Source organism: Pseudonocardia sediminis (assembly GCF_004217185.1).
In the GTDB taxonomy this organism is placed as follows: Bacteria; Actinomycetota; Actinomycetes; order Mycobacteriales; family Pseudonocardiaceae; genus Pseudonocardia; species Pseudonocardia sediminis.
In genome coordinates this window covers 1123575-1180301 of the sequence record NZ_SHKL01000001.1, presented here as the reverse complement: position 1 = coordinate 1180301, position 56727 = coordinate 1123575, and the positions used below count along the sequence as shown (strand labels likewise).

54 protein-coding genes (2 of these 54 running past the window's edge) are annotated in these 56727 nt (G+C 72.9%); 26 read left to right on the top strand and 28 right to left on the bottom strand.

Translation table 11 applies throughout. The annotated features are described in order from the left end of the window. Positions 1–764, bottom strand: the 5' portion of a protein-coding gene (locus tag EV383_RS05760) for a glycoprotein (protein WP_130288938.1). The gene continues 199 nt to the left of window position 1, outside the view; the window shows 764 of its 963 coding nt (coding positions 1–764); the start codon lies at positions 762–764; its stop codon lies off the left edge, out of view. A 161-nt stretch (positions 765–925) separates the two neighbouring features. On the opposite strand from EV383_RS05760, the gene EV383_RS05755 reads away from it, so the two are divergent. Further along, on the top strand, positions 926–2221 hold the full coding sequence (locus tag EV383_RS05755) for an alpha-amylase family protein (protein WP_130288937.1): 1296 nt from the start codon (positions 926–928) through the stop codon (positions 2219–2221). Between the two features lie 87 nt (positions 2222–2308). Here the strand turns inward: EV383_RS05755 and EV383_RS05750 are convergent, their stop codons facing one another. The 8 genes from EV383_RS05750 to clpS form a co-directional block, all read right to left on the bottom strand. Further along, the gene (locus EV383_RS05750; RefSeq protein ID WP_130288936.1) at positions 2309–3259 is read right to left on the bottom strand and encodes a PLP-dependent cysteine synthase family protein; all 951 of its coding nucleotides are present in this window, start codon (positions 3257–3259) and stop codon (positions 2309–2311) included. Between the two features lie 6 nt (positions 3260–3265). Next, a complete protein-coding gene (locus EV383_RS05745) occupies positions 3266–3541 on the bottom strand; it encodes a MoaD/ThiS family protein (RefSeq protein ID WP_130288935.1) in 276 nt (91 codons plus the stop codon). A 119-nt stretch (positions 3542–3660) separates the two neighbouring features. Beyond that, positions 3661–4155, bottom strand: a complete 495-nt coding sequence (locus tag EV383_RS05740) for a M67 family metallopeptidase (protein WP_165438244.1) — start codon at positions 4153–4155, stop codon at positions 3661–3663. Between the two features lie 67 nt (positions 4156–4222). Then, a complete protein-coding gene (locus EV383_RS05735; protein WP_130288934.1) occupies positions 4223–4759 on the bottom strand; it encodes a hypothetical protein in 537 nt (178 codons plus the stop codon). Between the two features lie 28 nt (positions 4760–4787). Continuing rightward, the gene (locus EV383_RS05730; RefSeq protein ID WP_165438243.1) at positions 4788–5360 is read right to left on the bottom strand and encodes a DUF3558 family protein; all 573 of its coding nucleotides are present in this window, start codon (positions 5358–5360) and stop codon (positions 4788–4790) included. A gap of 50 nt (positions 5361–5410) precedes the next feature. Further along, complete coding sequence (locus tag EV383_RS05725; protein WP_130288932.1) at positions 5411–5719, bottom strand: PE domain-containing protein; 309 nt, start codon at positions 5717–5719, stop codon at positions 5411–5413. 79 nt (positions 5720–5798) lie between these two features. Continuing rightward, positions 5799–6350: a DUF2017 domain-containing protein gene (locus tag EV383_RS05720; protein ID WP_130288931.1), complete on the bottom strand. Its 552-nt coding sequence runs from the start codon at positions 6348–6350 to the stop codon at positions 5799–5801. Positions 6351–6360: 10 nt separating this feature from the next. After that, positions 6361–6657 carry an ATP-dependent Clp protease adapter ClpS gene (gene clpS, locus EV383_RS05715; RefSeq protein WP_130288930.1) on the bottom strand — a complete coding sequence of 99 codons (297 nt, stop codon included), beginning with the start codon at positions 6655–6657 and terminating at the stop codon, positions 6361–6363. Positions 6658–6715: 58 nt separating this feature from the next. Here clpS and EV383_RS05710 point away from each other — a divergent pair, with 58 nt between their 5' ends. Both EV383_RS05710 and EV383_RS05705 read left to right on the top strand, forming a co-directional pair. Then, positions 6716–8026, top strand: coding sequence for a nicotinate phosphoribosyltransferase (locus EV383_RS05710; protein ID WP_130288929.1), 1311 nt, complete (start codon positions 6716–6718; stop codon positions 8024–8026). Further along, positions 8023–8580 (top strand): isochorismatase family protein, encoded by a 558-nt coding sequence (locus EV383_RS05705; protein ID WP_130288928.1) that lies wholly within the window; start codon positions 8023–8025, stop codon positions 8578–8580. Before EV383_RS05710 ends, EV383_RS05705 begins: the two co-directional genes overlap by 4 nt. Here EV383_RS05705 and EV383_RS05700 read toward each other — a convergent pair. Further along, the gene (locus EV383_RS05700; protein ID WP_130288927.1) at positions 8577–9473 is read right to left on the bottom strand and encodes a thioesterase family protein; all 897 of its coding nucleotides are present in this window, start codon (positions 9471–9473) and stop codon (positions 8577–8579) included. The genes EV383_RS05705 and EV383_RS05700 overlap by 4 nt on opposite strands. Before the next feature lie 219 nt (positions 9474–9692). Between EV383_RS05700 and EV383_RS05695 the strand changes: the two genes are divergently transcribed. Both EV383_RS05695 and EV383_RS05690 read left to right on the top strand, forming a co-directional pair. Then, positions 9693–11732, top strand: coding sequence for an ATP-dependent DNA helicase (locus tag EV383_RS05695; RefSeq protein WP_130293961.1), 2040 nt, complete (start codon positions 9693–9695; stop codon positions 11730–11732). Between the two features lie 122 nt (positions 11733–11854). Beyond that, positions 11855–12277, top strand: coding sequence for an organic hydroperoxide resistance protein (locus EV383_RS05690; protein WP_130288926.1), 423 nt, complete (start codon positions 11855–11857; stop codon positions 12275–12277). A gap of 89 nt (positions 12278–12366) precedes the next feature. Here EV383_RS05690 and EV383_RS05685 read toward each other — a convergent pair whose 3' ends face one another. The 5 genes from EV383_RS05685 to EV383_RS05665 form a co-directional block, all read right to left on the bottom strand. Then, positions 12367–13059 carry a peptidyl-tRNA hydrolase gene (locus EV383_RS05685; protein ID WP_423213688.1) on the bottom strand — a complete coding sequence of 231 codons (693 nt, stop codon included), beginning with the start codon at positions 13057–13059 and terminating at the stop codon, positions 12367–12369. A gap of 2 nt (positions 13060–13061) precedes the next feature. Next, entirely contained in the window at positions 13062–14285 is a 1224-nt protein-coding gene (gene serB, locus EV383_RS05680; protein WP_207223447.1) for a phosphoserine phosphatase SerB, read from the bottom strand. 52 nt (positions 14286–14337) lie between these two features. Then, the gene (ctaD, locus tag EV383_RS05675; RefSeq protein WP_130288924.1) at positions 14338–16092 is read right to left on the bottom strand and encodes an aa3-type cytochrome oxidase subunit I; all 1755 of its coding nucleotides are present in this window, start codon (positions 16090–16092) and stop codon (positions 14338–14340) included. 154 nt (positions 16093–16246) lie between these two features. After that, a complete protein-coding gene (locus tag EV383_RS05670; protein WP_130288923.1) occupies positions 16247–17068 on the bottom strand; it encodes a PIG-L family deacetylase in 822 nt (273 codons plus the stop codon). A gap of 25 nt (positions 17069–17093) precedes the next feature. Continuing rightward, positions 17094–19031 (bottom strand): AAA family ATPase, encoded by a 1938-nt coding sequence (locus EV383_RS05665; RefSeq protein WP_242622919.1) that lies wholly within the window; start codon positions 19029–19031, stop codon positions 17094–17096. 163 nt (positions 19032–19194) lie between these two features. Here EV383_RS05665 and EV383_RS05660 point away from each other — a divergent pair, with 163 nt between their 5' ends. The 3 genes from EV383_RS05660 to boxB all read left to right on the top strand — a co-directional run bounded on the left by EV383_RS05660 (position 19195) and on the right by boxB (position 24055). Further along, entirely contained in the window at positions 19195–20787 is a 1593-nt protein-coding gene (locus tag EV383_RS05660) for a benzoate-CoA ligase family protein (RefSeq protein ID WP_130288921.1), read from the top strand. A gap of 132 nt (positions 20788–20919) precedes the next feature. Then, the gene (gene boxC, locus EV383_RS05655) at positions 20920–22635 is read left to right on the top strand and encodes a 2,3-epoxybenzoyl-CoA dihydrolase (RefSeq protein ID WP_130288920.1); all 1716 of its coding nucleotides are present in this window, start codon (positions 20920–20922) and stop codon (positions 22633–22635) included. A 7-nt stretch (positions 22636–22642) separates the two neighbouring features. Continuing rightward, the gene (gene boxB, locus EV383_RS05650; protein ID WP_130288919.1) at positions 22643–24055 is read left to right on the top strand and encodes a benzoyl-CoA 2,3-epoxidase subunit BoxB; all 1413 of its coding nucleotides are present in this window, start codon (positions 22643–22645) and stop codon (positions 24053–24055) included. A gap of 107 nt (positions 24056–24162) precedes the next feature. Here the strand turns inward: boxB and EV383_RS05645 are convergent, their stop codons facing one another. Together EV383_RS05645 and EV383_RS05640 are read right to left on the bottom strand one after the other, a co-directional pair. Continuing rightward, complete coding sequence (locus EV383_RS05645; protein WP_130288918.1) at positions 24163–25464, bottom strand: HNH endonuclease; 1302 nt, start codon at positions 25462–25464, stop codon at positions 24163–24165. A gap of 93 nt (positions 25465–25557) precedes the next feature. Further along, positions 25558–26199: a hypothetical protein gene (locus EV383_RS05640; RefSeq protein ID WP_130288917.1), complete on the bottom strand. Its 642-nt coding sequence runs from the start codon at positions 26197–26199 to the stop codon at positions 25558–25560. A 116-nt stretch (positions 26200–26315) separates the two neighbouring features. On the opposite strand from EV383_RS05640, the gene EV383_RS05635 reads away from it, so the two are divergent. Continuing rightward, positions 26316–26531: a hypothetical protein gene (locus tag EV383_RS05635; protein ID WP_130288916.1), complete on the top strand. Its 216-nt coding sequence runs from the start codon at positions 26316–26318 to the stop codon at positions 26529–26531. Between the two features lie 14 nt (positions 26532–26545). Here the strand turns inward: EV383_RS05635 and EV383_RS05630 are convergent, their stop codons facing one another. Both EV383_RS05630 and EV383_RS05625 read right to left on the bottom strand, forming a co-directional pair. Continuing rightward, entirely contained in the window at positions 26546–28090 is a 1545-nt protein-coding gene (locus tag EV383_RS05630) for an alpha/beta hydrolase (RefSeq protein ID WP_242622918.1), read from the bottom strand. A 225-nt stretch (positions 28091–28315) separates the two neighbouring features. Then, a complete protein-coding gene (locus tag EV383_RS05625) occupies positions 28316–29464 on the bottom strand; it encodes a macrolide family glycosyltransferase (protein WP_423213687.1) in 1149 nt (382 codons plus the stop codon). A gap of 178 nt (positions 29465–29642) precedes the next feature. On the opposite strand from EV383_RS05625, the gene EV383_RS05620 reads away from it, so the two are divergent. Both EV383_RS05620 and EV383_RS05615 read left to right on the top strand, forming a co-directional pair. Next, positions 29643–30704, top strand: a complete 1062-nt coding sequence (locus EV383_RS05620) for an alpha/beta fold hydrolase (RefSeq protein ID WP_242622917.1) — start codon at positions 29643–29645, stop codon at positions 30702–30704. A gap of 28 nt (positions 30705–30732) precedes the next feature. Continuing rightward, positions 30733–31506, top strand: a complete 774-nt coding sequence (locus tag EV383_RS05615) for an alpha/beta hydrolase (RefSeq protein WP_130288914.1) — start codon at positions 30733–30735, stop codon at positions 31504–31506. Positions 31507–31525: 19 nt separating this feature from the next. Here the strand turns inward: EV383_RS05615 and EV383_RS05610 are convergent, their stop codons facing one another. Next, positions 31526–32251: an SDR family oxidoreductase gene (locus EV383_RS05610; RefSeq protein ID WP_130288913.1), complete on the bottom strand. Its 726-nt coding sequence runs from the start codon at positions 32249–32251 to the stop codon at positions 31526–31528. Positions 32252–32352: 101 nt separating this feature from the next. Here EV383_RS05610 and EV383_RS05605 point away from each other — a divergent pair, with 101 nt between their 5' ends. The 4 genes from EV383_RS05605 (at position 32353) to EV383_RS05590 (ending at position 37558) form a co-directional block, all read left to right on the top strand. Then, the gene (locus EV383_RS05605; protein ID WP_130288912.1) at positions 32353–33201 is read left to right on the top strand and encodes a helix-turn-helix transcriptional regulator; all 849 of its coding nucleotides are present in this window, start codon (positions 32353–32355) and stop codon (positions 33199–33201) included. 83 nt (positions 33202–33284) lie between these two features. Then, the gene (locus EV383_RS05600; RefSeq protein ID WP_130288911.1) at positions 33285–35351 is read left to right on the top strand and encodes a copper-translocating P-type ATPase; all 2067 of its coding nucleotides are present in this window, start codon (positions 33285–33287) and stop codon (positions 35349–35351) included. 48 nt (positions 35352–35399) lie between these two features. After that, complete coding sequence (locus EV383_RS05595) at positions 35400–36437, top strand: alpha/beta fold hydrolase (RefSeq protein ID WP_130288910.1); 1038 nt, start codon at positions 35400–35402, stop codon at positions 36435–36437. Between the two features lie 470 nt (positions 36438–36907). Next, entirely contained in the window at positions 36908–37558 is a 651-nt protein-coding gene (locus tag EV383_RS05590; protein WP_130288909.1) for a hypothetical protein, read from the top strand. Positions 37559–37577: 19 nt separating this feature from the next. Here EV383_RS05590 and EV383_RS05585 read toward each other — a convergent pair whose 3' ends face one another. Both EV383_RS05585 and EV383_RS05580 read right to left on the bottom strand, forming a co-directional pair. Further along, on the bottom strand, positions 37578–38414 hold the full coding sequence (locus tag EV383_RS05585) for an SAM-dependent methyltransferase (protein WP_130288908.1): 837 nt from the start codon (positions 38412–38414) through the stop codon (positions 37578–37580). Between the two features lie 69 nt (positions 38415–38483). Beyond that, the gene (locus tag EV383_RS05580) at positions 38484–39509 is read right to left on the bottom strand and encodes a LacI family DNA-binding transcriptional regulator (protein WP_130288907.1); all 1026 of its coding nucleotides are present in this window, start codon (positions 39507–39509) and stop codon (positions 38484–38486) included. A gap of 95 nt (positions 39510–39604) precedes the next feature. Here EV383_RS05580 and EV383_RS05575 point away from each other — a divergent pair, with 95 nt between their 5' ends. After that, positions 39605–41230 carry a glycoside hydrolase family 13 protein gene (locus EV383_RS05575; protein WP_130288906.1) on the top strand — a complete coding sequence of 542 codons (1626 nt, stop codon included), beginning with the start codon at positions 39605–39607 and terminating at the stop codon, positions 41228–41230. 6 nt (positions 41231–41236) lie between these two features. On the opposite strand, the gene EV383_RS05570 is transcribed toward EV383_RS05575, so the two are convergent. Next, on the bottom strand, positions 41237–42220 hold the full coding sequence (locus EV383_RS05570) for an SDR family NAD(P)-dependent oxidoreductase (protein ID WP_130288905.1): 984 nt from the start codon (positions 42218–42220) through the stop codon (positions 41237–41239). A gap of 162 nt (positions 42221–42382) precedes the next feature. Here EV383_RS05570 and EV383_RS05565 point away from each other — a divergent pair, with 162 nt between their 5' ends. Together EV383_RS05565 and EV383_RS05560 are read left to right on the top strand one after the other, a co-directional pair. Continuing rightward, positions 42383–43003: a TetR/AcrR family transcriptional regulator gene (locus EV383_RS05565; RefSeq protein WP_130288904.1), complete on the top strand. Its 621-nt coding sequence runs from the start codon at positions 42383–42385 to the stop codon at positions 43001–43003. A gap of 38 nt (positions 43004–43041) precedes the next feature. Beyond that, positions 43042–44334, top strand: a complete 1293-nt coding sequence (locus EV383_RS05560; protein ID WP_207223446.1) for an MFS transporter — start codon at positions 43042–43044, stop codon at positions 44332–44334. A gap of 1 nt (position 44335) precedes the next feature. Here the strand turns inward: EV383_RS05560 and mgtE are convergent, their stop codons facing one another. Together mgtE and aroQ are read right to left on the bottom strand one after the other, a co-directional pair. After that, the gene (mgtE, locus tag EV383_RS05555) at positions 44336–45667 is read right to left on the bottom strand and encodes a magnesium transporter (protein ID WP_130288903.1); all 1332 of its coding nucleotides are present in this window, start codon (positions 45665–45667) and stop codon (positions 44336–44338) included. A gap of 119 nt (positions 45668–45786) precedes the next feature. Beyond that, positions 45787–46401, bottom strand: coding sequence for a gamma subclass chorismate mutase AroQ (aroQ, locus tag EV383_RS05550; RefSeq protein ID WP_242622916.1), 615 nt, complete (start codon positions 46399–46401; stop codon positions 45787–45789). Between the two features lie 409 nt (positions 46402–46810). Between aroQ and EV383_RS05545 the strand changes: the two genes are divergently transcribed. From EV383_RS05545 to EV383_RS05530, 4 genes are all read left to right on the top strand, one after another. Next, on the top strand, positions 46811–47458 hold the full coding sequence (locus tag EV383_RS05545) for an isochorismatase family protein (RefSeq protein WP_130288902.1): 648 nt from the start codon (positions 46811–46813) through the stop codon (positions 47456–47458). Between the two features lie 53 nt (positions 47459–47511). Further along, positions 47512–47997: a hypothetical protein gene (locus tag EV383_RS05540; protein WP_130288901.1), complete on the top strand. Its 486-nt coding sequence runs from the start codon at positions 47512–47514 to the stop codon at positions 47995–47997. A gap of 79 nt (positions 47998–48076) precedes the next feature. Then, positions 48077–49633: an MFS transporter gene (locus EV383_RS05535; RefSeq protein ID WP_130293949.1), complete on the top strand. Its 1557-nt coding sequence runs from the start codon at positions 48077–48079 to the stop codon at positions 49631–49633. A gap of 137 nt (positions 49634–49770) precedes the next feature. Next, positions 49771–50664 carry a beta-keto acid cleavage family enzyme gene (locus EV383_RS05530; protein WP_242622914.1) on the top strand — a complete coding sequence of 298 codons (894 nt, stop codon included), beginning with the start codon at positions 49771–49773 and terminating at the stop codon, positions 50662–50664. A 203-nt stretch (positions 50665–50867) separates the two neighbouring features. Here EV383_RS05530 and EV383_RS05525 read toward each other — a convergent pair whose 3' ends face one another. Further along, complete coding sequence (locus EV383_RS05525) at positions 50868–51023, bottom strand: hypothetical protein (protein ID WP_130288900.1); 156 nt, start codon at positions 51021–51023, stop codon at positions 50868–50870. A 413-nt stretch (positions 51024–51436) separates the two neighbouring features. On the opposite strand from EV383_RS05525, the gene EV383_RS05520 reads away from it, so the two are divergent. Further along, positions 51437–52099, top strand: coding sequence for an alpha/beta fold hydrolase (locus EV383_RS05520; RefSeq protein ID WP_130288899.1), 663 nt, complete (start codon positions 51437–51439; stop codon positions 52097–52099). A 7-nt stretch (positions 52100–52106) separates the two neighbouring features. On the opposite strand, the gene EV383_RS05515 is transcribed toward EV383_RS05520, so the two are convergent. Next, on the bottom strand, positions 52107–54065 hold the full coding sequence (locus tag EV383_RS05515) for a serine/threonine-protein kinase (protein ID WP_130288898.1): 1959 nt from the start codon (positions 54063–54065) through the stop codon (positions 52107–52109). A 163-nt stretch (positions 54066–54228) separates the two neighbouring features. On the opposite strand from EV383_RS05515, the gene yidD reads away from it, so the two are divergent. Continuing rightward, complete coding sequence (yidD, locus tag EV383_RS31610) at positions 54229–54684, top strand: membrane protein insertion efficiency factor YidD (protein WP_207223445.1); 456 nt, start codon at positions 54229–54231, stop codon at positions 54682–54684. A gap of 11 nt (positions 54685–54695) precedes the next feature. Here the strand turns inward: yidD and EV383_RS05505 are convergent, their stop codons facing one another. Beyond that, entirely contained in the window at positions 54696–55157 is a 462-nt protein-coding gene (locus tag EV383_RS05505) for a universal stress protein (RefSeq protein WP_165438242.1), read from the bottom strand. Positions 55158–55302: 145 nt separating this feature from the next. On the opposite strand from EV383_RS05505, the gene EV383_RS05500 reads away from it, so the two are divergent. Continuing rightward, positions 55303–56586 (top strand): acetyl-CoA hydrolase/transferase family protein, encoded by a 1284-nt coding sequence (locus EV383_RS05500; protein WP_130288896.1) that lies wholly within the window; start codon positions 55303–55305, stop codon positions 56584–56586. Between the two features lie 20 nt (positions 56587–56606). Then, a protein-coding gene (locus tag EV383_RS05495; RefSeq protein WP_130288895.1) for a pyruvate dehydrogenase crosses the window boundary here: on the top strand, positions 56607–56727 show its 5' end (the start). Its footprint extends 1616 nt past the window's final position; 121 of the gene's 1737 nt are visible here — the first part of the coding sequence; it begins with the start codon at positions 56607–56609; its stop codon lies beyond the right edge, outside the window.

Sequence of the window (56727 nt, the reverse complement as noted above, 5' to 3'; positions counted from 1 at the left end):
CCGCCACCGGCACCGGACTGCTGCTGGTTCTGGAAGATGTCGCCGCCGCCGTCGTCGTCACCGGACTTGGCCTGCTGGTTGAAGTTGGACCCGCCGTGGCCGCCGCCCGACTGCTGCTGGTTCTGGAAGATGTCCCCGCCGCCGTCGTCACCACCGGACTTCGCCTGCTGGTTGAAGTTCGACCCACCGTGGCCGCCGCCCGACTGCTGCTGGTTCTGGAAGATGTCCCCGCCGTCGTCATCACCACCGGACTTCGCCTGCTGGTTAAAGTTCGACCCACCGTGGCCGGCGCCCGACTGCTGCTGGTTCTGGAAGATGTCCCCGCCGTCGTCGCCACCGCCCGACTTCGCCTGCTGGTTGAAGTTGCTGCCCCCGCCACCGGCACCGGACTGCTGCTGGTTCTGGAAGATGTCCCCGCCACCGTCGTCACCACCGGACTTCGCCTGCTGGTTGAAGTTGCTCCCGCCGAGCCCGGCGGCACCCGCCTGCTGCTGGTTCTGGAAGATGTCACCGCCGTCGTCCTCCGGCAGGAAGATCCGGTCGCCGTCGGCGTCGAAGAAGAAGTGGCGCCCCTGCTCGTCGGTGAAGACCTGCTCGCCGTTCGGGCCGACCAGGACCTCGTCGCCGCCCGACTTCGCCTGCTGGTTGAAGTTCGACCCGCCCAGCCCGGCGCCGGCCTGCTGCTGGTTCTGGAAGATGTCGCCGCCGTCGTCACCACCGGACTTGGCCTGCTGGTTGAAGTTCGAACCCACGGTGTCGGTCATCGTCATCGCCTCTTCTTCGCTGGAGTGTCGGGGTCTCGCTTGAGGAGAAGAGTGCTCCGGCGACCGGCGACGGTCATGAGTACCGGAGTACTCATCCCCCGCCGGACCACTGCTCAGAAGCCGGTCGCAGCCGTCCGGACACCGACCGGGAGGATGGCGGCATGGACCGATGGATCGATCATGCGGTGTGGTGGCACGCCTACCCGCTCGGCTTCGTCGGCGCCGAGGCGCAGGCACTGCCCGAGGGCACGCCGCCGGAACCGCGCCTGGACCGGTTCGAGCCCTGGCTGGACTACCTCGTCGAGCTCGGCTGCTCCGGGCTCGCGCTGGGCCCGGTGTTCGCCTCCGAGACCCACGGCTACGACACCGTCGACCACTTCCGGATCGACCCCCGCCTCGGTGACGACGCCGCGTTCGACCGTCTCGTCGCCGCCTGCCGCACCCGCGGGATCCGGATCCTGCTCGACGGCGTGTTCAACCACGTCGGACGCTCGTTCCCGCAGTTCACACGGGCCCTCCAGGACGGGCCGGAGTCCGAGGCGGGCCGATGGTTCCGCTGGAACGGCGACGAGCCCGAGGCCTTCGAGGGCCACGACAAGCTCGTCTCCTTCGACCACGACGAGCCGGCCGTGCGCGCGCACGTCGCCGCCGTCATGACGCACTGGCTCGACCGCGGCGTGGACGGCTGGCGCCTCGACGCCGCCTACCAGGTGCCGTCGACGTTCTGGGCCGCCGTGCTCCCGGGCGTACGGGAGCGGCACCCGGACGCGTGGTTCGTCGGCGAGGTCATCCACGGCGACTACGCGGCGGTCGTCGCCGAGTCGGGCCTGGACTCGGTGACCCAGTACGAGCTGTGGAAGTCGATCTGGAGCTCGCTCAACGACGGCAACCTGCACGAGCTGGCCTGGAACCTGAGCCGGCACGAGGAGATGCTGGCGACGTTCACGCCGCTCACGTTCGTCGGCAACCACGACGTCACCCGCATCGCGAGCCGCCTGGAGAACCCCGCGCACCTCGGACACGCGGTCGCGGTGCTGATGACCGTCGCCGGGATCCCGGCGATCTACGCCGGGGACGAGCAGGCGTTCACCGGCGTCAAGGAGGAGCGCGAGCACGGCGACGACGCGATCCGCCCGCCGTTCCCGGACACCCCCGACGGCCTCGCGCCGTTCGGCGCCGCCACCCGTGAGCTGCACCAGCGCCTGATCGGGCTCCGCCGCCGCCACCCCTGGCTGGTGGACGCCCGCACCACCGTCGAGCACGTCACCGACACCACGATCGCCCTGCGCTCGGCCCCGCGCGAGGGCGACGGCGGAGGCCTGGTCCTGCTGCTCTCGGTGGACGACGCCCCGTTCCGCTTCCCGGACGAGCTGCACGGCGAGGTCCAGGCCGAAGCCGCCCCGACCGACGATCCCCTGCTCCTGGAGCCCCACACCTGGCGGATCCTCACCGGCTGAGTCCCGGGCCCTGGCGGGCACGACGAACGGCACCCCCGTCGGAAAGATTCCGACGAGGGTGCCGTTCGCTGAGAGACGGGCGCGGGATCAGGCCCAGAGCTGGCCGTCGATGCCCTGTGCGGCCGTGCCCAGGTCGCCGGAGTAGGCGCCGGTGGACAGGTACTTCCAGCCGCCGTCACAGACGATCATGACGACGTCCGCGGTCTCGCCCGCCTTGTGCGCCTTCTCCGCGGCCGCGATCGCGGCGTGCAGGATCGCGCCGGACGAGATGCCGGCGAAGATGCCCTCCTGCTCGACGAGCTGGCGGGTGCGGCGCAGCGCGTCGTAGCTGCCGACCGAGAACCGGCCGGTCAGCACGGACGCGTCGTAGAGCTCGGGGACGAACCCCTCCTCCAGGTTGCGCAGCCCGTAGACCAGCTCCCCGTAGCGCGGCTCGGCCGCGATGATCTGGACGTCGGGCTTCTGCTCGCGCAGGTAGCGCCCGGCCCCGACCAGCGTGCCGGTGGTGCCCAGCCCGGCGACGAAGTGCGTCACCGACGGCAGGTCGCGCAGGATCTCCGGACCGGTGCCGCGGTAGTGCGCATCGGTGTTCGCCGGGTTGCCGTACTGGTAGAGCATCACCCAGTCGGAGTGCTCCGCGGCCAGCTCCTTGGCCACCGCGACGGCCTGGTTCGAGCCGCCCGCGGCCGGCGAGGAGATGATCTGCGCGCCGTACATCGCCAACAGCTGGCGACGCTCGGCCGAGGTGTTCTCCGGCATCACGCAGACCAGCTGGTAGCCCTTGAGCTTGGACGCCATGGCCAGTGAGATGCCGGTGTTGCCCGACGTCGGCTCCAGGATCGTGCAGCCCGGGGTCAGCAGGCCCTGCTTCTCCGCGTCCTCGATCATCGCGAGCGCGGGCCGGTCCTTGATCGAACCGGTGGGGTTGCGGTCCTCGAGCTTCGCCCAGATCCGGACGTCCTCGGACGGCGACAGTGACGGCAGCCCGACCAGCGGGGTGTCCCCGACCGCTTGGAGCAGCGAGTCGTAACGGGCCATGAGCTGCTACTTCCCGCCCGCGACGGCCGGGAGGATGGTCAGCGTGGAGGTCTCCTGGACGGGGGCCTCGAGGCCGCCGGCGAACCGGATGTCCTCGTCGTCGACGTAGATGTTGACGAAACGGTGGAGCTTGCCGTCGGTGATCAGGCGCTCCTTGATGCCGCCGTGACGCGACTCGAGGTCGTCGATCACCTCGGCGACGTTGCTGCCCTTCGCCTCGACGGACTTCTCGCCGTCGGTGTGGGTGCGCAGGATGGTCGGGACGGAGACGGTGACGGCCATGCTCGGGTTACTCCTGGTCGGATCGGTTGCCGGTGGAAATCAAGGGGACTGTCCTGGGCAACGCGTCCGGGAGCGACGGGCATTCCACGCGCACCCCCGGCGCGTGCGCGCGGGTGGGCTCAGCGGTGGTCGGGGACGTCGTCGGAGCCGGTGTGGGCGAACATGTACGACTCCACGACCTGGATCTCCTCCTCGGCCGGCTCGCCGTCGGCGAGACGGTAGGACCGCACCTCGGGCTCGGCGTCGGCGGCGGTCAGGCCGACGATCAGCCAGTGCTGGTCGGGGGTCCAGCCCATGAACTCGACGTCCTTCACCGACGGGTAGGCCTCGGGGAGGCCGGTGTCGGTGAGCGGGCGCCGCGGGACCCGGGTGTGCGAGTGCACCACGACGATCCGGCGCTCGCCGGCCTCGTCGAGCTCACGCTCGAGCCGGATGTCCTCCTTCGGGGAGAACGCGAAGTCGCTCTCGATCCCGTCGGTGTTGGTCATCGGGACGTAGCGGCCGGGCTCGTCACCCGCTTCCGGGCCGACGAGCTGACCGCACGACTCCAGCGGGTACTCACGACGTGCGTGCGCGACGATCTCGTCGACGAGGTCTGCCCGGAGCACCAGCACGCGCTCGAGGATACGGGGCGTCCGACGACGGACGCACACGGTGTCGGCGCGGCTCACACCACCCCCGTCACACGCGCCACTCCGGCCCCGCCGGACGGGGTCCGAACACGGGCAGGGCGGTGGTCAGCGTGTGGTTCGAGTTCTCCTGGTAGACCGCGAGCGCCTGCCGGGCCCGCGACGACGGTCCCGCTGCGGCGAGGACGGCGCCCAGCAGGTCCGCGGCGCCCGGCACCGCCGCGGTACCCGGTGCGGCGGCCGGCTCCCCCGCGGCGACCTCACGCCGCGCGGCCCCGTGGTGGGCCGCCTGCTCCTGCAGTGCCGCGGCGGCGCGGGCCAGCCGGTCGGCGTCGGTGCGCGTGCCGTGCAGCAGCGCGTCGAGGTGGACGCGGGTGGCTCCGGCCGCGTCGCCGCCGTGCGCGCAGTCGTAGTCGCGCAGCAGGTGTGCGAGGTCGGCCGCGACACCGGCGACGGTCGCCGACGCGTCGCGGTAGGCGGCGGTCATCGGCTCGAACGCCGCCGCCCCGGGACCGGCCAGCAGGCGGGCGCGCAGCCGTGGCACCGACTCGTCGTCGAGGGTCAGGGCGGTGGTGGCGTAGGCGGGCACGTTGTTCCTCCAGGGATGGGTACGGGACTCAGCGGGGCGGGAGGGCGGCGAGCAGCCGGGACGCGGCGCGGGTCGCCACGGCGCACGGGTCCGGCACGGGCCCGACCTGCACCGTCAGCGAGGTGTCGTCCGACGTCGCGACGTGCAGCGAGCACGACGGGTCGCCCTCCGGCGAGGTGACGACGGACGGGAGCCCGTCCACCTCACCGGTGCGGAAGGCGCGGAAGAGGTCCCGGGCGCGGTGGGTCCCGTCGAGCCCGGCCGCCCGGACGTCGGCGCGCAGCAGGAAGCCGCGCCCGGTGCCGGACGGGGAGGGCCCGGTCCAGGAGCAGCCGGAGCCGGCCGCGCCGGTCGTCGGCGACGCGGTGGACGGGACGACGAGGCCGGGACCGAGCAGCTCCGTCGACGGGTGGCACCCGGCCAGACGGCCGGGGTCCCGCGGGACCGTGACACGCGGAGCGCCGCTCACCGTCGCGGCATCGTCCGCCGCATTCCGGCCCGGCGAGGCGCCGGCCGTCACCGGTACCGGGGCCGGTGGCTCGCCGGGGGAACATCCGGCGGCCAGCACGAGCCAGCAGAGCAGACCCGCGGGCACGGCCACCCGGACCGCCGTCCACCGCCACACCGGCCGGGCCGTACCCCGACGAGCCCTCATACCGGGATCGCGCCGGCCCGTTCCGCGTCCTCGTAGGCCCTCAGCTGCGCCTGCAGCGCCGCGATCGCCGCGAGCAGCCGCACCTGACGGTCACCGATCGAGGCCCGCGCCTGCTCCGTCATCGTGACGAGCTGCCGGTACATGTTCAGCGACACCTCGTCGTGCCCGGGCGGGGACGCGCTGACGGCGGCGTCGAGCTCCATCGCGGTCCGTGAGAGCCGGGCGACCATGTCCTGCAGCGAGGCGATCAGGGACCGGAGCCGGTCCGGGTCGAGGCGGTAACCGGCGGGTGCGTGGGCGTGCATCGGGCCACCGTGACACCCGCGTCGGGGATGGACGGGGGATCGACGGGGACCGTTCGCGGGCGCACACGCGCCCGGCGGGTCACAGCGAGCGGACGCGCACCTGGACCAGGGAGTCCTGCACGAACGTCAGCCACTGGTAGACGCCCAGGTGCGGACCCCGGGGGTCGTCGTCGGGGAGCTGCTCGGGCATCTGCTCGTCGACGTCGAGCGCGGTGCCCAGCGCGAGACGGACGTCGTTGAGCGCGGCCAGCCAGGAGTCGACCTGGTCGAGGTCGAGCTCGACCCGTCCCCCGGCCTCGGGCAGCGTGTCGAGCACCAGCTTCGCCGCGGCGTCCTTGGCCTCGATCAGCTCCGGCTCGTGCAGCGACCGCAGGCCGCCGGCCAGGTCGGAGTCCTCGGAGGTGAAGTCGGGCAGCAGCCGGGCCAGGACCCGGTCGGTGGGACGGCTCGTCGGGCCGGTGCGGATCCCGGTCAGGGCGGCCAGCTCGTCCTCGGGCGCCTGCGCGGCCCGGTTGCCCAGCATCTGGCGGATCTCGGTGAACAGCCCGCGCAGCACGCCGGCCTCCTCACCGGAGAATCCGCTCACGATGCGCAGCCGGTCCCCGCGCCCGGTCCGCTTCCAGCTGTTCATGCCCCACCCCTCACGAGCGCTGCATCGTGGCCCACAGGCCCGCCGCGTGCAGCTTCGCCACGTCGCCCTCGACCTTCTCCTTGTCCCCGGAGGAGACCGCCGCACGACCCTTGTGGTGCACGTCGAGCATCAGCGCGGTCGCCTTCGGCTCGGGATAGGCGAACAGCTTCTGCAGCACGTAGGTCACGTACGACATCAGGTTGACCGGGTCGTTCCAGACGATGGCCTGCCACGGCGTGTCCGAGGCGGAGGCTTCGTCGACGGCCGGGTCCACCTGCTCGGTGGGCGACGGTGACGGCGCGGACATGGCGTCCATGGTGTCACGGGCCCACACCGGCCCGGCAGCGCGCATAAGCTCCACAACCATGAACGGGCCTCCCACGGCGCCGGGTAGCGGAACGGCGCTGCTCACCGACCGGTACGAGCTCACGATGGTCGCCGCGGCGCTGGCCGACGGCACCGCCGACCGCCACTGCGTGTTCGAGCTGTTCGCGCGCCGCCTCCCCGACGGGCGGCGCTACGGCGTCGTCGCCGGCACCGGGCGGCTGCTCGAGGCGCTCGACGCGTTCCGCTTCGGCCCCGCCGACCTGGAGCTGCTCGCCCACGTGGTCGACCCGGCGACGCTGGACTGGCTGCGCGACTACCGCTTCACCGGCGACGTCGACGGCTACCCGGAGGGCGAGCTCTACTTCCCCGGCTCGCCGATCCTCACCGTCACCGGGACGTTCGCCGACGCGGTGATCCTGGAGACGCTCGCGCTGTCGATCTACAACCACGACTGCGCGATCGCCTCGGCCGCGGCCCGGATGGTCAGCGCCGCCGCCGGCCGTCCGATGATCGAGATGGGGTCGCGGCGCACGCACGAGGAGGCCGCCGTCGCCGCGGCGCGGGCGGCCTACCTGGCCGGCTTCTCCGCCACGTCGAACCTCGCGGCCGGGCAGCGCCACGGCATCCCCACCGCGGGCACCGCCGCGCACGCCTGGATCCTGCTGCACGACGATGAGATCTCCGCGTTCCGCAGCCAGGTCGCCTCGATGGGCACCGGCACCACGCTGCTGGTGGACACGATCGACATCCGGCAGGGCATCGAGAACGCGATCGCCGCCGCCGGCACCGACCTGTTCGCGATCCGGATCGACTCCGGCGACCTGGGCGAGCTCGCCCGCCAGGCCCGCGAGCAGCTCGACGGCCTGGGCGCGACCGGTACGAAGATCGTGCTCTCCGGTGACCTCGACGAGTACGCGCTGGCCTCGCTGCGCGCCGAGCCGGTCGACTCCTACGGCGTCGGCACCTCGGTCGTCACCGGCTCCGGCGCCCCCACCGGCGGGATGGTCTACAAGCTCGTCGAGGTCGACGGGCGCCCGGTCGCCAAGCGCAGCGCGTCCAAGGAGTCCAAGGGCGGCCGGAAGTCGGCGCTGCGCCGCTACAAGCCGACCGGAACCGCCGTCGAGGAGGTCGTGTTCCTGGCCGAGCACCCGCTCCCGGCCGGGCCGCACGACGCCGTCCTGCCGGTGCCGATGGTGCGCGGCGGCAAGGTCGTGCCCGAGGCCGTCGACCTGGAGGGTGCCCGCGAGCGCCTGCGCGCGGCCCTGGTGTCGGTGCCGTGGGAGGGGCTCAAGCTCTCCCGCGGCGAGCCGGCCATCCCGACGACGTTCCATCTGGAGGTGTCGAGATGAGCCGCGCACTGATCGTCGTCGACGTCCAGAACGACTTCTGCGAGGGCGGCGCGCTGGCCGTCGACGGGGGTGCCGCGGTCGCGGCCGGGATCGGCGCGCTGGTCGCAGGCGGCGGCTACGACCACGTCGTGGCGACCCGCGACGTCCACGTGGACCCGGGCGACCACTTCAGTGACACCCCGGACTTCGCCACGTCCTGGCCGCCGCACTGCCGCACCGGCACGCCCGGCGCCTCGTTCCACCCCGCACTCGACGTCGCGCCGATCGAGGCGGTCTTCGACAAGGGCGCCTACACCAGCGCGTACTCCGGCTTCGAGGGATCGGACCGGGGCGAGACCGGCACCGCGCTCGGGGACTGGCTCGCCGCGCACGGGGTGGACACGGTCGAGGTCGTCGGCCTGGCGACGGACCACTGCGTGCGCGCCACCGCCCTGGACGCCGTCCGCCACGGCCTGGCCACGACCGTCCTGCTCGACCACTGCGCCGGGGTCGCCCCCGCGACCACGGCCCGCGCGCTCGACGAGCTGCGCGGGGCCGGGGTCGAGGTGCGCTAGCCCTTCATCCGGAACGGGTCCAGCGCCGCGGCGATGTTGACCGGGCCGCCGTCGCTGCCCGGGGCGTGGTGGCTGCCCTCGGCCTCGGCCAGGCCGATGCAGCGCGCGCCGTCGAACAGACCGCAGGCGTAGCGGACGGTGTCCTCGCCGAGGTCCAGCACGCCGACCCGGAGCTGGTAGATGTTCGGGTACTCGACCTCCGCCCGGTACTGCACGGCCAGCGAGCTCGGCGACAGGCCGTCCAGCGGGCCGCCGGTCGGGTAGCCCAGGACGTCCTGGTGCAGCTCGGCGAGGCCGTCGAGGTACCAGCCGGCGAGCTTGACGTTGTTCACGTGCCGGTTGGTGTCGAGGTCGCCGAAGCGGGTGCGGACGTCCACCCGGAACGGGTAGTTCTCACGGACCAGGCGGGCGCCGCCGCGGTCCGGACGCTCCGAGGGCTCGACGGCGACGCGGATCGTCGCCAGCGCGCCGCGCACCTGGTCCGGCAGCGGGGACGGGCCGTCGCCCTCGACGTACACGCTGACCGACTCGCCGGTCGCCACGCACTCGTGGCCGGCGAACACGGCGTAGGCGTAGGTGAACGAGGAGACGCCGATGTGGCTGACCCCGATCCCGATCCGGTAGCGCCCGGCCACCCGCAGCGGGGCGATCACGTCGACCCGGACGGCGGCGAGCAGCAGCTTGACGCGGGCCTGCAGGCGGGCCACCAGGTCGGCGCCGAACGCGTCCCGCTCGACGGCCACCCGGGCGTCCTCGAACCAGCGCACGAGGGCGTCGCGGCCGATCCGGCGGCTCGGGTCGAGGTCGGAGTAGCGGGCGTCGTGCTCGATCAGCACGGGGTAGAGCGAGGGGTCCTGGCGGGTCCCGGAGAGGGTCGTCTGCGTCGATGTCACGGCCCCATCGTGCCGTCATGACGCAGGTCACCGGCCACCCGGCCGGGCCGGATCACACGTGGCCTGCGCCATCCCGCAGTGGTGTTCACCGGCTGTTCGCCCGGCCGTCGACCGCGGCGCGCGGTTCCCGACCCGGCCCGGCTCGCGGGTTCCCGGCGACGGCGGCGGTAGCCTCGCCGGGTGCCCGCCACCACGGCTCCGACCGTCTCCTCCCGGGACATGCCCGGCGTGGCCGAGCTTCTCGAGGCGGCCGTCACCTCCGTCGGCGGCAGCCGGCGCGAGGGCCAGGACAAGATGGCCGACGCCGTGCGCCGCTCGTTGTCCAGCGGCGAGCACCTCGCCGTGCAGGCCGGCACCGGCACCGGCAAGTCACTGGCCTACCTCGTCCCCGCGATCCGGCACGCGATGGTCCGCGAGACCACCGTGGTGATCTCCACGGCCACGATCGCGCTGCAGCGCCAGCTCGTCGACCGGGACCTGCCGCGGGTCGCGAAGAGCCTCAAGCCGCTGCTCGGGCGCGAACCCACGTTCGCGATCCTCAAGGGCCGCCGCAACTACCTGTGCCTGAACAAGCTGCACGGCGAGGACATGGGCGACGACGGGGGCGAGGAGCAGCTCTTCGACGCGTTCGCGATCTCGGCGATGGGCCGCAACGTCAAGCGCGTGCACGACTGGGCGTCGGACACCGAGACCGGCGACCGCGACGAGCTGGTCCCCGGCGTCCCGGACGCGGCCTGGCGCCAGGTGTCGGTGACGGCCCGGGAGTGCCTGGGTGCGACCCGCTGCCCGGTCGGCGAGGACTGCTTCGCCGAGAAGGCCCGCGCCGAGGCCGGGCGCGCCGACATCGTCGTCACCAACCACGCGCTGCTCGCGATCGACGCGATGGGCGACGCCTCGGTGCTGCCCGAGCACGACGTCGTCGTGATCGACGAGGCGCACGAGCTGGTGGACCGGGTCACCGGCGCCGCCACCGCGGAGCTGACCGCCGGCACCGTGGCCGCGGCCGCGCGGCGGTGCGCCAAGCTCGTCGACCAGGGGATCGCCGACCGTCTCACCGAGGCCGGCGAGGGCCTGGGCATGGTCCTGGAGGACATCGCGCCCGGGCGCTGGGAGACGCTGCCGCAGTCCGCGGCGGGGGCGCTGAACTCGATCGTCGAGGCCGCGGCGGGGTGCCGTCAGGGTCTCGGCGGGGCGCGCAAGGAGGACCCGGACGCGGCCACCGGCCGCAAGGTCGCGCTCGCCCTGCTCGACGAGGTCTCCGAGACCGCGATCCGTCTCACCAAGACCTTCGAGGAACGCGACCCCGCCAAGCGCTGGGACGTCGTCTGGCTCGGCGAGCAGGGCCCCGACGGTGCCCGCTACAAGGTCCTGCGGGTCGCCCCGCTCTCGGTCGGCGGGCTCCTGCGCGAGCGGCTGTTCGCCCAGCGCACGACGGTGCTGACCTCGGCGACGCTGGCGCTGGGCGGGTCGTTCGACGCGCTCGCCCGCCAGTGGGGCCTGCCCGCGGAGAAGCCGAAGGAGTCGGGCTCGGAGAAGGCCGACGTGTCCGCCTCGGACCCCGGCCACGGACCCGTGCAGGACCCGGACGCGCCGCGGTGGAGCGGGCTCGACGTCGGGTCCCCGTTCGCCCACGGGCGCAGCGGGATCCTCTACCTGGCCAAGCGGCTCCCGCCGCCCGGACGCGACGGGCTCGCCCAGGAGTACCTCGACGAGATCACCGGCCTGGTCGAGGCCGCCGGCGGGCGCACGCTGGGCCTGTTCTCGTCGATGCGCGCGGCCAAGCAGGCCACCGAGGCACTGCGCGGGAAACTCTCCACTCCCCTGCTCTGCCAGGGCGACGACTCGACGATGCTGCTGGTCAAGCGCTTCGCCGAGGACGAGGAGACGTCGCTGTTCGGGACGCTGTCGCTGTGGCAGGGCGTGGACGTGCCCGGCCCGTCGCTGTCCTGCGTGATCATCGACCGGATCCCGTTCCCGCGCCCGGACGACCCGCTCGTCGCGGCCCGCCAGAAGGCCACCGACGCCCGCGGAGGCAACGGCTTCCTGTCCGTCTCGGCCACCCACGCGGCCCTGCTCCTCGCCCAGGGCGCGGGACGGCTGCTGCGCGGGACCGACGACCGCGGCGTCGTCGCGATCCTGGACCCGCGGATCGCGACCGCCCGCTACGGCGGCTTCCTGCGCGCCTCGCTGCCGCCGTTCTGGGCGACCTCGGACGTGGAGAAGGTGCACGGCGCCCTGCGCCGCCTGCGCGGCGCCTGAGGCACATTCCGCGGACCGCGCACGTCACAACCCGTCTACTTCACACACCTCCCGGTGGCAGCGACCGGTCGTCCGACGATAGGTTGTGCACAACCGAACGTCCCCGAGCACGGAGGTTTGTCATGGCAGACGCGATCTACACGGCCGAGGCCACGTCGTCCGGCGGTGGCCGCGACGGGCGGGTCCGCACGTCCGACGGGATCATCGACCAGGACCTGAAGATGCCGCCGGCCCTGGGTGGACCGGGTGGGGCGACCAACCCGGAGCAGCTCTTCGCCGCGGCCTACGCCACCTGCTTCCACGGCGCGCTGCGCCTGGTCGCCGGCAAGCAGAAGGTCGCCGTCCCCGACGGCGCCACCGTCGACGCGTCGGTCAGCCTCGCGCCCGACGACACCAGCTTCGGCATCAGCGCCGTGATCACCGCGCACCTGCCCGGTCTCGACCAGAAGGCGGCCGACGAGCTCGTCGAGGGCGCGCACCAGGTGTGCCCGTACTCCAAGGCCACCCGCGGCAACGTCGACGTCACCCTCAAGGCGACCGTCTAAGTCGTCCCGCCCGGCCCCTGGGGTCGCGCTCCGGACAATGCCTCGCGGACAAGCGGCTGTTCGTGGGGCATTGTCCGTGCAGGGGGGTCTCAGCCCCGGGCGACGCAGGTGACCGTGCCCGGGTCGACCTCGGTGAAACCGGCGTCCCGGACGGCGACGACGGTGCCCGCCTCGACCTCGGCGAGCAGCGCGTCCCACTCGGCCCGGGTGGTGTCGCGGACGGCGAACGCCGGCGCCGACGTCCACCCGCGTACCGCGGCCAGGATCATCGACGCGTGCCCGACCTGGGCCGCGGCCTTGCCCACGCTCATCTCCACATAGGGGTTCAGCACGATCAGCGGGCGGCCCTCCGGCGGCGGGCCGGGCGCGTCGTCCTCCAGGTCGGTCCCGCCGATCTGCAGGCGCGAGACGGTCTTCGGGACGTCGTCGACGGGGCCGGGCAGCAGGGCGCGGGCCTGCGCGGTGCCCTCCCCCACGGTGACGCCGGGGAGCTCCTGCACGGCCTCCCAGTGCGAGCCACGGGCGCGGCGGGCGATCTTGCGGATCCGCCCGTCGACCCAGGTCCGCACCGGCTCGTCCCACTCCCCGCCGGCCTGCGCCCGGGGATCCAGGCAGACCGCGAGCGCCGCGGTCGCGGCGGCCTCCAGCAGCGCCGTGCGCGACGGCTGCGGGTCGCGCTCGATCCGCAGGATCACCGGCATCGCGCGGACGACGCCGTCGGCCTCCGGCGGGATCTCCCGGGCCACCCGGCCGGTGCCGTAGCCGTCGGCGAGAACGGACAGGCTCACGCGATCGGGACGCGTCGCAGGACGCCCTCGGCCTCGTCGGCCGCCTCGATGTCGTTGCGGGTGATGCCCAGCACGAACAGCACCACGTCGAGGTAGGGCAGCGACAGGTCGGTGTCGGCGATCTCGCGCAGCGCGGGCTTGGCGTTGAACGCGATGCCCAGACCGGCCGTGGAGAGCATGTCGATGTCGTTGGCCCCGTCGCCGACGGCCACGCACTGCTCGATCGGGATCTCGTGCGCGTCGGCGAAGCGGCGCAGCGCGACGGCCTTGCCCGGACGGTCCACGACCTCGCCGGTGACCCGCCCGGTCAGCTTCCCGTCGACGATCTCCAGCTCGTTCGCCGCGGCGAAGTCCAGCCGCAGCTCGTCCACCAGACCGGCGATGACCTGGCTGAACCCACCGGACACGACGCCACAGCGGTAGCCGAGACGCTTGAGCGTGCGGATCGTGGTGCGCGCTCCCGGGGTCAGCTCGATCCGGGACGCGACGTCGTCGACGACCGAGGCGGGCAGGCCCTCCAGGGCCGCGACGCGGCGGCGCAGGGACTCGGTGAAGTCCAGCTCCCCGCGCATCGCCTCCTCGGTGACGGCGCGGACCTGCGCCTCGACGTCCGCACCGGCCCGCGCGGCGAGCATCTCGATGACCTCGCCCTGGATCAGGGTGGAGTCGACGTCGAAGACGATCAGCCGGCGGCTGCGGCGGACCAGGCCCGCCCGGGACACGGCCACGTCGACGCCGGCCTGGCGCGCCACGCCGACCAGCCGCTTGCGCAGCGTGCCCGCCGGGTAGGCCTGCGCGTCACCCTCGGGCACCGGGGAGACCAGCAGCTCCAGCCCGGTGACCGGGTAGTCGGCGATCCGGCGGATGGCGTCGATGTTCGCGCCGACCGCGGCCAACTCGGCGGCGATCGCGCCGAACGCACGGGCGGTGATCGGACGGCCCAGGACGACGACGGCGTGCGTCGACCCCGGACGGGGGTCCTGCCCGCCGTCCTCGTGGACCTCCATGTGCACGGCCATGTCGATCGTGTCCATGGCCGACCCGACGGACTCCTGCAGACCCTCGGGGTCGGAGTCGGGCATCACCAGCGCCCCGAGGGTGAGCCGGCCGTTCACGACGACCTGCTCGAGGTCGAGCAGCTCCACCCCGTGCGCGGTGAGCGCGGTGAACAGGACGGAGCTCACTCCGGGCCGGTCCGGCCCGGTCACCGTGATCAACACGGTGGACCGGGCCGTCGGGACTGCGTCTTCCCTGTCTGTGGGACCCACCCGCTCAGACGGACCTGGGGTCGTCGTCCGGCTGGGCCTCCTTGCCCACACCCTGGGCGATCACCTCTGCCGCCTGCGGCATCCCGCCGACGTGCGCCTCGGCGCGCGCCCTCTCGACCAGGTGCGGGTAGTGCAGGTCGAACGCCGGGCGCTCGGAGCGGATCCGGGGCAGCTCGGTGAAGTTGTGCCGCGGCGGCGGGCAGGAGGTCGCCCACTCCAGCGAGTTACCGAAGCCCCACGGGTCGTCGGTGGTGACGACCCGGCCGTAGCGGTAGCTCTTGAACGCGTTGTAGATGAACGGCAGCGTCGAGGCACCGAGGACGAACGCGCCGATCGACGAGATCATGTTCAGCGCCGTGAAGCCGTCCGTGGGCAGGTAGTCCGCGTAGCGGCGCGGCATGCCCTCGTTGCCCACCCAGTGCTGCACCAGGAACGTCAGGTGGAACCCGATGAACGTGGTCCAGAAGTGCAGCTTGCCGAGCTTCTCGTCCATCATCCGGCCCGTCATCTTCGGGAACCAGAAGTAGATGCCGGCGTAGGTGGCGAACACGATCGTGCCGAAGAGCACGTAGTGGAAGTGCGCGACGACGAAGTACGTGTCCGAGACGTGGAAGTCCACCGGCGGCATCGCGAGCAGGATGCCGGTCAGGCCGCCGAAGAGGAACGTCACCAGGAAGCCGACCGCGAACAGCATCGGCGTCTCGAACGTCAGCTTGCCCTTCCACAGGGTGCCGATCCAGTTCACGAACTTGACGCCGGTCGGGATGGCGATCAGGAACGTGGTGAAGGAGAAGAACGCGAGCAGCACCGCGCCGGTGGCGTACATGTGGTGCGCCCACACCGCGACCGACAGCGCCGCGATCGCGATCGTGGCGAAGATCAGGCCCTTGTAGCCGAAGACCGGCTTGCGGGCGAACACCGGGAAGATCTCCGAGACGATGCCGAAGAACGGCAGCGCGACGATGTAGACCTCGGGGTGGCCGAAGAACCAGAACAGGTGCTGCCAGAGGATGACGCCGCCGTTGGCCGGGTCGAACACGTGCGCACCGAGGTGGCGGTCCGCGGCGAGGCCGAGCAGGGCGGCGGTCAGGATCGGGAACGCGATCAGGATCAGCAGGGCCGTGATGAAGATGTTCCAGGTGAAGATCGGCATCCGGAACATCGTCATGCCGGGGGCGCGCATGCAGACGATCGTCGTCACGAAGTTGACGCCACCGAGGATCGTGCCCAGACCGGAGACGACCAGGCCGATGATCCAGAGGTCACCGCCGGGGCCCGGCGAGTGGATGACGTCGGACAGGGGGCTGTAGGCGAACCAGCCGAAGTCCGCGGCACCGCCCGGGGTCAGGAAGCCCGAGATGACCGTGAGGCCGCCGAACAGGAACAGCCAGTACGAGAAGGCGTTCAGCCGCGGGAACGCGACGTCCGGCGCACCGATCTGCAGCGGGACGATGTAGTTCGCGAAGCCGAACAGGATCGGGGTCGCGTACAGCAGCAGCATGATCGTGCCGTGCATGGTGAAGAGCTGGTTGTACTGCTCGGTCGAGAGGAACTGCAGACCGGGCCGGGCGAGCTCACCACGCATCAGCAGCGCCATGGCGCCGCCGGCCAGGAAGAACCCGAACGACGTGACCAGGTACAGGATCGCGATGTCCTTGGGGTCTGTCGTCCGCAGCATCTTGAGCAGCGTGGATCCCTTGCCCGTACGACGCGCGGGGTACGGGCGCGACGTGATCGGCTTCGGGGCGACGGCTGTCACTGGGCCTCCTGCACTTACCTGGTTCGGGCTGGTCGGACTCTATCCCGACCTGCGGCCGGCGCCCTTGCGGGCTCGACGTCGGCGGTGCCGGACGACGGTCGCGAGACGATTGTGCTCTACCGGGGGTAGAACGACCACCCCAGGCCCCGAAGGTTCAGCGCAACGGGACGAAGAGTTCGCTCCAGACCTCCGGCGCCGTGGCCGGGTTGGGCAGCTCGTCGACGATGTAGAACTCCGTGCCCAGGCCCATCGCGAAGATCGGCTCGGGCATCGCGAGCAGGAAGTGGTCGGGTGCCATCTGACTGGCGTGGGCCTGCATCGAGCGCCGCTTGACCTCCGCGAACTCGACGGCCTCGACCCGGTGTGTGATCTCCGACTCGGGCTTGCCGAACGACCCGTCGTCCGGGATCTCGGGCGGCTCCCACGCTGTGCCGTCACCCGCCCGCCCGGCGTCCTTGGCCATCCCCTTCATGCCCCGGAGCAGCCAGTCCCGGTTGGTGGTGCCCTGCGCGACGACCGGCACGGCCGAGAGCTCACCGGCCCGCTTGCCGACCCGGTGCACCTGGATGTGGTCGGGGTGCCCGTAGCCGCCGTTGTCGTCGTAGGTGGTCAGGACGTCGGGCTCCTCCTCGTCCAGGATCACCGCGAGGCGCTTGGCGGCGTGCTCGACGGGCGCCTGCCAGAAGCAGTACGGCGCGTCGTTGGACGGCTCGCCCATCATCCCGGAGTCGACGTAGCCGAGGAACTCCACGCGGGCGGCGCCGATCGCCGCGGCCGAGGCGAAGCACTCCCCGGAACGCCGGACGGCGAGCTGCTCGCCCTCGGCCAGGACGCCGGGCACCGGCTCGCCGAGCTCCCCGCGGGTGGCGAAGACGAGCACGACGCGGTGTCCGGCGGCCGCGGCCTTGGCCAGCGTGCCGGCCGAACCGATCGACTCGTCGTCGGGATGGGCGTGGAAGCTGACGATGGTCCCCATGGACCCGAGCCTAGGCAGCCCCGGGTCACCCCAGGATGCGGGTCAGGGCCGGGCCGACGTCACCGAGCCGGGAGACGGTCTGGCACAGCCCTCCCCCGCGCGCGGCCAGGGCGGAGCTCGCCCGCACCGCCTCGGGGTCCGGCTCGCCCGGCTGCGGCAGCAGGACGTGCACCCGGTCGATCCCGCCGAGTGCCGTCACCGGGTCGTCGCCCGCGGTGTGGATGCAGTCCGAGAGCAGCACCACTGTGCGTTCCTGGGCCGGTGCCGCGGACAGCTGCACCGACGCCTCGCGCAGCGCCGCGGCCAGGTCGGTGGTGCCGTGCCCGCGCAGCGCGACGAGCTCGGCGACCAGCGACTCCGGCGACCGCCCGACGCCCTGGCGCTGCAGCGTCCGCACCCCGGACCCGAACGCGAGCACGCCCGGTTCCAGCCGGGTGCCGCTGTTCTCCGAGGCCAGCACGACCCCGGCCGCCGAGACCGCGGCCAGCGCCACCGCGAGCCCCTGCATCGACCCGGAGATGTCGACGAGCAGGCAGATCGCGCGGCGGTGCGCCGTCCAGTCCCGGGTGACCATGTCGTCGACACCCGGCCGCGCGGAGTGCGCGGGCTGCCAGGTGTCCAGCGTGCGGTCGAGGTCCAGGTCGCCGTCCCCGCCGCGGCGGGGCCCGAGCCTGCGGGTGCCGCGGGCCTTCGCCGGACCGACCCGGCCGAGCCGGATGAACACCCGCCCGGCCAGCCGCCGTGCCTGCGCGCGCAGGGCGGCGTCGGTGGCCACCGCGAGGTCGGCCAGCAGCGCCGCGGCCGCCTCCGGGTCCTCGGCCATCGCGGCGTCGAAGGCGGCGTCGTCGAGCTCGCCGAGCTCCGGGGAGACGTCGTCGAAGCCGTCGTGGCGCGCGCCCAGCTCGGCGCGCCCGAGCGTGCGCTCGTTGCGTCCGGACTGGGCGCGGTCGCGGCCCGGGTTCTGTCCCTGCTCCTGGCCCGGCGCCCCGGAGGGCGGCGGGCCGTCAGCTTTTCCCGACTCGTCCTCCGAGCTGTCGGTGGGTTCGTCGGCGTCCGGTGGCCAGAGCCTCTCGAGCAGCTCGTCGAGCACGGACTCGGGTGTGCGGTCGACGCCGTCGGCGATCCGGATCCGGCCGGACAGGGCCGCGTACGTGGCGTCGCGGGCGGTCTCGCGGCCGAACGGCTCCTCGCCGCGCAGCCCGGCCAGCCCGGTCAGGACGTGGGCCAGGTCGATCGCGCCGCGCACCGACGAGCCCATCCGGACGTCGCGGTGCTCGCGGGTGGCCCGGGTGAGGCCGACGGCCAGCTCGTTCGCCCGGCCCTGCACCCCGCTGACGGCGCCGGTGATCTGCCGCTCGGCGGGCTCGTCCTGGTAGCCGAGCACGACCCGGCACATCCGGTCGGCGATGGCCTGACTGACCCGGGCGGTGCCGATGGCGTCGAAGGGGTTCATCGCGGCGATCAGGCGGAAGCCCGGCCCGGCCGAGACCGTACCCAGGCGCGGGACGGTGATCTCCCCCTCGGTGAGCACCGTGATCAGGACGTTCAGCGTCTCCTCGGGGATCCGGTTCATCTCCTCGAGGTAGAGCAGCCCCCCGGCCCCGGAGTCGTCGCCGCGCATCGCCATGAGCAGCGGACCGTCGGTGAACGCGTCCGGCCGGTAGCCCTCGGCGAGGACCTGCGACGGGTCGAACGAGCCGATCAGGCGCGCCGGCGTGAGCTCGGCGTTGCCCTCGACGAACACCATCCGCTGCCCGCCCTCCCGGGCGATCGCGTGCAGCAGCGTCGACTTGCCGGTCCCCGGCGGGCCCTCCAGCACGACGTGGCGTCCGGTCGCCAGCGCGACGGTGAGCACCTCGCGCTCCCGGCGCAGGCCGACGATCGTGACGGGTCCGCCGTTCGGCGACGACCCTGACGCGGGCCGGTCCTGGGACGTTGCCTGGGATGTGGACAGCACTGTCACCTCCGAGATCCTCGATGCGCATGTCATCACATCCTGCGTGCGCGACGCACCGCCTGTGACGCACCGGCATGACTGTCCACGATCCGTTGACGCCCCGTAGAGCGTGTGTAGCATCACATTTCCCGAACCGGCCCCACCACGATCGGCACAGGAGCCACCCACCATGGCCGAGCTCTTCAACGCTGCGGAGTACCTGACCGGGGCCCGTGTGGCCGCGGGTGACGGCGACCGGATCGCCGTCCGGCACCCCCGCGGGCTGTTGACCTACTCCCAGCTCACCGACGAGGTCCGCCGCGTCGCCGGCGGGCTGCGTGCCGTCGGGGTCCGGCCGGAGCAGCGGGTGCTGCTGGTGATGACCGACGACGTGGAGCTGTTCACCGCGATCCTGGCCGCGATGTGGATCGGCGCGGTGGCCGTGCCGTCGTCGACCATGCTGACCGGCCGGGAGCTGTCGGTGCTGGTCCGCGACTCGCGCGCGACCGCGCTCGTCGGCAGTCCCGAGTTCGCTGACAACATCGCCGCCGCCGTGGCCGGCGCGCCCGACCTGACCCGGGTCGTCCTGACCGGCGAGAACGCTCTCGGCTCCGACGGTCTCGTCGACGGCGCACGGTCGACGACCTGGGATGAGATGATCGCCGAGGGCTCCCCGGTCGAGATCCCCTACCGCACCTGGGACGAGTCGCACGCGCTCTGGCTCTACACCTCGGGCACCACGGGCAAGCCCAAGGGCGCGATGCACCGCCATGCCGACATCCGGTCCGTCGCCGAGACCTACGGGACGCAGGTCCTGGGCATCGACCGCGACGACGTCTGCCTGTCGGTGGCGAAGCTGTTCTTCGCCTACGGCATCGGCAACTCGATGTTCTTCCCGCTGGCGGTCGGCGCGAGCGTCGTGCTGGAACCGTCGCGCCCGAACCCCGACCTCTACTCGCGCCTGGCCGCCGAGCACTCCGCGACGCTGTTCTTCGCCGTCCCCAGCTTCTGGGGCCCACTGCTGGCCGCGGAGGTGGACCCGGCCCGGTTCGCGAGCGTGCGCCGCGGCGCCTCGGCCGGTGAGGCGCTGCCCGCCCGGATGTTCCACGGCGTGCGCGACCGGTACGGCTTCGAGGTGCTCGACGGCATCGGCTCCACCGAGGCGCTGCACATCTTCATCTCCAACGTGCCGGGGAAGGTCGTCCCGGGCAGCTCAGGGTTCCCGGTCCCCGGCTACGAGGCACAGCTTCGGCGCAGCGACGGCACCGTGATCGACGGGGCGGGCGAGTCCGGGATGCTCTACATCTCCGGCGACTCGATCTGCACCGGCTACTGGTGCCGCACCGACGTCAACCGCCTGGTCTTCCACGGCGAGTGGATGCGCACCGGCGACCAGTACATCCGTGGCGAGGACGGCGCCTACACGTGCCTGGGCCGCGCCGACGACGTGCTCAAGGTCGGCGGGCTGTGGGTGAGCCCGAGCGAGGTCGAGGTCCGGCTGCTGGAGCACCCGGCGCTGGCCGAGGCCGTCGTCGTCGGGGTCCCGGACGACGACGGGCTGGACAAGCCGATCGCGTTCGTCGTCCCGCGACCGGGACAGGCCCCGGACGCCGACGAGCTGATCGCGTTCTGCCGGGCCGGGCTGGCCGCGTTCAAGCGACCGCGCGCGGTGGTGACGGTCGAGGAGCTGCCCAAGACCGCGACCGGGAAGATCCAGCGGTTCCGACTGCGGGAGCAGGCCGCGCTGATCCCGACCGCCCCGCCGCCCGGCGTCCCGACCTGACCTGACCTGACCTGACCTGACCTGACCACCGTCGGTACGTCACGGACGCGAATCCCAATACTCCACAAACTTCCGTCGCGACGCACGACCGCCGTAGACTGAGACCGACCCGAACCGAGGAGCGGCCCACCCATGACCGACGCCGGCACCACCACCGAGACGACTCCGGCGGTCGACTTCGACCGGGAACCGGGCAGCTACCGGCACTGGAAGCTCGACCTCGACGACGCCGCCGGGATCGCCTACGTGCGTCTCGACATCGCCGAGGACGGCGGCATCGTGCCCGGCTACGAGCTCAAGATGAACTCCTACGACCTCGGCGTCGACATCGAGCTCTACGACATCACCCAGCGGCTGCGGTTCGAGCACCCGACGATCCGCGCGGTCGTCCTGACCAGCGGCAAGGACAAGAACTTCTGCGCCGGCGCGAACATCCGGATGCTCGCCCAGAGCTCGCACAGCTGGAAGGTGAACTTCTGCAAGTTCACCAACGAGACCCGCAACGGCATCGAGGACGCGACCGCGAGCTCCGGCCAGACGTGGATCGCGGCGGTCAACGGCACCGCGGCCGGCGGCGGCTACGAGATGGCGCTGGCGTGCGAGCAGATCCTGCTCATCGACGACAACTCCTCTACCGTCGCGCTGCCCGAGGTCCCGCTGCTGGGCGTGCTGCCCGGCACCGGCGGCCTGACCCGGGTCACCGACAAGCGACGGGTCCGCAAGGACCGCGCCGACGTGTTCGCCACCAAGTCCGAGGGGATCCGCGGCAAGCAGGCCATGGAGTGGAAGCTCGTCGACGAGGTCATCCCCAAGCGCACGTGGGACGAGACGGTGCGCGAGCGCGCCGAGGCCGCGGCCGCCGCGTCGAGCCGCCCCACCGACGCCACCGGGATCACGCTGCCGCCGCTGCAGCGCACGGAGACCGGCGAGGGCATCGACTACCGGTACGTGCACGCCGCGTTCGACCGCGACCGGGGTCTGGTGGAGATCACCGTCGACGGTCCCGAGGGCGGCGTCCCGGAGTCGCTGGAGCGGGTCCACGAGCTGGGCGCGGAGTTCTGGCCGCTGGCCATGACCCGCGAGCTCGACGACCTGATCCTGCGGCTGCGGGCGAACGAGCTGGAGCTGGGCACCTGGATCATCCGCACCCGCGGCGACGTCGAGGACGCGCTGGCGATGGAGCGGGTGATCGAGACCCACTCCCGCGACGACTGGCTGGTCAACGAGGTCCGGCACTACTTCAAGCGCGTGCTCAAGCGCCTCGACGTCACCTCGCGCAGCCTGATCGCGCTGATCGAGCCGGGCTCCTGCTTCGCCGGCGCCCTGCTGGAGCTGGCCCTGGCCTGCGACCGGCAGTACATGCTCGACGGGACCCTGGACCCCGACGGCGACGAGCAGGGCGACGAGGCCCAGATCATGCTCTCCGAGTCCAACTTCGGGACGTTCCCGATGAGCAACGGCCTGTCCCGGCTCGGGTCGCGCTTCTACGGCCCGGGAGGCGACGGGGACGACCACCTCGCCAAGCTGCGCCAGGAGACGGGCCGGCGGATCGAGGCCGTCGAGGCGATGGAGATGGGGCTGGTCACCGACGCCCCGGACGACATCGACTGGGACGACGAGGTCCGCATCATGCTCGAGGAGCGGGCCTCGCTCTCCCCGGACGCGCTGACCGGCATGGAGGCGAACCACCGCTTCGTCGGGCCGGAGACGATGGAGTCGCGGATCTTCTCGCGGCTCACGGCGTGGCAGAACTGGATCTTCGTGCGTCCCAACGCCTCCGGGCCGGAGGGTGCACTGCGTAAGTACGGCACGGGACGCAAGGCCGAATTCGACCGCAGGCGGGTGTGAGTCAGACATGAGCATCGACTACAGCGAGAAGATCCCCAACAACGTCGACCTCGCGGGCGACCGGAAGCTGCAGCGGGCCCTGGAGTCCTGGCAGCCGAACTTCCTCAACTGGTGGGTCACGATGGGCCCGGCCGTGCCGACCCAGGACGTCTACCTGCGCACCGCCGTCGACGTCGGCAAGGAGGGCTGGGCGCAGTTCGGCCACGTCGCGATGGAGGAGTACCGCTGGGGCGTGTTCCTCGCCGAGCGCGGCGACGACCGGCGGATCGCGTTCGGCGAGCAGAAGGGCCAGCCGGTCTGGCAGCAGGTGCCCGGTGAGTACCGCGCCGACCTGCAGCGCCTCATCGTCATCCAGGGCGACACCGAGCCGGCGTCGGTCGAGCAGCAGCGCCGTCTGGGCGAGACCGCCCCCTCGCTGTACGACCTGCGGAACCTGTTCCAGGTCAACGTCGAGGAGGGCCGTCACCTCTGGGCGATGGTCTACCTGCTGCACGCCTACTTCGGCCGCAACGGCCGCGAGGAGGCCGAGGCGCTGCTGCAGCGCAACTCCGGCGACCTCGACAGCCCCCGGATCCTCGGTGCGTTCAACGAGGAGACCCCGGACTGGCTGAGCTTCTTCATGTTCACCTACTTCACCGACCGGGACGGCAAGTACCAGCTCGGCACGCTGAAGGAGTCCGCCTTCGACCCGCTCTCGCGGACCTGCGAGTTCATGCTCAAGGAGGAGGCCCACCACATGTTCGTGGGCACCACCGGCATCGACCGCGTGGTCACCCGCACCTGCGAGCTGATGCGCTCCCACGACACCGCCGACATCGCCCCGCACGGCGGCATCCCGCTGAACGTGATCCAGAAGTACATCAACTTCCACTACTCGGTCTCGCTGGACCTGTTCGGCTCCGAGCAGTCCACGAACGCGGCGAACTACTTCACCGCGGGTCTCAAGGGCCGCTGGCAGGAGGAGCGCCGCCGCGACGACCACCTGCTCACCGACGCCGGCTACTCGATCGACGTGGTCCGCGACGGCGCCGTCACCACCGACGAGGTCCCGGCCCTGCTGGCGCTGAACCTCGACCTGCGCAACGAGTACGTCAAGGACTGCCAGTCCGGGCTCAAGCGCTGGAACAAGATCCTCGAGAAGCACGGCTTCGACGACCGGGTCTACCTGCCGCACATCGGGTTCAACCGCAACGTGGGCCTGTTCCGCGAGCACCACGTGACGCCGAAGGGCGACCTGATCTCCGACGACGTGTGGGCGGCGAAGGTCGACGACTGGCTGCCGAGCGAGGCGGACAAGACCCACGTCCAGTCGCTGATGCGCCCGGTCTACGAGACCGGCAAGATCGCCGGCTGGATCGCCCCGCCGAGCAACGGCATCAACGGCAAGCCCTTCGACTACGAGTACGTGCACCTCGCCTGACCACTCTTTCCGCGACGGGCCCCGGCCATACGGCCGGGGCCCGTCGCGATAGATCTTGTCCGCGGCGAAGGCGACCGGCTCGACATCGGGGTCGAACAGATCGACTCTCATGGCCCGGGGTCCTCGGAACGAGCCGTTCTCCACGGGGGCGCGGTATACGCGTGCCCGGTCGGTGTCGTCGTGTGGACGCCGCCGGCGGTCCTCTCCACGGCCCAGCCCGGGGTCTCCCGCAGATGGTTGTGCAATTCGCAGACACCTCTGCCGTTGTCGAACTCGGAGATCCCGTCATCGGCGAAACGTTGGATGTGGTCGATATGTCGGATCGGGGCATCGCAGTAGGGTTCGCTGCACCGATACCCGTCGCGGGCTCGGATCCATTCGGCGAGCACTCCGGTGAAGAGGCGTTGCCGGGAGTCGCCGCCGATCACGATGCCCGCCCGGGTCAGCAGCCGGCGCAAAGTCTTACGGCCGGAACTGGTGGCGAGGACGTCGAGCGGGACCGGGCCGTGGCCCGGAATGTGCGCGGGGAGCGGGGAGTCGGGGTCGATCAGCGCCTCGACTGGGACGACCACCTGGACCTCGACGGCGACGTCGGGCGCGGTGGCCTGTCCCGTGACGCGCTCGACCAGCGTGTCGGCCATGATCTGTCCCCGCCCACGGGTCACCGGCTCGGGGCTGACGGCGGCCTCGTTGACCGCCTTCGCCAGCGCGGCGTAACAGGCCACGCCCTGCTCGAGGGGCAGGTGCGCGATCAGGTCGGTCATCCCGTCCGGCGCCGGGCGCAGCGAAACACGCCGCTCCTGACGAGCCGCGCGACTGCGCGCCGTGAACCTCTCCGGCGCGACCTCCGCGGCGATCGCCTGAGCGAGGGTCCGGATCCGCCCCACGCCCATGTGGACGATGTCGTGCGCGGCGAGGCGCCGATCGACCTCGGCCCGTTCCGCGGCGTCGAGGCCGCTCGTGGCGGCGGTGATCGTCGCCGTCTTGTAGGCGCTGATCTCCCCGGCGGCGAACAGGGCGAGGACGTGGTCGTGCCCGTTGCGCAGGTCCCGCGCCATCCGCATCCGCTTCCCGCCCTCGATCGGCGAGACCCGGCACGCGAGGGCGATCTGCCCGGCGACACTGCGTTCGAGCCTCTCCGGGTCCACCACCCCGGCATCGACCCGCGAGGCCACATGACGGCGGGCGAACGCATGGATCGCCGCCGACTGCAACGACGCGACCCGATGCTGCAGCGATTCCAGCTGCGCGATCCGGTCGACGAGCTCGACCTCCGGACGTGGCCCGAGCAGTGGATCGGGGTCGGATTCGTCGAGGAGCCGCAGGAGCGTCAGATCGACGAGTTCGAATGTGGGCGCGACGGGTTCCGGGCGAGTGCCCGGAACGGAGAAGTCGGCGACCGCGGTCATGCCAACCATTCTATTCGAACATCTGATCGAAGAACAGAAACTGTTAGCGATAGCGAATTCGTCGATGCTCGACCACGTCGATGACGCCTGTGCTCAGGAGCGTGCATCCTCGGTGATCGACGCGGCCTCATCGACGTCCGCCGAGCGGGCGGAGGGCAGCCACGACACGCCCACCCCGGCCGCGACGACGAGCGTCGTGACGGCGCCGGGCAGGGTCCCGCGCGCCGGTAGGTCGATCGCCACGAGCATCGCCTCGGCCAGAGCAGCCACCCCGATCACGACCGTGCACACCAGACGGGACGTCTGCCGACCGGCCCGGGCCAGGAGCGCGTGCGCCATCAGCACACCGCCGACGAACGACGTCGCCGCCCCGAGCGGCACCCCCGCGACGACGCCGACCAGCACAGTCGCGAACCCCGCCGTGGCCAGAGGCGTCGGCCCGGCCCGCGACGGCCGCGACGGCGCGACCGGACCGCCGAACCGCGCCCGCGCCTGCCCCATCCGGTCGTCGTCGTAGCGGTAGCGCGCCCAGGGCGAGCCCGGCTTCGCCACCCGCGTCACCCCGACGATCCCGATCACCGACACCACCGACAGCGGCGCGAGCAGGGCGAGGCGGCGCTTGCCCTTGAGCCATTGCACGGTCCCGGTCGACGTCACGACGGTCAGCAGGGCACCGACGGGAACGAGCCGGTCGGTGACGAGTGTCAGCCCTCCGGTCCCCACATCGGACAGCATGCATGACCCGTCGGGCGGGCGACGGGTCCAGGCGACCCGGTCCGCCGACCGCGCGGCGTCCCACCCGGGGCGTCTCGCGTGTGCGGAGGCGGTCGGGGCTGCCTAGTCTCGACGGCGTGCCGTTGTCGTTCTCGGAGGAGCCCGGTGCCGGCCTCGTGGCGGTCACGCTGACCGAGGCCGGCGGGGAGATCGTCGAGTCCCGGGTGGTCTCCGCCGACGAGCTGCCCCGCATCGTCGCCCGGGCCCGGGCACTGGTCGACCGTGGGGACGCCGGCGCGTTCGTGACCCTCGACGAGCTGATCGACGGACGGCCCCGCCCGGAGGACGGGTAGTCGCCGGGCAGAACTCAGCTCCCGCCCGGGGCCGCGGGCTTCGTCGGGTCCGGCGGCTGCAGCGGCTCGCACTGGGCGTCGGAACGGTTCCCGGCGACCCGCGCCGGGAGCTTCCCGGTGGCCAGGTAGTCGGCGATCTTGTTGTCGGTGCAGGCCACCCCGGACAGCGACGACGAGTGCGTCGTCCCCCCGACGCCCTCGATCAGGCGCGAGTTCGGGAACAGCTTCCGGGCGTTCAGCGCACCCGCGTACGGGGTGGCGCCGTCGTTGGTCTCGGAGATCAGCAGCGGGCCACCCGCGACCTTCGTCCCGTCCACCTTCGGTGCCGGGCCGGGCTTGACCGGCCAGGACAGGCAGGGCGCGTTGTACCAGGCGTTGCCCCAGGTCTCGAACGGCGCGAGCTTGTCGACGCGGGCGTTGTCGGCCTTCCACGTGGTGAAGCTCGTCGGGAAGGGCGCATCCGTGCACTGGGTGGCCAGGTAGACGGCGTAGTTGTTGTCGTCGGTCGGCGAGCCGGCGGCGTCGTAGGCGGCCTTGAGCGCCGCGGAGTCCTGCTTGATCGCGCCGGCGACGAACGCCTGCGCGGTGGCCGGCCACTCACCGACGTTGTAGCCGGCGCGCAGGAAGATGTCGGTCCACTCCGAGGAGCCGATCTTGCCGCCGGCCGGGGCCTTGCGGAGCTTCTCGCGCTCGTCGTAGAAGCGCTTCTCGACGGCGTCGCCGGAGTCGCCCAGGTGGTAGACGGAGTCGTACTTGGCGACCCAGTCGAAGAACACCTGAATGTTCTTCTCGAACGCGACGTCCTGGTTCAGGTTCGCCTTGTACCACCAGTCACGGCTGTCCAGGACGCCGTCGAGCACCATCCGGCGGACCTTGTCCGGGAACATCGTGCCGTAGACCTGGCCGAGGAACGTGCCGTAGGAGAAGCCGTAGAAGTTGATCTGCTTCTGGCCCAGGGCCTGCCGGATCCGGTCCATGTCGCGGACCGTGTCCTCGGTGCGCAGGTTCTCCAGCAGCTTCCCGCCCTTGGCCTTGCACGCGGCGGCGTAGGCCTTGGTCTTCGGCAGCCAGGCCTTCTCGGCGCCGTTCTCCGGCTGGTAGTCGGGCCGGTTGTAGCCGCCGTAGTCGGGGTCGCAGCTCAGGGCGGGCTTGCTGGTGCCGACGCCACGCGGGTCGAAGCCGATCCAGTCGTAGGCGGCACCGGCACCCTTGGGCACCGACGCGCCGAGCCGCGACAGGCCCAGCCCCGGACCGCCGGGACCGCCCGGGTTGACCAGCATGACGCCCTGGTAACGGCTCTCCGGGACCGTGTGCCTCACCCGGGAGACCGCGATCTGGATCGTCGTGCCGGTCGGCTTCGCGTAGTCCAGCGGGACCGTCACGAACCCGCACTGCGCGCGGGCCTGCTGCAACGCCGGGGACTGGCAGGCCCCCCAGGCGACGGGTGGCGGCGCGGGCGCGGCCGGGGCCGCGGGTGCGGCCTGCGCGACCGGGGCGGCGAGCACCGACCCGGCGGCCAGCAGGCCCATGGTCAGTACCGAGACGATGGTCCTGCGCACGAGTCCCCCTGACGCCACCCCCGACGACACACCGGAGAACCGGGCGTCGCTGACCGTGACGACGGTGCCACCCCCGGCCGGTGATCCACAATCAACACACCGGAGCCTGCCTCGGATGGCCTAGTGCAGACCGTCACACGAGGGCATCGACCCGGACAAACCGGTGATCAGCGGCTCGGCAGCGATCCACGACAGGCCTGTCCGGGATCGCCGCCGAACCGGTGATCAGCGCAGCATGTCCTCCAGGATGTCGGCCGCGGCGCGCGCTCCCCCGGCCTCCCGGGCCCGCTCGCGCAGCTCCCGGCAGCGCGCCGCCACCTCCGGTGAGCCGGACACCCGCAGGATCGCCTCCCGCAGCCGTTCCGGCGTCACCTCGTCGGCCGGCAGGTGCTCCCCGACGCCGAGCTCGACCAGCCGCGCGGCGTTGCCGAACTGGTCGACCGCCTGCGGCACCGCGACCATCGGGACGCCCTCGTACAGGCCCTCCGAGCAGCCGCCCATCCCGGCGTGGGTGACGAACGCCGACGCGTGCCGCAGCGCCGCGAGCTGCGGCAGCCAGGAGCGCACCTCGACGTTCTCCGGTATCTCGCCCAGGTCGGCGGGGTCGACGTAGGGCCCGATCGACATCGCGACGCGCCAGTCGAGCCCGTCCATCGCGGCGATCACGTCACGGAAGAACTGCGGCCGGTCGTTGTAGGCCGAGCCGAGCGAGACCACGAGCAGCGGACGGTCCGGCTCCGGCCACTCCTCCTCGTGCGGGCGCCGGTCGAGGGCGGGCCCGACGAACGTGACGACGTCGTGGTCGACGCGCTCGGCGTTCGGCTGCATCGCCTCCGGGACCAGGGCCGCGCAGCGCGGCGGGCGCCCGCTGAACGCCGCCCAGCCGATGTCGATCCCCTGCTCGCCGAGCCAGGCGTCGAAGTCGTGCTGGAAGGCCAGACCGTCGGGCTCGTCGAGGAACGCCAGGGCGTCGCCCATGTCCTGCTCGTAGCCCTCCCAGGCCACGATCGACGGGGACAGCTGCAGCAGCGGCAGGTCCCAGCGGTGGGCCAGGACCCGGCCGGCGTAGCCGCCGATGTCGTAGAGCACGGCGTCCGGACGGTCCCGTTCCAGTGCGTCGAGCAGCTGTGGGAGGACCGTCCGGCCCTCGTCGAGGAACAGCCGCATGCCCGAGACGGCGTCGGTCGGCCAGTGCTGCGCCGCCGTCTCGTCGGGCAGGGCCGTCTCGACGACGAGCGGTGTCGCTCCGCTGCCCGCCACGGTCTCGGCGAAGGGCTCGCTGATCGCGTAGGTGACGCGGTGCCCACGGGCGACCAGCTCGGTCATCACGGGCAGGTGCGGGTTGGTGTGGCCGTGCGCGCCGACGCCGACCATGAGGATGTGGGACAAGGGATCTCCGGTACTCCGAGTCTGATGAGGTCAGCGGTCCGTAGCGGGCCGGATCAGCTGTAGAGCACCTGGATCATGACGACGACGGTAGCGGTGATCGTTCCGGCGGCGCACCGGGATATCCGTGCTTGACCGCTATGACCGCGGTCTCCACGATCAGCGCGTGACGCTGCTGCCCGGAGTGCGCTCGAGGACCGTGGACACCGACCGGATCCGGATGCACGTGCTGGAGTCCGGACCCGACGACGGCATCCCGGTGGTCCTGGTGCACGGCAACCTGTCCACCGGGCGGTTCTTCGAGCACCTCATGCCGCACGTCCCCGACCGCTACCGGGTCCTCGCCCCGGACATGCGCTCGTTCGGGCGCAGCGAGCCCGCCCCGCTGGACGCCACCCGCGGCCTCGCCGACTGGGCCGACGACCTCGACGCCCTGCTCCGCGCCCTCGGCGTCGACGCTCCCCCGCACCTGACCGGTTGGTCCACCGCGGGCGCCGCGATCACCCGCTTCGCCCTCGACCGCCCGGTCGCGTCGCTGACGCTGCTCGACCCGGTGTCGCCGTTCGGCTACGGCGCCGTCCGCCGCGACGGCACGCCGGTGTTCGACGACCACGCCGGGTCCGGGGCGGGCGGCACGAACCCGGAGGTGGTGTCCCGCCTGGCGTCCGGCGACTCCTCGGACGAGAGCCCGTTCTCCATCCGCAGCGTCATGCGCTCGTCGTACTGGTCGCCGTCGTTCACCCTGCCCGCCGACCGCGAGGACGTGCTCGTCGACGAGGTCCTGCTCAGCGTGATCGGCGACGGCGGCTACCCCGGCGACCGCGCCGCGTCCCCGAACTGGCCCGGCTTCGGCCCCGGCACCAGCGGCATCCTCAACGCCCTGTCGCCGAAGTACTGCCGCTGGGACGCGATCGTCGGGCTCGGCCCGAAGCCGCCGATCCTGTGGACGCACGGGACCGCGGACCTCGTCGTCGCCGACGGCTCGATGCTGGAGTTCGGCACGCTCGGCGCGGCCGGGGTCGTGCCGGGCTGGCCGGGGGCGGAGGTGTTCCCGCCACAGCCGATGGTCACCCAGATCCGGGACGTGCTCGAGCGCTACGCCGCGGCCGGTGGTCTCGTGCGCATCGAGATGTTCGACGGGTCCGGGCACGGCCCGCACGTCGACGCCGCCGAGCACTGGCTGACGGTCTTCCTGGACTTCCTGGCCGGCGCGGTCGACCAGCCCTGACCCGGCCGGCCTCTGCGACCATCACCGCATGGCCCACCTGCGGTGCGACTTCGTCGCCGACTCCCTCGGTCTCGCGACGTCGATGACGGTGCTGCTGCCGCAACGCTCCAGCACCCGGATCGGGGTGACCGGAGGCGCCGGCGACGGTCCGCCGCCGGTGCTCTACCTGCTGCACGGTCTCTCCGACGACGACACCGCGTGGGTCCGCAACACCTCGATCGAGCGCTACGTCGAACAGCTCGGGATCGCCGTGGTGATGCCGCAGGTGCACCGCAGCTTCTACCTCGACCAGGCCTACGGCGGGAACTACCGCACGTTCCTCACCGAGGAGCTCCCGCAGGTGGTGGGCCGCTTCTTCCGGGTCTCCGAGCGGCGCGAGGACACGTTCGTCGCCGGGCTGTCGATGGGTGGCTACGGCGCGCTGAGCTGGGCGTTGACCGACCCCGGCCGCTTCGCCGGGGCGGCGAGCCTGTCCGGCGCGCTGGACCTCGCGGCGCTGGCGGCCGGGCCGGGACGCGAGGAGGACCCGCGGATGTGGGAGCGGATCGCCGACGGCGCGGGCCTCGCGGGCACCGACGCCGACCCGTTCGCGCTCCTGCAGCGCGCCGACTCCTCGGCCGTCCCGCCGCTGTACCTGTGCTGCGGCACCGAGGACCCGCTCTTCGAGCACAGCCTGCGGTTCGCCGAGCGGGCCTCGTCCGCCGGGCTGTCGGTGACCAGCAGCTTCACCCGCGGCGAGCACGAGTGGGGCTACTGGGACGCCCGCATCCGCGACGTCCTGGACTGGCTGCCGATCGGCTGACGCGTGACGAGGGCATGCGTCACCAGGGCATGGCGCCGTCACGGTCGACGAAGGTCCCGGTGGGGCCGTCGGAGGCGACCGTGGCGAGGGTGACGATCGCGTCGGTGCCCTCCTGCACGGTCTGCGGGCCGGAGTTCCCGTTCAGGTCGGTCGCGGTGTAGCCGGGGTCGGCGGCGTTGACCCGGAACCCCGGCAGCGCACGCGCGTACTGCGACATGAGCATGTTCAGCGCGGCCTTCGACGACTGGTAGGCCAGCCCGGGCACGCTGTTCTCGATGCGCTCGGGATCGGCGGTGACGACCTGCGAGCCCAGCCCGGAGGACACCATCACGATCCGCGGCGCGTCCGAGCGCTCCAGCAGCGGGATCATCGCCTTCGTGACCCGGACCGGGCCGAACACGTTCGTCTCGTAGACGTCACGCACGTCGTCCGGCCCCGTCTCGGCGGTCGAGGTGTGCGCACCGCTGATCCCGGCGTTGTTCACCAGCACGTCCAGGCGGCCGAACTCCTCGCCGATCCGGGCCGCGGCGGCGGCGACCGACCCGTCCGAGGTGACGTCGAGGGTCACGGCCGTCACGTCGAGCCCGTCCTCGGTGAGCTCCCTCGCCGCGACGGCGCCGCGCTCGGCGTCCCGGGAGCCGATCAGGACCCTCCAGCCCTTCTCCCCCAGCCGCCGTGCGGTGGTGAATCCGAGTCCCTTGTTCGCACCGGTGATCAGGACCGTCGTCTTCGCGTCATCAGCCATGGCACCGACAGTGCGCCCCGTACGGCCGGCCCGCCAGGCACGCCGCAGCCGGGGACCGGTGGTACCAGGATGAGCACGCCCGGGCGCGGCATGCTGGAGGCATGGACCGTGACGAGCTGGGCACCATGCTGCGGACGTGGCGCGAGCGGGTGGACCCGTCGGACGTGGGGCTGCCGGCCGGGTCGCGGCGACGCACCCCCGGGCTGCGCCGCGAGGAGGTCGCCGGGCTGGCCGGCATGAGCGTCGACTACCTGAGCCGGCTCGAGCAGGGCCGGGGGCCGCACCCGTCGGAGGCGGTGCTCGGGGCGATGGCCCGCGCCCTGCGCCTGGAGACCGCCGAACGCGACCACCTGTTCCACCTGGCCGGCGTCGCCCCGCCGACCCCGGGCCGGATCTCCACCGCGGTCCGGCCGAGCGTCCTGCGGCTGATCGACCGGTTCGCCGACCTGCCCACGCTCCTGCTCAACGCCCGTCTCGACGTCCTGGCCTGGAACCCGATGGCGGCCGCCCTGTTCGGCGACTTCTCCACCGACCGGCCCGGGCAGCGCAACATCCTGCGCGGGCGGTTCCTCACCGGCGACAGCCGGATGGTCGCCCACACCGAGGCCGACCGGGCCCGCCTCGACCGCGCGATGATCGGCGACCTGCGCGGCACCGTCGCCCGCTACCCGGACGACCCCGAGCTGCGCCGCCTGATCGCCGACCTGTGCGCGGGCAGCGCGGAGTTCGCCCGGATCTGGGACGAGCGCGAGGTGATCGCGCATCACGACGACCGCAAGACCTTCGCCCACCCCCAGATCGGCGAGCTGACCCTGGACTGCGACGCGCTGCACGTCGGAGCCGACGACCAGATCCTGCTCGTCTACTCCGCCGTCCCCGGCAGCCCGGACGCCGACGCGCTGTCGCTGCTGCGCGTCGTCGGGACCCAGGAGCTGCGCACCGGTTCCTGAGTCGTCACCGCGTCGCCGGAATACCCCTAGGGGGTACCACCGTTGCCGGGAGGGCAACGGCGGTTCGACGACGGGAGCGACGGATGTCCGCGACGACGGCACACGACGAGCACGCGGGGCACCCCGGGCACGGGACGGGCCACCACGAGGGTCACGGCGCGGGCCACGGGGACCACGCGGCGCAGTTCCGGGACCGCTTCCGGTGGACGCTGCTGCTGTCCGTCCCGGTCGTCGCGTTCAGCCCGATGGTGGGGATGCTGCTGGGCTACACGCCGCCGTCGTGGTCGGCGTGGATCCCGCCGGTGCTCGGGACGGTCGTGTTCGCGTGGGGCGGGGCGCCGTTCCTGACCGACGCGGTGTCGGAGATCCGCGCGCGGCGGCCCGGGATGATGCTGCTGATCGGGCTGGCGATCTCGGTCGCGTTCGTCGCGAGCATGCTCACCTCGCTCGGGGTGGCCGGGCTCGCGCTGGACTTCTGGTGGGAGCTCGCACTCCTCGTCGTGATCATGTTGCTCGGGCACTGGCTGGAGATGCGCGCGCTCGGGCAGGCCTCCGGCGCCCTGGACGCGCTCGCGGCGCTGCTGCCCGACACCGCCGAGCGGATCGGCCCGGACGGCTCCCCGGTGACCGTGACCCTGGCCGACCTCGCCGAGGGCGACACCGTGCTGGTCCGCTCCGGCGGGCGTGTCCCGGCCGACGGCACCGTCGTCGACGGCGCCGCGGCGGTCGACGAGTCGATGATCACCGGCGAGTCCCGCGCGGTCTCCCGGGGCGTCGGTGAGCGTGTGGTGGCCGGAACGGTCGCGACCGACTCGGCGCTGCGCGTGGAGGTCACCGCCGTCGGCGAGGGCACGGCGCTGGCCGGGATCCGCCGCCTCGTGGAGCAGGCGCAGGCGTCGCGGTCACGGGCGCAGGCGCTCGCCGACCGGGCCGCGGCACTGCTGTTCTGGTTCTCCACCGGCGCCGCCGTCGTGACGTTCGCCGTGTGGTCGCTGCTCGGGGACCTGACCGGCGCCGTCGAGCGCACGGTCACCGTCCTGGTGATCGCCTGCCCGCACGCGCTGGGGCTGGCGATCCCGCTGGTCATCGCGATCTCCACCGCACGCGCCGCCCGCAACGGCATCCTGGTCACCGACCGTCTCGCCCTGGAGCGGATGCGCCGGGTCGACACGGTGCTGTTCGACAAGACCGGCACGCTGACCACCGGCACCCCGGCCGTCGTCGCCGTGGCGGGCGATCCGGACACCTTCACCCTCGCCGCCGCCGTCGAGGCGGACAGCGAGCACCCGCTGGCGCGCGCCGTCGTCGCGGCCGCCGACCCCGCGACGACGCCGCGGGCGACCGGCTTCCGCTCGCTGACCGGACGCGGGGTCCGCGCCGGCGTCGACGGCGCCGACGTCGCGGTGGGCGGACCGGCGCTGCTGCGCGAGCTCGGGCTCACCTCCCCCGCCGCGATCGCGGACGAGGCGGAGCGCTGGAGCGCCGACGGGTCGACGGTGCTGCACGTCGTGCGCGACGGCGTCGTCGTCGGGGCCCTCGCCCTGGCCGACGGCGTGCGCCCGGAGTCCCGCGACGCCGTCGCCGCATTGCGCGCGCGGGGTGTCCGGTCGGTGATGGTCACCGGGGACGCCCGTCCGGTCGCCGAGGCCGTCGCCCGCGAGGTCGGTGTGGACGAGGTGTTCGCCGAGGTCCTCCCGCAGGACAAGGACGACGCTGTGGCCCGCCTGCAGGAGCGCGGCGCGACCGTGGCGATGGTCGGCGACGGCGTCAACGACGCGCCCGCGCTGGCCCGCGCCGACGTCGGCATCGCGATCGGCGCAGGGACCGACGTGGCGATCTCCTCGGCCGGCGTCGTCCTCGCCTCGGACGACCCGCGCGCCGTGCTGTCGGTGATCGCGCTGTCCCGCGCCGGCTACCGGAAGATGCGGCAGAACCTGTGGTGGGGCGCGGGCTACAACCTGCTGTCGGTCCCGCTCGCCGCGGGCGTGCTCGCGCCGGTCGGGTTCGTGCTCCCGATGGCCGTCGGGGCGGTACTGATGAGCCTGTCGACGATCGTCGTCGCCGCCAACGCGCAGCTGATGCGACGGGTCGAGCTACGGCCCGGTGTGCTCGCCGCGCGCGGTGGCGGGGGCCCGCCCGCGAGGCCATGATCCGGTCATCGCCGCGATCCGGTCGTCGCCGCGCACGAGAGGGAGAGCATGAACGCGTACTACACCGACGAGGTCCACGGGAAGCACGAGTACTACGACCTGGGCGGATTCCCGCTGCGGAGCGGGTACACGCTCCCGGAGGCGGGGATCGCCTACAAGACCCACGGCACGCTCAACGCGGCCAAGGACAACGCCGTCCTGTTCCCGCACATGTACTCGGGCACGTCGGCGTCGATGGAGATCTTCATCGGCGAGGGACGGCCGCTGGACCCGTCGAAGTACTTCATCATCCTGCCCGGGCAGTTCGGTGGCGGGTTCTCCTCCAGCCCGTCGAACACCCCGGCGCCGTACGACCGCGGCCAGTTCCCGCCGCTCGCGATCGCCGACGACGTGATCGCCCAGCACCGGCTCGTCACCGAGCACTTCGGCATCTCGACCCTGCACGCCGTCCTCGGCTGGTCGATGGGCGCGCAGCAGACCTACGAGTGGGCCGTGCGCTTCCCGGAGATGGTGCCGCGCGGGGCCGTCTTCGCCGGGAACGGCCGCACCCCCGTGCACAACCAGGTCTTCATCGACCTGCACACCGAGCTGCTGACCTCCGACCCGGAGTTCAAGGACGGCTTCTACTCCGACTCGGCGGACCTGCGTCTCGCGCTCAAGCGGCACGCCGTGGCGTTCTCGCTGATGGGGTTCTCGGCCGCCTTCTACCGCGACGAGCTGTGGCGGAGCCTGGGCTTCGTCTCGTCGAACGACTTCCGCCAGGGCTTCCTGCGGGGCTACTTCGCCCCGATGGACCCGAACAACCTCCTCGCCCAGGCGAGCAAGTGGCGCGCCGGCGACATCTCCGACCACACCGGCGGCGACGTCGCCGCTGCCCTGGGACGGATCACCGCGCAGTTCTTCGTGGCCTCGTTCTCCGAGGACCTGTTCTTCCCGCCGGAGGACCACGACGCCGACTGCGCGCACATCCCGAACGGGCACCGCCGCCCGATCGAGACGCCGATGGGTCACTTCGGCATGTTCTGCCTCCGGGAGGAGGACCAGGCCGCGGTCGACGCGGTGATCGCGGAGATGCTCGACGCCTGACGACGTTCCCCGGCCGCCCCGGGCCCCTCTTCCGAGGTCCGGGGTGCCGGGGCCCGGGGTGCCGGGATCGCGACCCCGGCACCCTCCGGCGGGCGCGGCCACGGACAGGAGATCTCCGCGTAGCGGCCCAGGTCGATACGGACCGGCGACACGACCGGGAACACCACCTGGCCCGGCCCCGACCGGAGCGGATGCCGGAAGTGCCCGCGGACCCACCCCGTCTCGCGCCAGTGCCCGTGCACGTAGCTCATCGCGCCTCCCTCCTCCCACCAGGAGAGCACGCACCCCCGACAGTTCCGGCGGTCGACGAGGACGGACGGGCGAACCGCTCGTCGACGCGGACGCCGCGCTGGGCCCGATCATCGGTCCGAAGAGGACTCGGGCCGCCCGGGAGACCTTTCACCGACCGACTGGCCACGCTCCTCCGTTCCGGGTCGCGACACCCCCGAACGTATGAGTTGACTGGTCCCATGGTCACCGAACGTCGACGGGACGACCCGCACCGTGACATCCGATCCGGTGGTGTCGCGGCGCGTTTCCGTCCGCTCGCCGACATCGGCGACGTCCCGGACGGGCACCCGGCGACCTCACCGGACGGCGCCGCGCCCCCGGTCTTCGGCACCGCGCCGTGGGGGTACCGGCGGTCCGAGGTGGACTCCTGGGCGTCCTGGGTGGCCGCGCTGGTCGCGCACGGACGGAACGATACGGTCCGCGCGGACAGCGCCGAGGCCACGCTGAAGGCGACCCTGGAACGACTGGAGCAGCTCCAGCGCGGACCGGCCGTGGGTGAGCAGGCGGACCGGTCGGACGGTGAGCAGGCGGACGGCACGGTCACGCCCGACCCACCGTCGGTGGGGGTCCTCCCCCGCCGGATCGCGGCGGTGCCCACCACACCCGACACCGACGAGAGCCGGGACGCGAGCGGGCACGACAGGACCGACGGACCCGAGCGTGCGACCGAGCCCCGGCCCGCCCCCGCACCGGGCCCCGCCGGCACGTCCCCGACCCGGCCCGACCGGATCACCGACCACCCGGAGCTGGCACGCCTGCAGGTCGTCGAGACCACCCTGCACGAGGTGATGACGCTCCTGCACCGCCTGGCCGGGCCGGAGAAGTCCTAGGTCCGCAGGCCGGTCCGCGTCAGGCCTTGCGGCCGACCGCCCCCACGATGCACTGCGGGACGACGCCCGGCTCGGCCATCGGCGGGCCGTCCGGCCACCATTCGAGCAGCGGCACGAGACCCTCGTCGGTGTCCGCGTTGCCGGGAACCAGCTCGAGACCGTCGAGCATCGGCAGGATCTGCTCGCGGGTGCGGAAGTACTCGCCGTCGAGGCCCTGCTCCAGCATGATCTCGCGGATCCGGCGCACCATCGCCCCGGCCTCGCCGCCCGGGTCCCAGAAGTGGCTCAGCACGACGTACGAGCCGGGAGCCAGGGCCGCGACGTACTCGCGCATGATCCCCGGCAGGTCGGCCTCGTCGGGCTGGTGGTGCAGCGTGGCGCTCTGGTAGAGCCCGATCGGCTCCGAGAAGTCCAGGTGCGACCGGACGACCGGGTCGTCCAGGATCTGCGCCGGCTTCGTGAGGTCGCCCTCGACGTAGCGGGTGAGGTCGTCGTCGTCGAGCAGCGCCTTGCCGTGCGCGACCGCCGACGGGTCGTTGTCGACGTAGACGACGTGGGCGTGCGCGTCGATCCGCTGCGCGACCTCGTGGGTGTTCTCCACGGTGGGCAGGCCCGCGCCGAGGTCGAGGTACTGGTGGATCCCGGCCGTCCCGGCCAGGAACCGCGTCGCCCGGATGTGCCAGGCCCGGTTCACCTTGGCCAACACGCCGGCCTCGGGGATCAGCGACTCCACGGCGGCGACCGCGGCCCGGTCGACCTCGTAGTTGTCCTTGCCCCCGAGGGCGAAGTCGTAGCAGCGCGCCACGCTGGGCACGTTCAGGTCGATCGGAGCCTGCCGGCGCTCCCCCTGCGTCACGATGGCCCTCCCGCGTTCGCGTCCGGTCCGGCGATCGTATCCACACTGGTGGGTGCCTCTCACGAGGTGTCACCCGCGCGCGCCGGGCCGTCCGGACGGCGGCGCCGTGGTGCCCCGGACCACGAGACGTGTCGGCAGTTCGACGTCACCGGCGCCGGAACCGGCGAGCGTGTCCAGCAGCGCCCGCGCGGCGAGCTCGCCCTGACGGCGGACGGGCTGGGCGATCGTGGTGAGGTCGGAGACCCCGGCCAGCTCGTGGTCGTCGAACCCGACGACGGAGACCCGCCCCGGCACGTCGACCCCGGCCCGGCGCAGCGTCCGGACCAGGCCGAACGCGAGCTCGTCGGACATCGCGAACACCGCCGTCGGCAACGGCGACGCGGACAGCAGCCGTTCCGCCGCACGCGTGCCGGCGGCGACGTCGGCGCCGTCGGAGACCACGCACCCGTCGCGCACGGACAGCCCCGCCTCGGCGAGCGCGTCGTCGAAGCCGAGGCGGCGCAGCTCGGTGGTCTGGCGCCCGCAGGCCTCGTCCGGGTCGAACGAGACGAGCCCGACGTCGGTGTGCCCGAGCCCGACCAGGTGCCGGACGGCGGTCCGCGCCCCGGCCCGGTCGTCCACCCCGACCCGTGTCCTGCCCGGCAGCGTCCCGCCGACCACGGTGATCGGCACCTCCAGCGAGTCCAGCGCCGCGATCTCGGCGTCGCCGAACGCCGACGCGACGACGATCAGCCCGTCCACCCGCCCGCGCACCGGCAGCGTCGCGAAGAACTGCGCGCGCCCGGCCGTCGTCCCCAGGTTGTGCAGCAACGTGCCGAACCCGGCCGCGGAGAGGACCTGCTCCACGCCGCTGATCGCCTCGGCGAAGAACCACTGGCGCGGGAAACGCGCCAGCACGCCGACCGTCGTCGTGGATCCGGGCGGCGCCGGTGCGCCGGGCAGCGTGTAGCCGAGCTCGGACGCCGCGCGCAACACCCGCTCCCGGGTCGGCGCGGATACCGAGGTCGCGCCGTGCAGCGACCGGGACACGGTCGCCGGGGACACGCCGGCGAGGCGCGCGACGTCGCGAACCCCGACCCTGCCCGTCTCCTCCATCACGCCTCCCCAGGTCATCCTGCAAGCACGTCGACAGCCCGTGCAACGCTGTGAAACAGTATGAAACAGCAGGCAACACGAGCACGGGAGAGGGTATGACCGCGACCGCGAACGACATCGACTGGTGGCGCGACGCCGTCGTCTACCAGGTCTACATCCGCAGCTTCGCCGACGGGAACGGTGACGGCGTCGGCGACATCGCCGGGCTGCGCGGCAAGCTCGGCCACCTGGCCCGCCTGGGCGTCGACGCGATCTGGATCAACCCCTGGTACCCGTCGCCGCTGGCCGACGGCGGCTACGACGTGGCCGACTACCGCGCGATCAACCCGGCGTTCGGCGACACCGCCCAGGCCGAGGCACTGCTGCGCGAGGCGCACGAGCGCGGCATCAAGGTGCTGCTCGACATCGTGCCCAACCACCACTCCGACGAGCACGAGTGGTTCCAGGCGGCCCTGCGCGCGGCCCCCGGCTCACCGGAACGCGAGCGCTACGTCTTCCGCGACGGACGCGGCCCGGACGGCGCGCAGCCGCCGAACAACTGGGAGTCGATGTTCGGGGGGCCTGCGTGGGAGCGGGTTCCGGACGGGCAGTGGTACCTGCACCTGTTCGACGTCAAGCAGCCCGACGTCAACTGGAACAGCGCCGAGGTCCGCGACGACTTCGAGACCACCCTGCGGTTCTGGTTCGACCGGGGCGTGGACGGGTTCCGGATCGACGTCGCGAACTCGATGATCAAGCAGGACGGCCTGCCGGACGTCGTCGAGGGCGTGAACGACGAGCAGGACGGCAACCACCCCTACCTCGACCGCGACGAGGTGCACGACATCTACCGGTCCTGGCGGCGGATCGCCGACTCCTACGACCCGCCGAAGGTCTACGTCGCCGAGGCATGGGTGCCCGACCCGGAGCGTCTCGCCCGCTACCTGCGTCCGGACGAGCTGCAGACCGCGTTCAGCTTCAACTTCCTGCGCGCGGCGTGGCTGGCCCCGGACCTGAAGGAGAACATCACCGAGGCCATCGCGGAGAACGACGCGGTCGGCGCGCCGGCGACGTGGGTCCTGTCCAACCACGACGTCGCCCGGCACGTCTCGCGCCTGGCCCGCAAGCCCGAGTCCGGCCGCGGCTACCAGCTCGACGACCTGCTCGACCTGCCCGCGGACCTCGACCTCGGCCTGCGACGGGCCCGGGCGGCGACGCTGCTGATGCTCGCCCTGCCCGGCACCGCGTACCTCTACCAGGGCGAGGAGCTGGGCCTGCCGGAGGCGGAGAACATCCCCACCGACCAGCTCGACGACCCGACGTGGGTCCTGTCCGGGCACACCAAGCGCGGACGCGACGGCTGCCGCGTGCCGCTGCCCTGGTCCGGCAGCTCGCCGCCGTACGGCTTCGGTGGCAGTTCGTGGCTGCCCCAGCCCCCGGAGTTCGCCGCCTGCGTGGCGGACACGCTCGACGCCGACCCGGAGTCGATCCTGCACCTCTACCGGGACGCACTGATGCTCCGCAAGGCACACCCGGCGCTGGGCGGCGGCGAGCTGACCTGGAAGGACTCGCCGGAGGGCACGCTCGCGTTCACCCGGGAGCCGGGCTTCACCGCACTGGTGAACGTCTCGTCCGCACCGGTCTCACTGCCGGAGGACGCCGAGGTGATGCTGACCAGCGGCCCGCTCACCCGCTACGGCGCCGTCCCCGCCGACACGACGGTCTGGCTGCGCCACGCCTGACGGCCCTCAGGCCGCGATCGGCCAGGCCGAGAAGTGCGACCACGTGTCGTCGCGGACGGCCCGCTCGGACAGGTCCCACAGCGCTGCGGCGGCGACCGGGTCGAGCGCGTGCGCGGCGACGCCCCGGTAGACGCCCGGCTCGGCCGGCGCGGCCTCGTTGACGTCCTCGAAGTACCGCCCGGTCACGCCGCTGACCAGCGGGGACGCGGCCAGGAGCACCGAGGTGGCCGCGCCCTGCTGCGGGGTCTTCCACTGCGGGGCACCGGCTCCGGCCTTCGCACGCAGGCGCGCGAGATCGTCGTCGGAGATGTGGCGCTGCAGACCGGTGCGGATGCCGCCGGGGGTCAGCGCGTTGACGCTGATCCCGTCGTCGGCCCACCGCCGCGCCGCCTCGACCGCGAACAGCACGTTCGCCGACTTGGACTGCGCGTAGGCCAGCGACCGGTCGTAGGGACGGTCCAGGAAGTGCGGGTCGTCGAGGTCCACACCGGCACGCAGGTGCGCGTTCGAGCTGACCGAGACGATCCGCGCGCCGTCGACGGCGGTCAGGGCCCAGTGCAGGCCGGTGGCCAGCTCGAAGTGCCCGAGGTGGTTCGTCGCGAACTGCAGCTCCCAGCCCGCCGACGTGCGGGTCTCGGGGGTGGCCATCACGCCGGCGTTGTTCACGAGCATGTGCAGCGGCCCGTCCCAGAGACGGACGAAGCGGGCGACCGAGGTCGGCTCGGCCAGGTCGAGCTCGCCGACGCGGACCATCGGGTTGCCGGTGACCTCGGCGATCTCGGCACGGGCGCGCTCGCCGGCGTCGACGTCGCGGACGGCGAGGGTCACCTCGGCACCGGCGCCGGCCAGGGCGCGGGCGGTCTCGTAGCCGATGCCGGAGGCGGCGCCGGTGACGACGGCGCGGCGGCTGGAGAGGTCGACGCCGGCCAGGACCTCGTCGGCGGTGGTCGTGGCGTCGAACGGGGTACGCAGGAGAGTGGGCGCAGTCATGGTGGGGTTCCCGTCTGCGAGGGGTCCGGGAAAGCGGGCCCGGGGCTAGAATCGGAGGATCCTCCGGTACTGGGAGAACTCTAAACGGAGTACTCTCCGGTTGGCAAGCCGAAATCTGAACTACGCTGATCACCGACGTCACCGTCGCGAGAGAGAGGGACCATGTCCACCAGCACGCGCCGCGGGATGCGCGCCGACGCCGCCCGCAACCGCGAGCTGCTGCTCGACGCCGCCCTGGCCGCCTTCGCCGCCGGCGGGACGGACGCGACGCTGGACGGGATCGCGAAGTCCGCCGGCGTCGGGATCGGGACGCTCTACCGGCACTTCCCCACCCGGGAGGCGCTGGTCGAGGCCGTGTACCGCAACGAGCTGGACCGCCTCTGCGACGCCGCCGACGACCTGCTGACGACGCTGCCCGCCGACCAGGCGCTGCGCGCGTGGATGGACCGGTTCGTCGACTACATGGTGACCAAGAAGCACATGGCCGACGCCCTGCGCGCCGTCGTCGCCAGCGGCGGGACGCCGTTCGCGCACAGTCGCGAGCGGATGGGCGCCGCCGTCGGGCGGCTGCTCGCCGCCGGTGCGGCCGACGGGACCCTGCGCCCGGACCTGGCGCCGTCCGACGTCACCGAGACGCCGTCCGACGGTGCACCGGCGTGCGTCGGCGGCTCCGACGTGCTGGTCGGGATGAGCGGGGTCTGCATGACTGCGGGCGAACCGGAGGGCCGCGCCCAGGCCGGACGACTGCTGGACCTGCTGGTGGACGGCCTCCGGGCCCGATAAGCTCCCGGTTGTCGTGAGCATCGCTTACGATGCCGCGCATGACGTCGGGGGTGGGCACGGAGGCCGTGCCGGAAGTGTCCATGGGCCGGATCGCCGTGGCCGGGTTCATCGGTACGACGATCGAGTTCTTCGACTTCTACGCCTACGGCATCGCCGCGGCGCTCGTGCTCAACGCGGCGTTCTTCCCGAACCTCGACCCGGTCGCCGGGACGCTCGCCGCGTTCTCCACCTACGCCGTCGCATTCCTGTCCCGCCCGCTCGGCTCGGCGCTGTTCGGGCACTGGGGCGACCGGATCGGCCGCAAGTCGATGCTCATCGCGTCGCTGCTGACCATGGGCCTGTCCACCGCCCTGGTCGGGGCGCTGCCCGGCTACGCGACGCTCGGGGTGTTCGCGCCGATCCTGCTGGTGGTGCTGCGGTTCGTGCAGGGCATCGGTCTCGGCGGTGAGTGGGGCGGAGCGGCGCTGCTGGCCGCCGAGCACGCCCCGCCCGGCAAGCGCGGTCTCTACACGCTGTTCCCGCAGCTCGGTCCGGCGATCGGGTTCATCCTGGCCAACGGGGTGTTCCTCGGCCTGAGCATTGGGATGGACTCCGCGACGTTCGCCGCCTGGGGCTGGCGGATCCCGTTCCTGGCCAGCGCCGTCCTGGTGCTGGTCGGGCTGCTGGTGCGGCTCGGGATCGCCGAGTCGCCGGTGTTCCGCCGCGCGTCCCCGGCACGGGTGCCACTGGCCGGGCTGCTGCGCCACCAGCCCCGCGAGCTGCTGCTCGGCTCCGGCGCGATGATCGTCCAGTACGCGCTGTTCTACACCGCGACGACGTACTGCTTGTCCTACGGCACGTCGATCCTGAAGATCCCGCGCACCGAGATGCTGCTGCTGACGATGATCGCGGTGATCTTCCTCGGGCTGTTCACCGCGGCCAGCTCGCTGGCCTCGGACCGCTTCGGGCGACGACGGGTGGTGCTCGCCGGCTGCGTCGCCGGGATCGTGTGGGGGCTGGTGATGTTCCCGCTGCTCGACACCCGCTCGCCGGTGCTGATCGTCGTCGCCCTCGGCGGGGCGCTGGCGATCATGGGCCTGTCCTACGGTCCGATGGCCGCCTACCTGCCGGAGCTGTTCGACACCCGGCACCGCTACAGCGGGGCGTCGATGGCCTACAGCCTCGGCGGTGTCCTCGGCGGCGCCGTCCCGCCTCTGGTGGCGACGGCGCTGCAGGCGAGCCTGGGCAGCATCGCGATCGGCGGCTTCATCTCGCTGCTGGCGGTGCTGAGCCTGCTCTGTGTGCTGGCCCTGCGCGAGACCCGCGACCGGGACCTGTCCGCCGCCGCGTGACTCAGATGCCCAGCACGGCCCGCGCGACCACGAAGTAGATGATCAGCCCGGTGGCGTCGACCAGGGTCGTGACGGCCGGGGCCGAGACCACGGCCGGGTCGATGCCCAGTCGCTTGGCGACCAGCGGCATCGTCGCCCCGATCGTCGCCGCCCAGGCGCAGATCGCGACGAGCGAGATCGCCACGACGACCGCGATCCGCATCCCGACCAGGGCACTGCCGATCCCGAGCGCGGCAACGGCGAGCATCGCGCCCAGCGCGATCCCGACGCGCGCCTCGCGCCAGGCGACGGCCAGGACGTCCGAGGGCCGCACCTCCCCCACCGCGACCGCCCGCACGCTGGCCGTCGCGGCCTGCGCCCCGGCGTTGCCCCCGGTCCCGATCAGCAGCGGCACGAACAGCGCCAGCGCGGTGACCGTCTCCAGGGTGTCCTCGAAGAACTGCAGGACGTTCACGGTCAGCGTCGCCGCGACGAGTAGGAGCAGCAGCCACACCACCCGCGAGCGCGCCAGCGGCCAGACCCGCTGCGCCATGTAGTGCCCGGCCCACGGGGCGGCCCCGGCCTGGCGTGCGGTGTCCTCGGTCTGCGCCTGCTCCAGGACGTCGACGGCGTCGTCGATGGTGATCAGCCCCAACAGCCGGTGCTCGGCGTCGAGCACCGGCAGCGCGAGCACGTCGGTCTCGCGCATCAGGTGCGCGGCGTCCTCGGCCGGGTCGGTCGCGAGCACCCACGGCGCGGACGGGTCGGCCAGCTCTCCGACGGTGGCACCCGGGTCGCCGAGGACGAGCCGGCGCAGGGTGACAACGCCGGCGTAGCAGCGGCCCTCGTCGACGATCGGGAGCGTGTAGACGGTCTCGGCCGAGGCCCCGTCGCGGCGCACCCGGTCCAGGGCGCGGGCCACGGTGTCGTCCGAGTGCAGGCTGACCAGCTCCGGGCTCATCGACCGCCCGGCCGAGCGTGCGGGGTAGCCGAGCAGCGACGCCGTCATCTCGCGCTCGCCGGGACTCAGCCCGGCCAGCACCCGGTTCGCCACCGACGCCGGGACCTCGCCGAGCATCCGCGCGCGGTCGTCGGGCTCCATCCGTTCGACCAGCTCGCCGACGGCGCCGTCGCGCATGCCGCGCAGCAGCCCGTGCTGCGACACCGGGTCGAGGTCCTCGAACGCGGCCAGCGCCTCGTCCTTGCCGAGCATCCGGAACACCAGGCCGGCGCTGCTCTCGTCGAGGCGGGCGAGCAGGTCGGCGACCTCGTGCGCGGGCAGCCCGTCGAGCCGTCGCGACACCGCGGGCAGGTCGCCGTCGCGCACCGACGCGCGGATGTCATCGACGGGCATCGGTCGTCTCCCGGACGGTGCGGTCGACCCGGTCCGACTCGTTCATGCTCCCGATGCTGCCCGACCGGTGCGGCCGCGCGCCGCCGGTCCGGTGCGCGCACCGGCGACCCGGCCACGGCTCACCCTCGGCAGACCGAGCGCAGCGCGACGCCCAGAGCCTCCCGGTGCAGGGCGTCCGAGCCGACCGAGGCGGCGTCGGACGACAGCTCCGCGGGGCAGCTCTCCGCGGTCCGCGCCGGCGTGGTGACGCGTAGCTGCGTCACCATCTCCGCGCCGATCCGGTCGAGCTCCGGGCGGACGGCGGCCAGACCCGGGCGAGCCCGGGGGCGCAGGTCGGCGCGGTCGGCCCAGAGCCGGAACAACCCGCGCTGCACCACCTTGCTCGCCTCGATCTGGTCGCGGAAGAACGCCTGCGTACCGGCCGGGTCGAGACCGTCGCGGGCGGCCGCCGCGCCGGCGGCGTCGACCACCTGCTGCTCGCGGACCGGATCCTCGATCGGCGTCGGGGTCCCGAACTTGGCCGCGGCGACCGTGTCGGACAGGGCGATCCGCCGCGCGGCCAGGTGGGTCAGCCCGGTCAGGCCCGCCGTCGGCGCGGGAGGCGGCGACGGGACGGCGGCGGGGGCAGACGGCGGCGGGCCGGTCGTCGGCGCCGCGGGTGGCCCGCCGGCACACGCTCCCACGGTCGAGACCATCGCGAGGATCACCAGCAGACGAGTGACGACACCGTGCACGACTCGGACCCTACGACGCGCCGGCGAACGGATCCGGTCCCTCCGCAGAGACCCGCCATGATCGACGAGTGTGTGCAGATCCGGGCCACCGGTGGCCTCGATATGTACACGAACGTCGATCACCGGCCGCCGGCCCGACCGGGGGGGGGACGTCACAGGACGCCACGTTCCGCGGTCACGCCCGACGACCGCGCCCCGGGCCTCGTCGAGCGTCACGTTCGGCGCTGCCGGCAGCGGAACGTGACGGCCGATGGTCGCCGCCGCCCCGTGGTCACGCCGAACGTCACGTTCCGGCGAAACCGGCAGCCGGAACGTGACGCTCGATCGCTGTCGCGGCCCCGGATGCCCGATGATCGGGGAGGGGATGCACGACGTCCGGCGAGCGGGTCCGCGAGACAGGGAGTTCCACATGAGCGTGCACGGTTCCGAGACCGACCAGACCTACGACCGCGCCGGCTTCGGCTCCCCCGTCCGCCGCGGGGAGCGGCCGGTGATCGTCGTCGTCGACCTGACGACCGGGTTCACCGACCCGTCCTACCCGACCGGTGCCGACCTGTCCGACGTCGTCGCGGCGACGGCGTCCCTGGTGCTGGCCGCGCGCCCGGCCGGGGTCCCGGTCGTCTACACCACGATCGGCTACACCCCGGCCGAGATGGACACCGTCGGCTGGCTGCACAAGGCCCCCGGCATGCGAGCGCTGAAGGCCGACTCCCCCGCCGTCGACATCGACCCGCGGCTGCCCCGCACCGACGCCGACCACGTGGTCATGAAGAAGGGCGCGTCGGCGTTCTTCGGCACCGGGCTGGCCACGACCCTGGCCTCCGTCGGGGCGGACACCGTGATCGTCTGCGGGGCCACGACCAGCGGCTGCGTGCGCGCGACCGTGGTAGACGCGCTCCAGTCCGGCTACCCGGTGCTGGTCCCGCGCGAGTGCGTCGGCGACCGCGCGCAGGGCCCGCACGAGGCGAACCTGTTCGACATCCAGGCCAAGTACGGCGACGTGATCAGCCTCGACGACGCCCTGGCCTACCTGAAGGAGATCCCCGCGCGCGGATGACGCCGCCGACGCCGCCCGTGACCGTCCGGCGGACCGTCGTTCATGATGGAGACGTGCACGCGGTGGATCTCGATCGTCTCGACGACGACGGCGGGCCCCCGCTCGTCGAGCTGACCCCCGCCGCACGGGCCGCCCTCGACGACGCCCACCGTCGCGACATCGCCGCCCGCGACGCCGCGCTCGAGCGCCGGCAGGAGGCCGAGGCCGCCGCCCGGGAACGGGAGCTCGCCGCGTTCCTCGCCGAGCCGGATCCGCTCCCCGACGACGAGCTCCCCCCGCCCGCGGAGGAGCAGGCCCCGGCCCCGCGGGGGAAGAAGCCCGGCCCGACCACCTCGCAGCGGGCCCGGGTGGCCCGCCAGCGCTCCGCGGCGGCCCGGGACGCGACCCGCTCGTGGCACGGCGTCGAGCCCCCGGCGACGCCGACCGCGAAGGCCGACCGGTGGTCCGCGATCCAGGACCGGGACCGCCGCCGCGACGCCGCCGAACAGCGCCGCCTGCTCCGCCAGCGCGACCGCGACGCCGACCGGCACGAGGGCTGACACCGTCCCCCACCGATGAGTCCCGCGCCGCCCCACGGTCTCCCCTGACGAGAAGAACCGGATGGGGCGGACGTACGTGATGGACACCGACACCGCGGCAGCACCACCGAGGGCGACCCGGCGGGAGTGGGTCGGCCTGGCCGTCCTCGCGCTGGCGTGCCTGCTCTACGTGATGGACCTGACGGTGCTGCACCTGGCCGTCCCGGACCTCAGCGCCGACCTCGCGCCGTCGAGCACGCAGCTGTTGTGGATCATCGACGTGTACGGCTTCATGGTCGCCGGCGCGCTGGTCACGATGGGCACGCTCGGCGACCGGATCGGACGGCGGCGGCTCCTGCTGGTCGGGGCCGCGGCGTTCGGGCTGGTCTCGGTCCTGGCCGCGTTCTCCACGACGCCGGAGATGCTGATCGTCAGCCGGGCACTGCTCGGGCTGGCCGGGGCGACGGTCGCGCCGTCGACCCTGTCGCTGATCTTCCACATGTTCCGCGACCCGAAGCAGCGCTCGCTCGCCGTCGGCGTGTGGATCAGCGCGTTCTCCGCGGGCAGCGCGGTCGGGCCGGTGCTCGGCGGGCTGATGCTGGAGGCGTTCTGGTGGGGGTCGGTGTTCCTGCTGGCCATCCCCGTGATGGGCGCGCTGCTGGTGATCGGGCCGAAGGTGCTGCCCGAGTACCGCGACCCGGACGCCGGACGGCTCGACCCGCTCAGTGCGGCGATGTCGATCGTGGCGCTGCTGGCCGTCGTCTACGGGCTCAAGCAGCTCGCACAGGACGGGCTCTCGCTGACGGCAGTGGCCGCGGTCGGCCTCGGTGTGGCCGTCGGGGTGGCGTGGACGCGCCGCCAGCGGCGCCTGGACGACCCGATGATCGACGTCGGCCTGTTCCGGGTCCCTGCGTTCAGCGCGACGCTGGTCGTCAACTTCCTGTCGATCTTCGTGATGGTCGGATACTTCCTGTTCGTGTTCCAGTACCTGCAGCTCGTGCTCGGGCTGACGCCGCTGCAGGCCGGGCTGTGGTCGGTGCCGTCGGCGGCGGCGTTCGTGCTGTCCTCGCAGCTCGCGCCACGGGTGCTGGCCGGTGTGCGACCGGCGTTCGTCGTCGGCGGCGGGCTCGTGTCGTCGGCGGCGGGGCTGTTCCTGCTGGCCCAGGTCCAGGTCGACCACGGCCTCGTCGCCCTGGTCGCCGCGTCGGTCGTCGTCTCGCTCGGGATGGGACCGGTGTTCGGGCTGACCACGGAGCTGGTCGTCGGGACCGCCCCGCCGGAGAAGGCCGGGGCGGCGTCCGGGATCTCGGAGACCGCCGCGGAGCTCGGCGGCGCGCTGGGGATCGCGGTGCTGGGCAGCGTCGGCGTGGCGCTGTACCGGGCCGGGCTCGACTCGACGATGCCGGCCGGGGTTCCCGGACCGGTGGCCTCGGCCGCGGAGGACACCCTGGGGGGCGCGGTCGCGGCGGCGGCGACGCTGCCGGAGCCGTCGGCGTCGGCGCTGCTGGCGGCGTCGCGGGAGGCGTTCGTGACGGGCATGCAGGTCACGTCCGTGGTGGCCGGGCTGATCGCGACGGCGGTGGCGGTGCTGGCCGTGGTGGTCCTGCGCGACACCCCCGCCCCCAGCACCCCTACCCCGGAACCCTGTCCGGCCTGACCCGGCGCACCCGCCCGGCCCGATCCGCACCCCGTTCCGCGATCCGCACGCCCTGCAGGGAGTGCGGATCACCGGACGGGGTGCGGATCGGCGCGCGGGCGCGACAACGCACGGCCACCGAGGCGATGCTGTCCCGCATGGACTCACCGGTGATCCTGGAGCTGGCGCTCAACGGCGCCACCACGCGCGACGCCAACCCGAACGTCCCCCGTTCCCCCGCCGAGATCGCCGACGTGGCGTGCGCGGCGCTGGAGGCGGGCGCGGCGATCGTGCACAACCACAACGACGAGCCGATGTTCACCGAGGACGGGATACACGCCGTCGAGCCGTACCTCCAGGCGTGGGCGCCGGTCCTGGAGCGGTTCCCGGACGCGCTGCTCTACCCGACGATGGCCGCCGGGGCGCGCGGGATCCCGGTGCAGCGGCGGTGGGCGCACGTCGAGGAGCTGGCCCGACGCGGTCTCGGCGGGCTGAGCCTGGTCGACCCGGGGTCGGTGAACGTCGGCCTCACCGCCGACGGGCGCACCCCGCCGGCCGCGGCCGCCGGCCCGTACCTCAACAGCATCGACGACACCGAGTACATGTTCGCCCGCAGCGCCGAGCTCGGTGCCGGGCCCAGCATCTCGATCTTCGAGCCGGGGTTCCTGCGGACGGCGCTGACCCTGCACCGCCACGGCCGGGTGCCACCGGGCGCGATCGTCAAGCTGTACTTCGCCGACGACCTGCAGTTCGGGCTGCCGCCGACACCCGCCGCGCTGGAGGCCTACCTCGAGATGCTCGAGCCGTCCGGGCTGCCGTGGTCGGTGGCGGTGCTCGGCGGCGACGTCGTGGGCAGCGGGCTCGCCGAGCTGGCGATCCGGCGCGGCGGGCACGTCCGAGTGGGCCTCGAGGACTACGCCGGACCCGGGACGCCGACGAACGCCCACCTGCTCGACGGGGCGCTGCGCCTGCTGGACCGGCTCGGCCGGGTGCCGGCCACCTCCGCGCAGGCACGGGCACTACTCGGGGTCACCTCTTCCGGAATTCGTTGATCCCGCACATTCCCGACGCGAACTCCTACACCTCGTCGAATTTCCCGACCGGTTCGCCGGTAAGACAAAGAGTGAGGGTGTCCGGAAATACCGACGGGCCCCTCCGGTACTGCGGGAGCAGTATCCGGAGAGGCCCGTCGGTGGATCCGGGTCAGGTGGTCCGTTCAGCCGGCAGAACTGTTACCGGAACGAGACCACCCTGGTCAGAACCATGCTTTGCGACCACCCACGGGACGGCCGATCGCGCCGAGGATCAGGAAGACCACACCGATGATCAGCAGGATGCCGCCGATGTAGTAGAGGATGGAGATGCTGGTGAAATAGCCGATCAGCAGCAGGATGACACCGAGAACGATCATTGTGGAACCTCTTCGTCGAAGGTGGCGGAAACGTACCTGAAAGACACACCGAACGCAGAGCGCAACGCGGTGCCGCGGCCACCGTTCGACGCAGTAGAGACGAACGGGTGAACGGGGGAACGGTCCGCCGTCACGGAGAGGTACCGCGACGGTCTCGGCGCCGCATCGGCCGGGACGATCGCTGCTCCCAACGGACCAGAAGTCGTTCGCCCGTATCCCGACCTGCCGCCGTCGGACGTACGTATGACACCGCACGGCGCCGCCGACGGTCGTCGTGCCGGAACGCCGCACCATGCGGCCGACGGTCGCGCCGCCAGAACCGTCACTTCTGGCTTGCAGCACATCCAGCTCTTCGACTTCTCTCCTCGCCCGGGAGAAGGTGGAACGGAGTCCACACGGAGAGAGGGAGCCCGATGTCCACCTACGTCCTCGTCCCCGGCATGTGCCACGGCGGCTGGTGCTTCGAGCCGCTGCCCGAGGGCCTGCGCGCCCACGGGCACCGGGTGCTGACCGTGACCCCGACCGGGCTGTCCGAGCGCGCGCACCTGCTGACCTCCACGGTCAACCTGGACACCCACGTCACCGACGTCCTCGCGCTGCTGGAGGCCGAGCGGGTCGACGACGCGGTCCTCGTCGGGCACAGCTACGGCGGGATGGTCGTCGGGTCGGTCGCCGACCGGGCGCCGGAGCGGGTCCGCGGCCTGGTGTACCTCGACGCCTTCGTCCCCCGCGACGGCGACTCGTGCTGGTCGCTGACGACCGACGAGCAGCGCGAGTGGTACCTCGGCGTCGACGACTCCGGGTTCGCCGTGCCCCCGCTGCCGTTCTTCGACCCGCGCGCCACCGCCCACCCGCTGGCGACGCTGCTGCAGCGCGCCCGGATCACCGGGCCGGGCCCGGACTGCCCGCGGACCTACGTCTACGCGACCCGGTGGCCGGGCCTGTCACCGTTCGCGGCGACCTACGAGCGGCTGCGCGAGGACCCGGCGTGGACGGTGCACGCTCTCGACTCCGCACACAACCTGATGCGCGACGCGCCGGCCGAGCTCGAGCGGATCCTGCTCGACGCGGGGTGAGGGCCCCTCAGCCCGCCGGCAGCCGGGACCGGGCCGTCGCGGCGAGGTCGGCCGCGGCCGTACACATCCGCTCGCGCGGGGCGCCTGCGACCTGCACCGTCGTGGTCACGAGCTCGACGCGGCCGTCGGGCAGCGGTGGGCGCAGGACGTTGAGCACACACCCCCCGCCCTCGGGCCGGGAGAACGCCGCGTCACCGCCGACCGGCGCCACCGGGTCCCCGACGACGCCCCGTTCGGTGGTCGTGACGCCGAACGCGACCGTCGCGTAGGTCTGCGCGGTCCCCCAGGAGCACGACCAGTTCGCGAAGCCGGGGAACGCCCGGGTGTCGACGCCCGCGCGCGCCAGGCCGGGCCCGTCGAGCGCCTGGCAGGCGTCGGCACCGGCGAGAACACTCCCGGCGTTGCGGGCCGGGTCGTAGGTGATGCCGTCGCGTTGCAGGCGTCCGGTCGCGGCGTCGAGGACGCGGTCGGCGACGGTGCAGGGCGCCACGCCGGGGTCGAAGGACTCGACGTCGAACCGGACCGCGTCGCCGTCCGGGAGACCGATGCCGTGCGAGCAGCTCAGGCCGCGCGAGTCGGCGTCGGTGGTCTGGGTGCCGCGCACCTCGGTCAGGTCCCCGACCTGCCGCGGGGCGCCTCCCTCGTCGGTGCCGCCGGTGAAGTAGGCCGACACCCGCACGACCTGCCCTCCCGGCGGGACCACGTCGGTGCGGCACCCCGGCAGCGAGGACGCGACGACCGGCATCGCCGCCCCGAAGCCCTGCAGGACGGCCTGGTCGAGCAGCGCACACGGGTCGGCCCGGCGCGGGTCCCCGGAGACGGCGCGCGGCGACACCGGTGCCGCGGCGGTGTCCTCCGGGGCGGAGGAGCCGGGCCCGAACACCACGAACGCGGCGACGAGCAGCACCGCGACCAGCGCGACCGCGCCGAGGACGAGCGGCCACCGTCGCCGCCGGACGCGGGTCGGCGCGGACCCGTCGGACGCGGCGGGACCGTCCGGTGTCGCGGGGCCGCCCGGAGTGACGGGGGCGCCCGGCGGGGCGGGACCCGGCCCGCCCCGCGGCCCCGGGGATCGAGGGCCCGCCGGACCCGGACCCGGCGGGAACGACGGCGGCGGACCGGGCGGACCGGGAACGGTCCCGCCCGGCGCCCCGGACGTCACCAGCGGGCGTCCGGCGAGGTCGTCGAGCCACCGCGCGACGGCGGCGGCGCCCGGGCGCTGCGACGGATCGTCGGCGAGCATCGCCATCAGCAGCGGCCCGAGCGGCCCGCTCACCTCCGGCGGCCGGACCGGCTCGTTCGCGACCCGGTAGACCATCGCCCGCGGGTTGGACTGCGGCCCGAACGGGCCCGTTCCCTCCACCGCGGCGTACAGCGTCGCGGCCAGGGAGAACACGTCGGACGCCGGGGTCGCGTCCTCGCCGCGGGCCACCTCGCGGGCCATGTAGGCGGGAGTGCCCGACACCTCGCCGGTCACGGTCAGCGTCGACTCGCCGTCGGCGTGCGAGATGCCGAAGTCGGTCAGCTTCGCCGTGCCGTCGGCGGTCGCGATGAGGATGTTGCCGGGCTTGACGTCACGGTGGACGACGCCACCGGCGTGCGCCGCGGCCAGCCCGCGGGCCACCGCCGCGCCGATCCGGGCCGCGGTCCGCACGTCGAGGCGGACACCCCCGGCGGTGACCTCGGCCAGGCTGCGCGAGGGGACATACTCCAGGACCAGCCACACGTCGTCGTCGGAGACCTGGACGTCGTAGATCGAGACCACGTGCGGGTCCCCGCGCAGCCGGGCGGCGGTGCGGGCCTCGCGCAGGGTCCGCGCCCGGGTGCCGTCGGCCTCGGGGTGCGAGGCGTAGCAGACCCGCTTGAGCGCCACCGGCTGGTCGAGCGCGAGGTCCCGGGCCTCGAAGACGGTACCCATCCCGCCGGACGCGATCCGCCGCACGACGCGGTACCGGTCGAACAGCACGTTCCCCGGCTCCACAGCGGACCCCCTCGGTCGTCGCGGCGATCCTATGATCGCCCGCGCACGACCTTCTCACCCGATCGGCGCACCGGTGACGACCGCCCGACGGAAACGGGACAGGGGCTCCCACCGACATCATCAGACGATCACGACCGAGGAGACGCCGATGCTGCCCGAGGACGTCCCGGCCGACCCCGGTGAGGACGGGACCCCGCCGGAGGAGTCACGCCTCAAGCGCTGGTGGCGGCGGCTGCGCCGGCACACGAGCGAGACACGCAAGGAGGCCCGGGAGGCCTCGGACCCGACCGACGGCGGTTGCGAATGGGGCTGCGACTGGATCGACGGGTGCGAGACCTGCGACGGCTGCGACGCCTGCAGCGGCTGCGACCTGATGCGACTGTCCACCGTGCTGCTCGCCGTGGCGGCGCTGACCCCGCCCGCCGCGAGCGGGTCGACGGCCGTCGCCGCGTTGCGCTTCTACCGCCGCCGGCTCACCCGCTGGACGCCCCGCTGCCCGTCGACGCCGAGCTGCAGCGCCTACGCGCTGGCCGCCGTCGAGGAGCTCGGGCCGCGGCGGGGCCTCGCCGCGGCCGCGCGCCGGGTACGCGACTGCGGCCGCTGACCGGCCGGGACTCAGCCCGCGTCGGGCACCGGGACGACGACCACGGCGCAGTGCCCGTGCTCGGTGAGGGTGCGCGCGACCGAGCCCAGTCGCAGGAAGTCCGCCACCCCGGAGTGCCCGCGGCGGCCGAGCACCAGCAGGTCGGTGCCGCGGGACTCCTCGACGAGCGTCTCCGACGGGTGTCCGCGCACGACGCGCTTCGTCACGGCGGGTCCCGGGTCCTCGCCGAGCACCGACAGGACGGTCTCGTCGAGCTCCTCGGTCATGGCCAGCTCGACCTGGCCCTCCTCCGGCATCTGCGGCAGGAAGCCGTAGTTCGTGGGGACGGCGTTCCACTCGCTCGGCGCCGGCGGGTAGCGCCAGGCCCGGACGACGTCGAGCTCCGCGCCGACGCGTCCGGCCAGGTCCGCGGCCCAGCGCAGCGCCTCCCTCGACGTCGGCGACCCGTCCACACCCACCGTGATCCTCTGCATCGTCCCCATCCTGGCCGCACCCTCCGCCGCGCCGCTCGCGCGGGAGTGCCCCGTCACACGGTGTGGTGAGTGGCCGCGCCCGGCCGACGACGACCGTCACACGGCGGGATCGTTCGAAGTGGACGCGAACGGGAACCCCGGTCCCATGACGCAGGAGCCTCTCGACCGCGCGGCCGCCACGGCCCGCCTGCGCGAGCTGGTCCCCGACGGTGCGGACCTGATCGTGCCGATCGGCCAGGGCGAACCGACGACGGTGATGGACCTGCTCGAGGAGATCGCCCCGCAGTGCAACGGCGTCCGGGTTCACCGGATGGACCCGTTCGTCGAACGCCGCTACATCCGCGGCGAGTTCGGCGACCGGCTCCGCCACGTCGACTACTACCTCGGACCGGGGTCCCGGCAGGCCTATCGGGACGGGCAGTGCGACCTCGTCCCGAACCACTTCAGCGAGATGCCGCTGCTGCTGCGCGACGCCACGAAACGGACCCTGGTGCTCGCCGCGGCCGCCGGACCGGACGAGTTCGGCCGGTTCAGCCTGGGCATGAACGCCGACTACGTCGCGTCGATGATCGGGGAGGTGCCGTTCCTGCTGGAGGTCAGCTCGGCGATGCCGTTCACCACCGGCGAGAACCTGGTCCCCGGCGACCAGGTCGCGGGGTGGATCCGCACCGACGCGCCGTTGCCGCAGGTGCGCCGCCGCCCGCCGAACGACCTCGACCGTGCGATCGCCGCACACGTCGCGGACCTCGTGCCCGACGGCGCGTGCCTGCAGGTCGGCGTCGGTGGCACCCCGGACGCGATGATGACCGCCCTGGAGGACCACCGTGACCTCGGTGTGCACACCGAGTGCCTGTCCACCGGCCTGATGCACCTGATCCGCAAGGGCGTCGTCACCGGCGCGCGCAAGCTGACCCACCCGGGGAAGCACGTCACCACGTTCTGCCTCGGCGACGCCGAGCTGGCCGGGTGGCTCGACCACAATCCGGACGTGCTGATGTTGCCGGTGGACAGGACCAACGACCCGCGCGTCGTCGCCCAGGAGCCGAACTTCGTCTCGATCAACGCCACCACCGAGGTGGACCTGATGGGGCAGGCGGCCAGCGAGACGATCGCCGGACGGTACTGGTCCTCCTCCGGCGGGCAGGCCGACTTCGCCCGCGGGGCCATGTACTCCCCCGGCGGGCGGGCGTTCCTGGTGCTGCACTCCGCGACCCGTTCGGGTCGCAGCCGGATCCGCGTCGCGCTGACCGAGGGCAGCGTCGTGACCACCCTGAAGAACACCGTCGACCACGTGGTGACCGAGTACGGTGTCGCCTCGCTGCGCGGACGCTCGATCGCCGAACGGGCCCGTGAACTGATCGCGATCGCCCACCCCGACCACCGCGAGGACCTGCGCCGCGACGCGCGCACCGCGGGCATGCTTCCCTGACCCGAGAGGACACACCCACCATGAGCACGACCGTCGCCGATCAGATGATCGAGCTGCTGCACCAGGCCGGGGTCGAGCGGATCTACGGCCTGGTCGGGGACAGCCTCAACCCCCTCGCCGACGCGATCCGCCGCGACGGAC

Bases quoted from the DNA above. Each gene is read 5' to 3' on its own strand.
- EV383_RS05755 (WP_130288937.1), top strand. From the start codon at position 926: ATGGACCGATGGATCGATCATGCGGTGTGGTGGCACGCCTACCCGCTC.
- EV383_RS05750 (WP_130288936.1), bottom strand. From the start codon at position 3,259: ATGGCCCGTTACGACTCGCTGCTCCAAGCGGTCGGGGACACCCCGCTG.
- EV383_RS05745 (WP_130288935.1), bottom strand. From the start codon at position 3,541: ATGGCCGTCACCGTCTCCGTCCCGACCATCCTGCGCACCCACACCGAC.
- EV383_RS05725 (WP_130288932.1), bottom strand. From the start codon at position 5,719: ATGCACGCCCACGCACCCGCCGGTTACCGCCTCGACCCGGACCGGCTC.
- EV383_RS05720 (WP_130288931.1), bottom strand. From the start codon at position 6,350: ATGAACAGCTGGAAGCGGACCGGGCGCGGGGACCGGCTGCGCATCGTG.
- clpS (WP_130288930.1), bottom strand. From the start codon at position 6,657: ATGTCCGCGCCGTCACCGTCGCCCACCGAGCAGGTGGACCCGGCCGTC.
- EV383_RS05710 (WP_130288929.1), top strand. From the start codon at position 6,716: ATGAACGGGCCTCCCACGGCGCCGGGTAGCGGAACGGCGCTGCTCACC.
- EV383_RS05705 (WP_130288928.1), top strand. From the start codon at position 8,023: ATGAGCCGCGCACTGATCGTCGTCGACGTCCAGAACGACTTCTGCGAG.
- EV383_RS05695 (WP_130293961.1), top strand. From the start codon at position 9,693: ATGCCCGGCGTGGCCGAGCTTCTCGAGGCGGCCGTCACCTCCGTCGGC.
- EV383_RS05690 (WP_130288926.1), top strand. From the start codon at position 11,855: ATGGCAGACGCGATCTACACGGCCGAGGCCACGTCGTCCGGCGGTGGC.
- EV383_RS05670 (WP_130288923.1), bottom strand. From the start codon at position 17,068: ATGGGGACCATCGTCAGCTTCCACGCCCATCCCGACGACGAGTCGATC.
- EV383_RS05660 (WP_130288921.1), top strand. From the start codon at position 19,195: ATGGCCGAGCTCTTCAACGCTGCGGAGTACCTGACCGGGGCCCGTGTG.
- boxC (WP_130288920.1), top strand. From the start codon at position 20,920: ATGACCGACGCCGGCACCACCACCGAGACGACTCCGGCGGTCGACTTC.
- boxB (WP_130288919.1), top strand. From the start codon at position 22,643: ATGAGCATCGACTACAGCGAGAAGATCCCCAACAACGTCGACCTCGCG.
- EV383_RS05645 (WP_130288918.1), bottom strand. From the start codon at position 25,464: ATGACCGCGGTCGCCGACTTCTCCGTTCCGGGCACTCGCCCGGAACCC.
- EV383_RS05640 (WP_130288917.1), bottom strand. From the start codon at position 26,199: ATGCTGTCCGATGTGGGGACCGGAGGGCTGACACTCGTCACCGACCGG.
- EV383_RS05625 (WP_423213687.1), bottom strand. From the start codon at position 29,464: ATGGTCGGCGTCGGCGCGCACGGCCACACCAACCCGCACCTGCCCGTG.
- EV383_RS05615 (WP_130288914.1), top strand. From the start codon at position 30,733: ATGGCCCACCTGCGGTGCGACTTCGTCGCCGACTCCCTCGGTCTCGCG.
- EV383_RS05610 (WP_130288913.1), bottom strand. From the start codon at position 32,251: ATGGCTGATGACGCGAAGACGACGGTCCTGATCACCGGTGCGAACAAG.
- EV383_RS05605 (WP_130288912.1), top strand. From the start codon at position 32,353: ATGGACCGTGACGAGCTGGGCACCATGCTGCGGACGTGGCGCGAGCGG.
- EV383_RS05600 (WP_130288911.1), top strand. From the start codon at position 33,285: ATGTCCGCGACGACGGCACACGACGAGCACGCGGGGCACCCCGGGCAC.
- EV383_RS05595 (WP_130288910.1), top strand. From the start codon at position 35,400: ATGAACGCGTACTACACCGACGAGGTCCACGGGAAGCACGAGTACTAC.
- EV383_RS05590 (WP_130288909.1), top strand. From the start codon at position 36,908: ATGGTCACCGAACGTCGACGGGACGACCCGCACCGTGACATCCGATCC.
- EV383_RS05580 (WP_130288907.1), bottom strand. From the start codon at position 39,509: ATGGAGGAGACGGGCAGGGTCGGGGTTCGCGACGTCGCGCGCCTCGCC.
- EV383_RS05575 (WP_130288906.1), top strand. From the start codon at position 39,605: ATGACCGCGACCGCGAACGACATCGACTGGTGGCGCGACGCCGTCGTC.
- EV383_RS05570 (WP_130288905.1), bottom strand. From the start codon at position 42,220: ATGACTGCGCCCACTCTCCTGCGTACCCCGTTCGACGCCACGACCACC.
- EV383_RS05565 (WP_130288904.1), top strand. From the start codon at position 42,383: ATGTCCACCAGCACGCGCCGCGGGATGCGCGCCGACGCCGCCCGCAAC.
- EV383_RS05560 (WP_207223446.1), top strand. From the start codon at position 43,042: ATGACGTCGGGGGTGGGCACGGAGGCCGTGCCGGAAGTGTCCATGGGC.
- mgtE (WP_130288903.1), bottom strand. From the start codon at position 45,667: ATGCCCGTCGATGACATCCGCGCGTCGGTGCGCGACGGCGACCTGCCC.
- EV383_RS05545 (WP_130288902.1), top strand. From the start codon at position 46,811: ATGAGCGTGCACGGTTCCGAGACCGACCAGACCTACGACCGCGCCGGC.
- EV383_RS05535 (WP_130293949.1), top strand. From the start codon at position 48,077: ATGGACACCGACACCGCGGCAGCACCACCGAGGGCGACCCGGCGGGAG.
- EV383_RS05530 (WP_242622914.1), top strand. From the start codon at position 49,771: ATGGACTCACCGGTGATCCTGGAGCTGGCGCTCAACGGCGCCACCACG.
- EV383_RS05525 (WP_130288900.1), bottom strand. From the start codon at position 51,023: ATGATCGTTCTCGGTGTCATCCTGCTGCTGATCGGCTATTTCACCAGC.
- EV383_RS05520 (WP_130288899.1), top strand. From the start codon at position 51,437: ATGTCCACCTACGTCCTCGTCCCCGGCATGTGCCACGGCGGCTGGTGC.
- yidD (WP_207223445.1), top strand. From the start codon at position 54,229: ATGCTGCCCGAGGACGTCCCGGCCGACCCCGGTGAGGACGGGACCCCG.
- EV383_RS05505 (WP_165438242.1), bottom strand. From the start codon at position 55,157: ATGCAGAGGATCACGGTGGGTGTGGACGGGTCGCCGACGTCGAGGGAG.
- EV383_RS05500 (WP_130288896.1), top strand. From the start codon at position 55,303: ATGACGCAGGAGCCTCTCGACCGCGCGGCCGCCACGGCCCGCCTGCGC.